Origin of the sequence: Nostoc sp., assembly GCF_036919495.1 — a bacterium.
Lineage (GTDB): Bacteria > Cyanobacteriota > Cyanobacteriia > Cyanobacteriales > Nostocaceae > Nostoc.
Window position 1 is genome coordinate 1 of record NZ_JBALBZ010000105.1, and the last position, 51,041, is coordinate 51,041.

Consider the following 51,041-nt stretch of genomic DNA (forward strand, 5'->3'; position numbering starts at 1 on the left):
TATCTAAATTTTAACCATTTTTTATATTAAATTGTAGTTGTTAAAATCTAATTAATTTTGATTCTCGCCATAAAAGTAGCGGAAGAACCGGAATTTTTTAGTTTAAAAGAGCGATCGCTCTGCCTTTCTTGGTAACTTTCGGTTCACCCATTTTTCATGAGTTAAGAAAAATAAGAGTATATAAAGATATTTTAAGTATTTTAAAAAGCCAGTACCTCTGAGTTAACTTTGTGCAAACTCCCGGTAAAATCGGCTAGCCGAGAGTTACGTGTAACATAAATCACTATAAAGCTAGAGGGAAGTTTAAGATGGTTGCATTTGCTTTAAAACCAACACAGATACTAGGAGGTATACTAACCACATCGCTACTGAGTCTGATGTCCTTAGAGGTTCTTACCACCGCAGCGTTAGGCAACCCGCCCTCTGCGTCTGTTGATACTAAGCTGAAAGTGCCTAGTACAATGACCTCTGCGCCCTTTAATACTAATCGTTACTTGAAAGTGCCGCCTAATTTCTCTGTCTCTGTTTATGCTCGCATTAACAAAGCTCGCTTTATGGCAGTTGCTCCCAATGGGGATCTTCTAGTATCACAGCCGAGTACAGGTAAAGTGTTAATTGTCCGGCCAAATGGCAGCAAAGACCCAATTATTTCTGACTTCGTGACGGGTCTACGGAGACCACACGACATTGTGTTTCATAAGATTGACAATACCACATACGTTTATATCTCCGAGACTCATCAAATTAACCGCTTCATCTACAACTCTGGAGATATAGTCGCCAAAAATCGCCAAATCGTTGTCACTGGCTTACCAGACAGCAGCACATCAGAACTAAAAGGCCCTTATGGTCACGAGCTAAAAAATATCGCACTTGATGGCAATCACAAACTGTACGTGTCGATCGCCTCTACATGCAATGCCTGCAAGGAAGATACTGTTAGTACCCCAAAACGTGGTGCGATTTACCAATACAATGCGAATGGAACCAATCAACGGCTTTTTGCCCAAGGTTTACGTAATGCCGAAGGATTAGCCTTTTTACCTGGCACAAATGACCTTTGGGTAGTTGTTAATAATCGAGATAACATCGCCTATCCCTTCAACGATAGTACCGGCAATTATGGTAAAGTTATCCTCTCTTACGTAGACAACCATCCACCAGAGGAGTTTACGAAAGTCCGAGATGGCGGTAATTACGGTTGGCCATTCTGCAACCCCAATCCTGATACGGCAACTGGCTTCAACAATATGCCGTTTGACCGCGACTATCAATTCAATGCTAATGGGAGTGTTAATTGCAATGCAATGGACAGGATTAGCAAGGGTATTCAAGCCCATTCCGCTCCCTTGGGACTAACATTCTTACAAAATACCAACTTTCCCAGTCTGTACTCAAGTGGGGTAGTGGCGGGGTTGCATGGTTCATGGAATCGGCAGAAGAAAACAGGCTATAAAATAGCTTACTTTCCCTGGAACAGTACGACAAAAACTCTAGGGGAGGAGATGGATTTAGTCAACGGTTGGCTTGTTCCAACAACGGAAGAAGTTTGGGGGCGACCGGTGGATATGGCAGTCGATCTGCAAGGTAATTTGTTAATTTCAGATGACTACAGTGGTACTATCTACAAGCTCTCCTACACGCCGCCAGGAGAGATTAAGGTCTACAGAGATCCCAATTTGACTGGAGTTTCCCAGTCTTTTCCTACAAGTCCAGGAGTATACGAAGCGATCAAAGGTGACTTAAATGTTGTAGGGAATGACGCTATTAGCTCATTAAGTGTACCACCGGGTATAGTGGTACGTGTCTGCCAAAATGAAACTGGTGGTTTATGTCGCGAGTTTAGTGCTGGTGATTATAAATCTGTTGGAGCTGACTTCGATAACATAATATCGTTTATAGAGGTCAAGTAGCACCACTCACGGGATTTTAGATTTTAAATTTTGGATTTTGGATTGAATAGCTTAAAACCCAAAATTTAAAAAAGTTCTAGAGTAACACCGTTTATTTGTGAAGCTGCATATATTTACCCCCCGGCTACGCCGTCCCCCCTTCACAAGGGGGGACTAATTATGTGCATCTTCATACAGAATTGGTATAAGCGAATTTAAATGCGAGAACAATTTTATGAGCCAAAATCAAAAATTGAGTCACCTATGCTGTTTTTGGCTGATTGTCCTGCAATCAACTAGAAACCGCAATGTCTAGACAAGCTGCGCGATCGCAATTTTTCCCACTGCACGCCCAGTTTCGCTATAACTATGAGCCGCCGCTAGTTCTTGTAAGGGATATGTGCGATCAATCACCACACGTATCTTACCCGCTTCAATCAATTCTTTGAGAAAAAGTAAGTCTTTAGTGTTAGGTTTCTCAAAGAGAAATTTCGCTTTTTGACCGGGAAGGAATGCTGTTAAGACGCTCTCTAACAAGACTTCGGGGCTGGGTAATGTGGTGATATAAATTCCGTTGGGTTTGAGGACTCTTTTGGTTTGTGAGAGCGATCGCTTACCCACTGCATCAAAGATAATGTCATACTGCGCTATATCTTCGGCAAAATCTTGCTGCGTATAATCAATCACGCGGTCTGCTCCTAAAGATTTCACCAAATCCAAATTTTTCGTACTGCTAACTCCCGTCACCTGTGCGCCTAAAGCCTTAGCAATTTGCACTGCAAAAATTCCTACACCGCCCGCAGCACCATTAATTAAGACATTTTGTCCTGTTTGAATATTTCCTTGATCTCGCAGCGCTTGTAGAGATGTGAGCGCTGCTAAAGGCACAGCAGCAGCTTCTTCATAGTTTAGATTCGTTGGTTTGAGCGCCGCCAAGTTTTCTGGGATGGCTGCAAACTCTGCGTAACCTCCTCCAGGGAAGCTAGTACTGCCATAAATAGCATCTCCTGGTTTAAAGCGCGTGACACCAGAGCCAACCTCTACAACTTCTCCCGCCACATCAAACCCCAGAATCTTCGGGAATTTGCTGCCGGTAATCAAACTCAACATCCCCTGACGAATTTTCCAATCAATGGGATTAACGCTACTAGCACGAACTTTCACAAGTAACTGCGTTGGCTCAATTTTGGGCTGCTCCACATCTTCATACTGCAATACTTCAGCGCCGCCATACCGACGAATAATGACTGCTTTCATCGTATTCCTCCTGCTACCCTGTTTGACTCACACAACTTAGACAGCTAGCTTATTGTTGGTTATGACTACAGTGTAGCGATGTCTCTACCATTTCAAACAGGCGCAAGCCTTGATATATCAACCTTTTGACTTTTGACTTTTGAATGCGTGACTTCCGCCTTGCGGTACTTGACCTGATTGATGGCAAAATCTGGATTCAACGCGATGGCACTGAAGAAGGCATTGCCGCCTATTTAGAACGGGCTGGAATTCCCAAAGAACACATCGTCCTTGGCTTTCGTCCACCAGAGTTAAGACCTTACACAGGCTATGCAGTTGCTTAAGGTGCGTAGGCGCAGCCCGTCGTAGACATCGTTCTTTAAAAGTTAACACGGAACATTCTTTTTATTCTTCAGTGGTAAATACAACACCTTCATACAGCAGTTCAATCGGACACTCAAATTCAATGCTCGATAGAGTGATGATATCTCCAGCCGTGTAGGGATAGTAAAGCCACATCCTACCCTCACCCCGACAGTAACGCTCAACGGAGATTTTTTCCGAGTCAATCAAGATATATTCTTGCAAACTGGGTATTGTCAGATAATAAGTAAATTTTTCACCCCGATCTTTAGCACTTGTAGCTGGCGAAAGAACTTCGGCAATTAGCTTGGGATGTTGAATAAATTTGCGGGCATTGAGGTCTTGAGGGTCGCAACTGACAATAACATCAGGGTCTGATTGTAGCTAAATGACACTCTAACTTTTCACGATATCGATAAAACCTCACTTCTATTTCTCTCTCCTTCTCGGCTACGGTGTACACACAAGTACTTTCGTTCAGAACACAAGTCTTTTTTGAGCCTTTAAGGGAATGAAACAGCTTTGCTGCTTTGCTTTTCAAAAGGGGTTGGGGGAATCAGAAGGCTGTGGGGTAACTCTCCAAAACTTGTGTGTACACCGTAGCCTTCTAGGAGAGAGACTTTGAATTTTCCCCCTTAGGGACTTCCAAAAATTAAATTACTCAATTCTTGTATCCAATACGACTATCCGATTTCTTCTCCCCCTGCTTACCAAAACGATTGATTATTTTTTATATTTGGAAGTCCCTTAGAGCATCGGGAAGGGGGTTAGGGGGTGAGGTTTTTTGCTAAGGTTTGTAATGAGCAATTCAGAAAATTCATAGCGATCGCTCAATCATGTTAGATTATAGTTTGTTGTTTCTCTCAAACACAAAATTCGAGACTTTCCTACCCATCTCCTCATTCTGGGAATGAAAAAAAAGAACTGAAAAGTTAAGTTTTTTGAAAATCATGTGCAGCAATACATCTATTCCCACTAGCTTATATGGCTTACCAGACAGGGCTTAAAGGCATAATTGAACATCATTGTCAAAGAAAAATTAAAAGAATATGAAGTGCATTTTTACCCTCAAAAAAATGATATGTTAGATACAGAATTCAATTTCGCGCGTTTATGGAGTAGAACAAGATAGATTACTTCAGTTTTTCACCCTCAAACCCTTGGTATTTATTGCTTTTAACGCAAATTGAGGGCAATATGAGTACACATTTAAATAACCAAAACCCAGCTGCAAGTAGATTAAATTCTTTGCTGGGATTGGCTTGTGGCTGAGTACAAAGAAATCCTGAACCCCTATCTATAAACACTAGAACCCCAGCCAAAAAAGACTAGAACCCCTAACCGAAAAAAAATTTTTTAATTCTTGTAATGCTTGAAGAATTAGGGTTTTTAGTATTTGAGTACAAACGTAATAAATCCAATAAATTCTATCCTAGAGAGACGCAACATCTGGCTGGGAGACGGCTGCTATAAATCTTATATCGCCAATCACCTAACGCTCTGAAACAAAACAAAGCGAAAAGTGAGTGGAGGGATGACATAGCACCATGCCTGAAGTGAAGAGAAGTCGCGGCTGTAAGCACAAATTCTACCCAAGAACCGAACGTTGACACACACCAGCCGAACATCAGATATCTATTGCCTGCCTTACTTGAAAACAAGTCGCCCTCACCCAAGGGTTTGCAGGCAGTGTGGAAGACGCGACTTCAATTCTGGGCATAGAGAGTGGCAACAACATCTCCCACAGTGGCAGCCAAGTCCACCGACCTTTTGCGAAACTAAATGACATCACCGTCTACACGACTCCTCAACTCCAACGCTACGGAATCGACAACCCAAGCAAAATCCGGTGGTTGCGGCTGCGACAGCCCCAGCAGCGCCACCGTGGAAAGGGATCAAAAGCTCGAAGAACGCATTGCTAAACATCCCTGCTACAGCGAAGACGCCCATCACCACTATGCCCGGTTGCACGTTGCAGTTGCACCAGCTTGCAACATCCAATGCAACTATTGCAACCGCAAATATGATTGCGCTAACGAAAGCCGTCCTGGAGTAGTTAGCGAATTGCTAACACCAGAAGAAGCAGCACACAAAGCTTTGGTCATTGGCGGCAAGATTCCCCAAATGACAGTTGTGGGAATTGCCGGTCCTGGCGACCCTCTGGCGAACCCAGATAAGACTTTCCGCACATTTGAGTTGATTGCAGAACAAGCACCAGACATCAAGCTGTGCTTATCAACCAATGGTTTAATGCTGCCTGACTACATCGATCGCATTAAACAATTAAATATAGATCACGTTACGATCACCATTAACATGGTAGATCCAGAGATCGGTGCTAAGATTTATCCTTGGGTTCACTACAGACGCAAGCGTTACAAGGGCATTGAAGGCGCAAGAATTCTCCACGAAAGACAGATGGAAGGCTTGCAAGCTCTCAAAGATGCTGATATCTTGTGCAAAGTCAACTCCGTAATGATTCCCGGAATTAATGACCATCACTTAGTCGAAGTGAATCGAGTCATTCGTGAAAAAGGTGCATTCTTGCACAACATCATGCCATTGATTTCTGCACCAGAACATGGCACACACTTTGGTTTAATTGGTCAACGTGGCCCCACACCTAAAGAACTCAAAGAAGTTCAAGACAATTGCTCCGGTAACATGAAAATGATGCGCCACTGTCGCCAGTGTCGTGCTGATGCAGTAGGATTGTTGGGAGAAGACCGCAGCCAGGAATTTTCCAAAGAGAAATTCTTGGAAATGACTCCAGAATATGACATGGAGCAACGCGCTACGGTTCACGAAGGGATTGAGAAGTTTAAAGAAGAACTTAAAGTAGCCAAAGACAAGGCGCTTGCCGGCAAGAAATTTGCCAACAGTCCTAAAGTCCTAGTTGCAGTAGCAACCAAAGGCGGCGGATTGGTTAACCAACACTTCGGTCATGCGAAAGAATTTCAAATTTACGAAGTGGGTGGGGATGAAGTTCGCTTTGTCAGCCATCGCAAAATTGACCAATACTGCCAAGGTGGATACGGCGAAGAAGCTTCTTTTGAGCATATTATGAAAGCGATCGCAGATTGCAAAGCAGTTTTAGTCTCCAAGATTGGTAACTGTCCTCAAGAAAAATTGCAAGAAGCTGGCATAAAGACTATTGAAGCTTACGACGTAATTGAAAAGGTTGCTTTGGAGTTCTACGAGCAATACCTTAAGGAATTAGAGAATAGGGAATAGGGAATAAGGAGTAGGGAGTAGAGAATTTAAATATTCACCACTCCCCACTCACCACCACTTACCACTCCCCACTCCCCGCGCCCAAAAGGAGAATAAATCATGGCTTACAAAATTCTTACTAGCCAGTGTATTTCCTGCAATCTCTGTCTATCTGTATGTCCCACAAATGCAGTTAAAGTGGTTGACGGACAGCACTGGATTGACCCTGAACTTTGTACAAACTGTATTGGTAGTATTCATACCATGCCCCAGTGTAAAGCTGGTTGTCCCACCTGCGACGGTTGTGTTAAGCAGCCTAGCGATTACTGGGAAGGCTGGTTTGCCAATTACAACCACGTAGTTGCTAAATTAACAAATAAACAAGATTACTGGGAACGTTGGTTTAACTGCTATTCCCAGAAGTTTAGGCTATCAAATAATTAAAAATCCTGATTCTACAAGGTTTAATCACTATCTGCGTCAAAGAAGATGTCCACTAACAGGGAAGCGATCGCCTTCATAGCCATGAATTGATTTATTGAAAACAGCTTTTTGCTCATCAAAATTACTCGAACCTAACTTGTCTACTGGGCAGGAAGATAGCTCATGCCTACCAAAGTATGCAGACATTCTCCGGTATGCCAATCCCAAATCTTAACTGTTTTGTCACGACTACCACTTGCCAAAAGTTTGCCATCAGGGCTGAAACTAACGGTATGTACCCAAAGAGTTTGCAAGCACTCTCCGGTATCTGTATCCTAAATTTTGATAGTTGCATCGTCGCTACCACTGGCTAGAATCTGACTTTGATGCTGAATTGAAATTATGTTGCAATCATTGAGATTTCGGGGAGCAAAGCCGACTGAAGATATCACATTAGTATGTCCTTGCAATGTTCGTAGGGATTGCCCGGTGTTGACATCCCATAGCCTTACCTGTTGATCTTCACTGCTACTCGCTACCACTTGACCATCTGGACTCAAAGCACATAAATAATACTCGATCTTATTGCGATCTAATTTTATTAATTTTTCAACAAAACACCAACAATTATCTATAAAACGATTTTGTGACCTTGATATTTTGTAAAAATAAAGAAACACTCTTTTTTAAACCTAAGCTATCAAGCGAGTGCCAAATTCAATCTTCATTTTGAATAAATTCATTCTTTTTTAATCTCAAACAAAACTGTACTTCTTGCTCAAAGAGCCAGTTAGCCAATTTTACAGAGCAAAATTCTCTGTCACCTAATACATCTGATATTTTTTGAATAATCCTAATACCTAAGAGAATACTTTTGATTGCTCCTCAAAATTACTATTTCCTAATCTAGGTAAAAATTTTCAATATATTGGGATAGCCATTTTGTCATAAATTAAACTAATCATAATCAAATTTTTTCGCTGCCATTTAGTCCGATAAATTACCAAATAAATTCTTTGATTCTCCTGAAAATTTTGGTACGTTAGCAAGCACCGCTCTTATCTGACACAACTTTTAAAGTTTTCAAGATTAGACTAATATCATAAATGATAGACCACTTACGTTGATAGTCTAAGTCCATGTGAACAATATCTTCAAAGTCTTTAATACTGGAGCGACCATGAGCCTGCCATTCACCAGTTATACCCGGTTTGACATTCAACCTTTTCCAGTGATGTCTTGAGTAGTGTATCACTTCATTGGGAGTGGGAGGGCGGGTGCCGACTAGACTCATTTCCCCCACTAGTACGTTCCAAAACTGAGGAAGTTCGTCTAAGCTAGTGCGGCGGAGAAACCTGCCTATACAGGTAATGCGGGGATCATTCTCATTTTTGAATATCTGATCGCTTTGAGCTTCATTCTTAACTAGATGCTTAAGTTTATCAGCTCCAACTGACATCGTGCGGAATTTCCAAATTCGGAAGTAACGCCCATTCAAACCACAGCGAATTTGACTGTAAAAGATAGAACCCGGGCTATCTAACTTAATAGCGATCGCAATAGGAATTACTACCACTACTGTAATCAATAGCCCTACAATAGCACCCAAGATGTCAATCATCCGCTTGGCTTTACTGATTACAGAGGGATGAACTGGAAGTTCAGCTTTAGCAGCATTATGGGGATCATCTATAACTGGCATCTGAAAACGGTTGGAGGTAGAGGTATTAGACATAGTAATTAAAGTTTCGGTAAATAAATTTACGAACTCAATCGTCTGCACATTTTCTTATTTCAATAATTTTTAAAAGCAAGAATGGGATTGTTTAACAGGTTCAGCAAATTAATATGTAGCCATGTAACCAGCTAATCTCTAATCTGTTATTTAAAATATTTGCAGTGACTTAGCAATCAATACTTCATGGTTGAGCATTAAACATCGTTACGACGGCATCATAATTTTCATAAATTTCAAACACTGAATCCATCTGAGTCAGTTCAAAGATCATCCGAACAGGTGCTTGCAGATTGCAAATTACCAAACGACAACCACTTGAACGTATAGCTGAAATCCCCTTAAGTAAAGCGGCTAAACCCGAACTATCCATAAAATCTACTTTGACTAGATCAATTACCCAAAGATGTTTGGGGTGAGCTACTAAGCTAGATAGCTGTTCTGTTAAGGTATTACTATGCTTTGAATCTAAGCGTTGCTGAGGTTGAATCACGATCAGTTGATTTTCTTGTGTTAGAGTCATAAGTTTTATAAATTTAATTAGCTAAAAAACATCAGAGGTGCGTAATGCACTAGATATGCTCGTCTCGACATAATTAACCCAAATATCGCTTAAGTATTGTCACAAGCAGTTTTTAATCCAGGGCAAACGCGTATAAAGTATAAGATTCTTTAATAGCAAGGGTTTCGGCGTTTTTTAATATAGCCTGTTTTTACGACAATATCCTTATCCAACATGGGTTTCAGAGATCCCTGCGTTCGCTTTGGCTTTTAATTAGTCTTGGTGGTGACTTAAAAGTTTAAATCGTTGTTAAGTAAAGACTTAGTGAAGCCTACATATACTTTTATACGCAAATATCACTATAAAATACTATCTTATGGCTACTTAAATTATTTTTTATACAGTATCCTAATGAGGAATAAAATTATCCAGCTAACTATCCGCTTGGCTGTAGCATAAAGATAGTTTAAATTTCATAATAAGTAGGCATGAAAAAACCCATGTATGTTTAATTTTGTAAAAGCTATGAAATGACCAAATTTCTAAGCTATTAACATAATTAGTGTTAAACGCATGATATAGTAATTTAAAATATTTCAAGTAGTGAGAAATTTTGTTTATCTTATCATCAATACAGCCAGTAAATAATAGTAGTCTGTGGACTTGTTAGATTGCGGCTTAATTTCTCATGCTTTTTATGTTTTAATACTTGAGTTTGTCTGAAAAAAATAGATTTTTTATATTTTTACACTTTAACAGATGATTTAGTCCCGCTTATTCGCCTAATATCTTATTTTTATGTCCATTAATTGTTTATAATCATACTTCCTTTGTAAAGAGTAAAACCATTGTATGGTAAGCATTTAGTACTTGCAGATAAGTCGTAAGTATATAAAATTATCTCACTATTCTAAAAAACCATATTTCTTTTTGCAAAATGTTCTTGAAAACCTTAAGTTATAGTTTTAACTTTTCAATAAACTTCAGCTTTGTAACACAAATATTATTAGTGGATAGGTTCATAAATTATATGAAAAGACAACGAATTATGGTTATCGGTAGCAATGTCACTACCGTGCAACGCGTCAGCAGTTATTGCCTAAAACAAAATGCAGAAGTTTTTCCATATTACTCTATTCCCACACTTGAAGAGATAGCTTTGTTTGCACCTCATGTATTAGTGCTATGCCTGCCCATACCTAATAAATTCCAGGATCAACTACTTCAGCCTTACATTTTGTGGTCAGAACAACTCATAAATGACATCTCACCACTGGCGGCTACCACTTTTACAGAATTATCTGCCTGTTTACATAAATTTCTCTAAGCTTAAATCAACCCTTGGCGTACAGCTAAAGCTGCTGCTTGCACACGATCATCAACGCTCAGTTTGTTGAGAACCATACGTACATAAGACTTGACGGTTCCAAGTGAGAGGTAGAGTTGGTTTGCAATCTTCTGGTTTGAGTGACCTTGTGCAATAAGTTTAAGAATCTCGCGTTCACGATTACTGAGAATCGGTTCCGCTATTACTTTAGATACAGGAACATCGGGAGCGACAGAGGTTGATCTAAGCATCCGAGCAACCTTTTGAGCTATTAGAGGATCTAAATAAGCACCACCTTGAAGTATCAATTGAATGACGGCGATGAGCTGTTCCCACTCAATGGTTTTAAGGCAGTAACCATCAGCACCAGCTGCAAGCATCCCCATGACCTGGATATCTTCGTCAAAGGCACTTAAGGCTAGAACACAAGTGTTTAAGCAGCTGCTTTTTATCTGCTGGGTGGCTGTAATCCCATCCATAACTGGCAGATCAATATCCATTAAGACTAAATCTGGTTGGAGTTGGCTAGCTAATTCAACAGCCTGTCCACCATCTAATGCCTCTCCAACTATACTAAAACCGGGTTCAAGGCTAAATTGTCCTTTCATTCCTCGGCGGATTAAAGCGTGATCATCAACTAATAGAACACGCACAGTTTTGTCTTCGTCAATCTTAGGCATTATTCTTGCTACATGTGGTTATATTATGTTCATATTTGCAATTAACGTTATTTATGGCACTTGGGAGAGTAAACCAGAAAGTACTTCCCTCTCCAAGAGAGCTTTCGACACCAATATTTCCTCCGTGAGCCTCAATTATTTGACGACATAAATACAGACCAAGCCCACTTCTTCCACGATGCCTTCGTCCTTGAATAAAGCGGTGGAACAGCTTTTCCTGAGCTTGCGGCGTAATTCCTGAACCGTAATCACGCACCGAAATCTTTACTTGATCCTCTCCATAAGGCGCTATCTCAAGAACAATTTCCCCTTTAGTCTTACTTACCCGCACAGCGTTATCAAGTAAGTTTTGTAAAACCCGTTGAATTTCTAATTCATCACCGTAAACAGTTGGCAGCAATTGAGAAATTTTACAAATGAAGGCTAGCTCATGTGTAGATATTGCTTTTACCTGATTAATTACTTTAATTAAAATCTTTTCCCAATTCAGGTGATCGCACATTAAACAAGCGCTGCGTGCTTCATAACGGGAGATATCTAAGAGGAGTTCCACAAGCTTAAGCAGATCCTCATTAGCTTCATGGTACTCTTCAAACACTTCCTTCCAAGTGTCATTGACTGGGCCAAAAGCTCCTCTGCTCATACAGTCTAGGGTATTACGAGTGGCAAGTAAAGGAACACGGAGGTCGTGGGAAAGTGCAGATATCATGTCTTCAAGCTGTTGGTTACGCACCTCAATGGTTTCTTGATGGTGACGAGTCTCATCAGCGATCGCGTTCATAACTCCAGCTAATTCCCCGATTTCGTCTCTAGAAGGATAGCAGAGTTGTACTTCCATTTGTCCCGCTTGCCAAAGTTTGCTAACTTGTGTCAATTTGTCTAATGGAAGCTTGACACGTCGATGCAACAAATGGAGATTTAAAATCGCTCCGAACAAAATGACTAATGTGCTGAAAATGTTTATCGTAGTGCTAATATCATTTAAATGCTGTACACGATTTTTGCGATCGCTCAAAAGCATCTTTTCGTGCTGAATCAGTTTCTCAATCTCGTTCTGCAAGGAACCGAATAAAGTGCTTTTTACCACACCATAGTTATTGGCAGAACTAGAAACAGGTTTTTCCTGCAACTCTCTTTGCCACTGGTTATAGATATATCTAATTTTATCGAGTTGCTTTATTTGAGCAGGGTTGTCTTGTACAAGATTGTAGAGATGGTTGAAGTTTTTGAGGAAACTAGGCTTCTTCTCACCATAATCTATAGGATTGCTTCCTCCCTGACTAGAATTTTCTAGAGAACCTTTTCCATTATCTATCACAGCATTGAGTAGACGTTCTCCTTCTTGCTCTACCAATAAAGTATGGGTTATCCGGTCACATGCTTCATTATTTAGGTGTGTTATCAAGAGGTTGAAGACTTGCTGTCCAAATACAAACAATACTAGTAATAAAATACTAGTATGAAGAGGAGTTAAAAAATTACCTTTCTTAGATGAATGAATTAGGAAAGGTATCAAGCTAATAGCTATCACTATCTAATATCTCCATCACCTTAATTACAGTTACCTAGCATACTAATTAAAATTCTAGACTCTAGAACTGCAACAGCTCTGCTGATATTAAATTTTCAATGTTGTTATCCAAAAGCCTTAACTGTTTATACATTATATAAAAATATCCTTTATCTTTTTTAATCTCAGTGTTAGCAACTTCATTGTATTAAATGACGCACTTAGAATTTTAGTGCTATTCTTTTTCATTGATAATAACACGACACACAAAAATTAATACATTTTATACAAAATTTCATCCTTAAGCCACTTTAAAGTTTATGTTTATATTAGAGGCAGGGGATATGCATCTAATTTGTTTTGATAAAATGTAACTTATATGAATAGAAAAAAAGGTAAGTGTTACTAGGTTGATATCAATGCAATAGATGTATATGAAGAAGATTTGATGGTAAAATTGGTTTTGTAAGAATAAATAAAATCGGGTGAAGTGGTATTCTCAATTCATTTGAATGAGACAAAATCTAGAAATGAAGCTACCCCCAAAAATCACAAAGGGTGCTATTGTTTACCCATGTTTTTCCTCTGTTGAGAGAGCGCAAAATTCCTTCACCTATGCCAACGGTTTCCCCATACAAATATCAGGGTAAGAGCATCTCAATCCGGCTTGACATAAGGAATCAGAAGAATCTAATGTATTGTTAATGAAACAACAACTGAGAACTTGAATCATATAATTATTATCCATAGCAGTTCGCTTCATTTTTTGACGGAGACTACGTTTATAGGTCTGTTCACTAATGCCATAATTCTCAATATCTTCCCATCCTTGCGCTCCGGCTATAACTGCGAGAATTGCGATTACCAGAATGTCTATAAGTTGATGTTTCTTTGTTCGCTCTACTCTTGGGTCTTTGATATCAGAGAAATGCTCCACTAAACTCTGTTGAATAGCTCCAATGGATGCTATTTCTATAGGCTTTCGCTGATGACGATAACTTTCCTTGGCTTTAGTAGATTTAGTTTCAAAGCCCTCAGATATAAAGCTTAATTCCTTGAGTTTTTCGACGGCAGCATTGTTGTCATCTCACTTATCTTGCTCTTATATCAAGGAAATTTCTCATCCTGTTGCCTATGCTTAACTTGTTTTATTTGTCAAGTCCATTTTCTCTTAAATTAGATGAGTTTACCCTGGGTGGATAGCTGAGTGGATACTTTTATTTCACCCTAGAGGATGCTATCTGCATTGATGCAATCTTGACCAATTTTTGTGGTAAATCCGCAGTTATCAGGTTTAATAAGGTTTTATCTTGTTCACAAATCAGAAATACCCTTAAACGAATACCTGTATATCAGTTACCTCAATAGATGCTATCTTTACATAGTTTGGTTTTCTCGTGCCGATTTACTTGGTATCAAACTGGAAGTGTATTTACTTGGGCGATCGCAAAACCCCACTTAGGCTTAACTGCCACAATTTGTATTAGCTCCAACTATTAATCTTAAGTATTTAGCTTTACAATTAAAGTATTATTGATACATGTAAGTATAGTATCCAAGCGGATAACTTGGTGGATAACTATATATTTGCCTAGGACGGTATCTAGAGATAGTATTACTATTTGAGCTTTCAGAGGATGCTATAGGAGTAAAGATACTTAACTATTTAGTAAAATTCTCAGTATCTTTAACGTAAAAATACAAGCTTAATTAGCAAAGATTTTTACATAGTAAAAAGTTACAAGAAGCTTGGCGAGTTATGCTGAGATTATATAAGTCATGCATAAACCTGTTTTAACTATTTTTTACCAGTTTAATCCTTGGCACTCTACTATTGGAGGAATACAAACACTTATTAATACATTTATTAAATACGCTCCCAATGAATTTGAGGTGCGACTAGTAGGGACAGGAAGCGATCGCAACCAACCAGTTGGTAAGTGGCAAGAAGCGGAATTGGCAGGTAGAGAAATTAGCTTTTTACCACTATTTACCTTGGAAAATGATAATTTTAGAAGTCTAGTACCAACCACGATCAAGTATACTGCGGCACTGCTGGGGCGTAACTTCACCTCGGACTTTATGCACTTTCATCGGCTGGAACCAAGCCTAGCTGCTCTGAATTGGCAGGGAGAGAAAACCCTGTTTATTCATAACGATATTCACTCGCAGACTAAGGCAGCAGGTGATAAAAATGCGATTTTATGGCGCCGATTTCCCGCAGCATACTTTGCTTTAGAAAGCTTGCTAGTTCGCCAGTTTAGCGAGGTTTTCTCATGTAATACAGATTCGGCACAATTGTATAGACAGCGTTATCCTCGCATGGGAGATCGTGTTAAATACATTAAAAATTCATTTGATAATGAGATTTTCTATCCCTTAAGTCCAGCGCAACGGGAAGCACAAAGATATGAATTAGCGAAAAGGCTGGGTTTGAGCGAAGAAACATGCTTTATCTTGTTTGCTGGGCGGCTACATCCTCAAAAAGATCCGATTTTGTTAGTACGTGCGATCGCAGCTTTAAAGGAACCACATATTCACTTATTAATCGCGGGTGATGGAGAATTAGCAGCAGCAGTACGCACAGAAATCGCTCAGTTGGAATTATCTAGTCGGGTGACGATGCTAGGAGCAATTCCGATAGAGGAACTAGCGAAGTTACATCGGATTAGTAATGCTTTTGTCCTTAGCAGTGCCTACGAAGGTCTACCTTTAGTAGTTCTAGAGGCACTTGCCAGTGGAACACCAGTAGTTACAACTAAGTGTGGTGAAACTCCAAAATTACTAGCGCTTGACAACGGAGTTGTTTGTGAGGTGCGATCGCCACAGTGTTTAGCAAATGCTTTGCACCAAGTAATACTACATCCAGAAAACTACCCAAGTGTGTCCTGTGTGCGTACAGCACAGCCTTATGCTGCGCGTAGTGTTGTGAGGGATGTTTACAGCGATATGTTTACTCGCTGGGAGAAGCGAAATTTTCTAGCTATTAGTTAGTTGTAGGAATTAGCAGTTAAACCAAATACAAAGACTGATTGAAGAAAATTAATGATATTGAACTAAACCCATAAAACAACATTAAAGATGTATTCAGTATCAGGTTGTACACCTTTTTTGAGCGTAAATTTTGACTATGAAAATTGCTGTAATCGGTGCAAAAGGTCTACCTCCAAAGCAGGGTGGAATTGAGCATTATTGTGCGGAACTTTATCCCAGGATAGTTGCACAAGGCCACTCTGTAGATTTATTTGCCCGTTCCTCCTACACTCAAGGTTCTTGGCTTGAAAATTATAACTATGATGGCGTTCGAGTTATATCTCTACCCAGTGTGGATTTTAGAGGGATAGATGCTTTTGCCACTTCAGCACTGGGAGCGATCGCGTCTATTGCAAAAGACTATAATATTGTTCACTTCCATGCTTTAGGCCCATCTTTGTTTACTTTTTTACCTAGAATTATTAACTCTGCAAAGATTGTCGTTACCTGTCATGGGTTAGACTGGCAACGTGCAAAGTGGGGCAATTTTTCTACCCGTTTAATTCAAATGGGAGAGAAGAGCGCAGTCCGTGACGCCGATAGAATAATTGCTGTATCAGAAGCATTGCAAACTTACTTTTGGAAAACATATGATAGAGAAACAGTCTACATTCCCAATGCTCCTGCCAGCTACGGTGAATCAGACCCCCATTTTTCCTACGGCAAGCAATTAGGTTTACAGCAGGGACGCTATATTTTGTTTTTGGGCAGACTAGTACCAGAGAAGCGTCCTGATTTGCTCATTGATGCCTTCTCATCTCTCAAATCATCTGGATGGAAACTTGTTTTAGTTGGAGGCGTTAGTGATACTAAATCTTTTGCCTCAAACCTATTAGAAAAAGTTGCTAATAATCGAGATATTATCTTTGCCAATGAACTCCGAGGATCTCGCCTTTGGGAGATTGTCCGAGGCGCAGGGTTATTTGTTTTGCCTTCAGATTTGGAAGGACTACCTCTGTCCATGTTAGAAGCTATGCAAGAAGGTATCCCAATACTAGCGAGCGACATCCCACCTCACCAGCAATTGATTAATCGGGAAAGGGGAGTTCTTTTTGAAGCAGGGAATTTAGCATCGTGCATTAATTCTTTAGACTGGGCAATTCATCACCCCCAACAATTAGCAGCAATGGCTCGAAATTCACAAAAGTATGTACAGATGAATTATAACTGGGGATATATTACTACTGAACATCTAAAACTGTATTCTACACTTTTGAAATTACCGGAGCCATCAATAATTATTGGCTTGAGCAACAGTAGAGTTATTGAGTCTACCAGCCAAAAATAGGCACTGTTTGTCTAATTCCAGAAAAGAAAGGAGCAACTACTTCATCAATAATTAAAAACTACAATTGATATATTTATACAAAACGTCATACATATCAGTTATTATGGCGGAGTGTAAGCTTTCTTTAAGTATGCTTTAGTTATGTACATACTAAGTCGACAAAGGCATTTGTGATGGAAAAAGGCATCTCATCCTTACTAGCAATCTCAAAGCGGCGAAGTTTACCTGCCTTAGCTACTTTTATTGCCACGATTGGCACTTCAGTTGTTTACCTTGCAGTTACCCCACATTCGTATGAAACTTCAGCACGACTGATGCTTGATGAGAAACGGGTAAGCATTTCCGAATTAGGTCGCGACCTGACACAAGTACCTTCAGGTACAGCTGGTGGCCCTAGCCCACTGGCTGACCAAGCAGAGTTTGTTAAGTCACAACCTGTTTTAGAAAAAGCAATAGTACAAGTCAAAAATGATTTACCTCAAAACCAACTCACAGTTTCAGAAATCAGGAGAGGGCTAAAGGTAAAAATTGTTCCTGCTACTAATATTCTAGAACTAACCTATGAAGGTCGAGACTCAAATTTCGCAGCTGAACTACTGAATACTATCTCCCAGACGATGGTTGAGGAAAATGCTAAAGCCATCAGTTCAGAGGCTACCAAAGTACGCGAATTTTTACAAAAAGAAGTACCATTAGCTCGCCAAAAACTACAAAGAGCAGAAATTGCTGAAAACAGATATAGGCAAAAAAGTGGACTTATTTCTATTGATGACCAAACGAAAAGTTTGGTACTCAGTTTAGCCAATCTGGAAGACCAGGAACGTGCTCTAGTTGCCCAACTGCAAGAGGCAAAGTCTCGTGACATATCCTTGCGGCAAATTACTGATGCTAAAACCATAAACAAGGCTTATGCATCTGTACGCAGTGGTCAAGATGAACAGGTCAAGAATTTACGCATCAAGTTAGCAGATTTAGAGACACAAATCATCCAAACTCGTTTGCGCTTTACAGAAAACCATCCTACTGTCATCAAGCTGATTGAGCAACGAAATTCTATTCGCACTTTGTACACTCAAGAATTGGCTCGTGTGTCACCCCGGAATGAAACTATCTCCCCTAGTAAGGTCGCATCCGATTCACTTAGTCAAGAACTCAGCTCCAAGCTGATAGTTAATGAGATTGAGCGCTTGGCAATTGAGAATAAGCTCAAATCTGTCCAATCTCTCCAAGCTAATCTCCAGACTCGCCTTGCACAACTACCAATTAAAGAGCTACCACTAAGCGCGCTTGTTAGTCAACGCGAACAGGCTGCGACCTCCCTAAATATGCTACAAAGCAAGCTGGAAGAAGCACGTATTGCTGAAGCCCAGAAGGTTAGCAATATCCGAATTATAGATGAAGCGCAACCGCCAACATCGCCTACTTCACCCAAAAAAGCAGCTGTGCTGGTGATTGCCACTTTCTTTGGGGCTATTTTAGCCATTGGGGTTGTGCTGCTGCTGGAACTCATAGATAACAGGCTACATGATGGCTCAGAAGTAGAAGAATTGCTCAAGCTACCAGTGCTTGGAGTCTTGCCGCCTTTGCCTGTGACAATGCTTAATCTTGAACCATCTGAACAATTCTTGGATGATGTTGCCTTGGTTGAGCCTTATCGTATGCTTTTGAAAACATTAGAGTTTCGTAGTACTCATAAACCAAGGGTCATTGTTGTTAGCAGCAGCATCTGCGGAGAGGGAAAATCAGTGGTAGTTTCCCACTTAGCTGCTGTCTCAGCCATGTTATCTCGGCGGACATTAATTATTGATGCAGATTTGCATAAACCTGTGCAGCACAGGCTGTTTGATTTAGCTGCCAATCCTGGGATTACTGAGGTAATTAGCGGTAATAAAACCTTATTAGAAGCCGTACAGCGAACAGATATTAAAAACCTGTCGATATTGACTTGTGGGGAACTACATACGCGTCCATCACAATTGTTAGAGTCAGCTGCTATCGAGTCTCTCATAGCAGAAGCCGCAACCAAATATGATTTAGTTATTATTGATACTGCCGCACTCAGGGATTTTGCTGATGCAGCTACATTAACCCAGCAAAGTGATGGAGTCATAATAGTTACACGCCCAAGTTTTACTCACAAGGGAGTATTACAAAAGTCTGTCTCAGAATTAATAGAAAATCGCCTATCTATTCTAGGAGTAGTTGTAAATGGCATAAAAAATCAGACTAGAAAGTCTTACTACTATCCCCGACAAGATTACCAAGCTCAATTTAGACCCAAAAACCATCTTACTTCTCTGGAAAGTCCTCTGAATTATTCTGCAAGAAATCAGATATCTATGTCACCAAAGGGGTTAAAAAATGGTCAGTAATCACCACAAAAACCGCTTCTCTTATCTAGCACTCTCGGTAGGAGTGTTAGGTGTTGGGGTTGGTATTATTGTAGGGTTACTCGCAGGCATTCAGCCCCTTTTACTAGCAGTCGCTTTGGTTGGAGTGGCGACGGTTATCTCATTTTTTACGAGCTTTGAGCAAACTGTACTAGGTTTGTTAATTCTACGTAGCTCGCTCGATCCTTTCTCATCTCAGCAAATACCTGCTGCATTTGCAATTGGGGTAGACATTCTGACTTTGCTTTATGTGACTGTACTATTGTTGACACGCAGGAAGGTATATACAGATGGTTTCTGGTGGTTCTTCGCTGGCTGGATAGCGCTACAAAGCTTGTGGGTTATCCTCCTGCCTTTAGGTGGACTGGGAATGGATGGCTCATATTTACCTAATAGTATGCGCGAGTGGATTCGCCTATTTTCTTGGTTGATGGTATACTTACTGGTGATGCAACTCAAGGACACCATTCGTCCTCAGAAAGTCATTTCCTGCCTGTTTTGGGCATTGGTTATTCCCCTGACAGTAGCTACATTGCAGTTATTTGTACCGTCCATCCTTCCACCTATTTTTGTTGGTGCTACAGAAGAGATTGCCGCTCCGATAACAGAAGTCTCCCGTATCCGAGGAACGTTGGGCCTGGCAAATACCTTTTCAAGCTTTCTTATTCTGTTTATCTTGCTGACATGGTGGAAGTTAGGGCAAGTGAGACAGCGCTTCCCCTGGATTGTTCTGCTGGGTTCGCTAGTTTTTTTCCTTGTTAATACCAAATCACTTTTCGCCTTAATTATGATGGTGATTGCTGTTCTCGTGATCATTACACCCCAGATGAGTGTGGTGAATCTCCTGGGAGGGGTTATCCTGCTTGCAAGCTTCTTAGGTCTGTTTGCTAGTTCAGAGATGGGACAGGAACGCTTGGGATCGATTGCCGATACTCCGTTACTCAATCCGCATATAGACATTTCGCGAGCGATTCTACTGTCTAATGGCGATAACAACAGCTTTAACTGGCGGTTGGCTCAATGGACTTATTTGCTACAAGCATGGCAGCAGTATCCAATATTGGGGTATGGTCTGTTTACTAGCTCTGTATTAACGGTATTACATAATTATGCTCATAACGAGTACGTGCGAGCATTGGCAGAACAAGGAATTGTTGGGCTAATTGCCTTTTTGGTTTTTCTGGGAGCGCAAATATGGCATTTACTCAAATTATTTCATCAGGCACCTGAAGGAAGCGATCAGCAAAGGCTTTGTTTGGCTTTGTTAGCCATGCTGCTCGCCATGATGTTTGGCATGATTACAGAGAATATTTGGGGTCATACTACGCTTTTCATGTACTGGTGGACGCTTATTGCAGTTGCAGGGTGGAACTGGGATGAGCTTCAGTCATCATCAGCTCATTCTATGCCGAGCGCAGCTGTTTCACATTTAACTAATCATTAACAGAAAAAAAGGATAATTTATGTCTGTCAGAATACCGAAAGATGAAAGTAGAACATTTGAACAAGTTAAAGAGCACTATGAAATAGAGAAAGAGTTAGCAAGCAAGTTGCTAAATTCTAATAGAGAGGATAGACAAAAATTATATACTGCCCTTTATGACCAGATGTTTAAGCAAGTTCCGCATCATCCGCAACTAATTCGCAAGGCTGATTTTAAAGCTTCTGCTAAAGAAGTAGCTCGAAAGATGAGATTGATAGTTAAATATTTGCACGATGACTCCACTTTTTTAGAAGTGGGCCCTGGAGATTGTATGTTATCGCTTGAAGTAGCTAAACGAGTGAAAAAAGTTTATGCAGTTGATGTATCTCAAGAAATCACTAAAAACTCAACTCTTCCCCAAAACTTCGAGCTGATAATTTGTGATGGCTGCAATATTCCTGTAACTAAAAATACGGTTACTGTTGCTTACAGTAATCAGTTGATGGAACATTTACATCCTGAAGATGCCTTTGACCAACTTTATAGTATTTATAAATTGCTTGCTCCTGGTGGTATTTATATTTGTATTACACCAAATCGGCTGACTGGGCCACACGATGTTTCTAAGTACTTTGACGAAGTCGCCACAGGATTTCATTTAAAGGAATATACTCACACTGATTTATCTAGTCTATTAAGTGCAGTTGGATTTTCAAAAATGACGGCTTATATTGGTGGTAAAGGAATTTATATAAAATTTCCATTAATTTTGATTAAAGGTTTAGAAAAGGTTCTCAGTCTAATGCCGTTTTCGTTAAGAAAAAAACTAGCTGATACACTGCCAATTAAAGCTTTATTAGGGGTAATACTCGTAGCAAAGAAATAAAGTAGAAAATTATCCTTAATAACCTCCATAACTAAATAAGATTAATTCAAAGCTACTGGGTAGTCTGAAAAATTTAACTTCTTTGACGTTGCCCATTTATCATACTTGAATTGTAGCAGTATGCCTCAAGTTTCTGTAATTATTCCAGCCTTTAATGCCATGCCTTATCTCCCAGAAACTGTGGAGGGTGTTTTGCAGCAGACTTTTACTGATTTTGAAGTACTAATTGTTAACGATGGCAGTTCAGACCATACTGCACAGTGGGTTTCTCAGCTAGTAGATCCGCGAGTGAAACTGATTTCGCAAGCAAACCAAGGTTTATCTGGAGCACGTAATACAGGTATTACTCATGCTCAAGGAGAGTATCTAGCTTTTCTAGATGCTGACGACCTCTGGGAAGCAACCAAGTTAGAAAAACAGGTACACTCGCTGGAATATAACCCAACAGTAGGTCTAGTTTATACTTGGTCGGCTTTAGTCGATCATACGGGGAAATCTACAGGGAGAGTATTTGCATATTGTGCCGAGAATGATGCGTGGAAAAAGCTGATCGAGGAAAACATAGTTGGGTGCGGAAGTGCGGCTATGGTTCGTCGCTGCTGTTTTGAAACTGTCGGGGTATTTGACAGAAATTTACGCTCTGCTGAAGATTGGGATATGTGGATTCGCATTGCTTCTCGTTATCCGTTTGCAGTAATAAAAGAACCTTTGGTTCAATATCGACAGCATTCCAGCAGTATGTCTAAAAACTGGCAAGTGATGGAACAAGCTTTTCGTATAGTGATTGAGAAAGCATTCCAGTCAGTACCGCCAGAACTGATGTATTTAAAAAACCGCAGCTATGGTTATATAAATCTCTGTTCAGCTTGGAAAGCTTTGCAAAGTAGCGATCGCGATTATAAGCTAGCAATTCATTTTCGCGCCGCAGCTATTACCCACTACCCTCAGTTACGCTTCTCCAAAGAATATATTCGCCTAAGCTTGGCGATCGCGGTAATGCGACGGCTCGGAACTGACAATTACGGGAAATTGCTGGCGCTGGTTTACGCTCTACGTCGCCTTACATTCCAACTTATACATTAAGTCATACATTTTCTAAGATGCGAGCGCAAACACGGCGTAAGCATACTTGAAATAATCTGGCTTTCACCCGTCGCGGCTTCCCTTTAGACTATGCCTAAAGTTTCTGTTATTATTCCTGCTTACAATGCTGAACAAACTATCACCCGTCGTGGCTTCCCTTTAGACTATGCCTAAAGTTTCTGTTATTATTCCTGCTTACAATGCTGAACAAACTATTAGGGAAACCATAGCATCTGTTCAACAACAAACTTTTCAGGATTTTGAGTTAATTGTAATTAATGATGGCTCAAAAGACAGGACTGGAGAAATAGTTCAGAGTATCAAAGATGAGCGATTGCAGATTTTTTCCTATGAAAATGGTGGGCTTCCAGTAGCTCGTAATCGCGGTATCTCTCATGCCAATGGTGAATTTATTGCCTTTCTTGATGCTGATGATTTATGGACAACCGATAAGCTGGAACGACAATTGATGGTCTTGGAACAGAATCCAGGAGCAGGAGTTGCTTATAGCTGGACTTGCTTCATGGATGTAGATAAGCAAGGAAAACCTTTATCCTTTCTGCCATCACCTAAATATTCTTTTGCAGGCAATGTTTATGAAAAGTTATTAGTTAGCGATTTTATTCACAGTGGTTCAAATACCCTAGTACGTCAGCAAGCAATTGATTCAGTGGGAGAGTTTGATCCGACACTGAAATCTTGCGAAGACTGGGATTATTGGCTGCGGCTAGCGGCTCGTTGGCATTTTGTCGTAGTACCTAAATACCAGATACTCTATCGTCGAACACCTGGGGCAATGTCATCTAAAGTTGAGGTGATGAAAGAAGCTTCTCTCATTGCGATGGAAAAGGCATATCAAGCAGCGCCTCCAGAACTTCAATATCTAAAAAGGTATACCTTCACTAGCTTTCATATTTATTGTGCCAATCTATATTTGCAACATTGTACTAATCTTGGTGGAGCAAGGCTTGCTCGGCAACACTTATGGTCAGCTATCCGCCTAAACCCTAAAACTGTACTAGATAAAACAACTCAAAAATTATTCATCAAGCTGCTTTTGCAGTTAGTTCTGCCAATTAAAGTTGCTAATTATTTTTTGCAGTTGATCAAAAAACCTCTTGCTTTAGAAGATCCGAGGTTAGAAGTATGAACAAGTTCTCTAGTTTAGAAATTACCAAGCAGCATGATAGAAATGAAAGAGAGTTATCTTATTTGAGTAACTCCTCAGAGCCTACGATCGCCTTACTGCATTGTTACGATTTAATTGATGATTTTTTAGATAGCATCAACATTTCTTTCGAGACTTTCTGTAAGGAGTTTGTCGGTAGCTGGATGTTTGGCTACATCAATGCTCTCAAACAAGTCGGTGTCAGGACGGTACTATTTTGCATTTCTGCTCGTGTCGATCAACCATCGCGTTTTACTCATGTACCTACTGGTGCCTTGATTTGCGTGCTGCCTCCTTCTGGCATTTATAATGTTTATCGTGCTGTGCGGCGTAATTTGCTGAATCTTTATGGTGCCAGGGAGGCGCAATCTTTTAAAGACATTCAGGATGACAGTACAATCCGCCGTTCCCTACTTACACCCGTTAAGGATTTAGCTAAGAGCTTAGGAACTTACCTATCTACACCTTTGGGATCATTAGCTCGCGAACTGCGGCGTGAGAACTGTCAAGCGATATTGTGTCAAGAGTATGAGTATGCTCGCTTTGACAGTTGTGTACTTCTAGGGCAATTGATGCACCTACCAGTATTTGCGACTTTCCAAGGAGGCGATCGCACCCAAAGCTTTCTGGAAGTTCTTATACGAAATCTGGCGTTTCGTGCCTGCACAGGTGCGATCGTTGCAACGCAAACTGAGATTGGACGAATCCAATCTCGTTACGGGATACCCTCTAGCAAAATAGCTCGTATTTTCAATCCAGTAGATGTAGCAGCTTGGCAGCCAAGCGATCGCACTGAGGCACGAGCAGTACTTGGTATTCCCCTTAAGGCTAAGGTGGTTGTATGGCATGGACGAGTTGAGATAGAGCGCAAAGGACTAGATATCTTATTGGAGGCTTGGCAGCAAATGTGCAATGAGCGTCCTGGAAAAGACTTACGACTGCTAGTAGTGGGAACGGGCAGCGATGCCGAGCAATTGCGCCAGCGTATTGCCACCATGCAGCTAAAGGGTGTGATATGGGTCAATAAATTTGTGAGCGATCGCAATATTATTCAGCAATACCTTTCAGCAGCTAACGTTTATACTTTACCTTCCCGACAAGAAGGCTTTCCCGTAGCACCGATTGAAGCAATGGCCTGTGGCCTGCCTGTCGTAGCTGCTGATGCTCTTGGTGTATCCGACATTCTTGATGGGGGCGAAGTTTCCGGTGGAATAGTCGTGCCACGCGAAGATTCAACAGCACTGGCGCTAGCGCTTGGTCGGATTTTGGATGATGAAGCTTGGGGGCGTGAGTTGGGCAAGCGTGCTAGATGTCGAGTAGAGAGTTGCTTTTCGCCTGAGACTGTTGGTAAGCAACTGCGTGATGTTCTGCTGACTCAGAGCTTGCAAAACAATGATGTAATTGTAATATACCCGTATTCTGATGCTAATAAATAAGCTCAAACAGATATCATCCGATCACTTTATTCGCAATGTTGGCTGGCTGGCAGGAGCAGAGTTAGTAAATCGTATCTTCCGCTTAGGAACAACAGTTACTCTAGCTCGTATATTCAGCCCCCAAGACTACGGGCTAATGGCAATCATTTATACCATTTTTGACTTTGCGACCGTTCTCACCCTCAGAGGTGGAATTGGAGCAAAGATTGTTCAAGCTGATGAACAAGATGTCAAGACTCTATGCAATACATCCTATTGGTTGAACTGGATACTCTGTGGGTCAATTTTTATTATTCAGTGTATTGCTGCCTTTCCAATTTCTCAATTTTACGGAAATAATCAGTTAATTCTTCCTATCTGTACCCAGGCTTTAGTCTACTTAATGTTTCCGATTTTTATGGTTCATTTGGCAATGATTGAACGAGAAAATCGGCTAAAAGCAATAGCATTATGCAATGCCACACAGTCACTACTCAGCAATATCATTATTGTAATTCTAGTAATTTTAGGTTTGAGGGTATGGGCAATAGTTTGGTCTATGGTTCTGACAACTCCAGTCTGGATTGTCATTAGCTGGATGAATCATTCTTGGCGACCTCCAAAATCCTTTAAATTAGAGCGATGGCAGGAGATTCTCAATTTTGGCAAAAATCTACTCGGTGCTGAGTTTTTGAGTAAACTAAGGGGAAACTTAGATTACTTAATTATCGGCAGATTTCTGGGTGTCGATGCATTAGGAATATACTATTTTGCCTTCAATGCTGGATTAGGAATAACTATGAATGTTATCAATACATTTATGGTGGCTTTATTTCCCCATATTTGTGCTTTTCGTGCAGATTACATCCAGTTAAAAAAAAGCTATTTTAGCAGTCTTAAAAAAGTTTCATTAGTTGTAATACCTTTGATTATCTTACAATCTCTTTTGGCTCCAGTTTATGTTCCAATCATATTTGGTCAAAAGTGGATAACAGCAGTCCCAATTTTAATCATGGTCTGTCTTTCGGTTTTACCTCGAACCTATAACTGGGCTTCTTCTATATTACTAAATGCTGTCAATAAAACTCATATTACGCTTTATCTAGACTTAATTTTTACCACAATATTTGCAGTTTCCATACTCATAGCAGTTAATTGGGGAATATTTTGGGTAGCCGCAGCAGTTTTGATTTCTCATTTACTAATATTACCTGCTTTTACGATCTGGACTCACCAATATGTATTTAATAAATACGTATTTTCTACTAATTTTATGGATAATTAATAGTTAAATACCAATTTAATAGACTGCGTAATCGGAAATTACGAAAGCCATATTCAAGTCTTTTAATTAACTTTCTCTTGTCTAATTCATGCAACAAAGCTATGGCGAACAATATTTTGGTTACTGGCACAGCGGGTTTTATCGGTCGCTATGTTGTCCGGCATTTTTCAGAATTAGGTTGGTCGGTGATTGGTATTGATAGTTCTCAGTCTGAGAACGCACCCCTGGCGAATTTGGCAGCTTACTATACAGTAAAATTGCCTAATCCACTGTTGAGTGAGATTATGCAAAAGCACCGCCCCGATGTGTGTATTCACTGTGCGGGTCGTGCTGCACCAAGCTTATCCATGTCGGAGCCAACGCCTGATTTCTATACTAATACTGTTGTCACTTATGAAGTTTTGAATGCTCTCCGTTTAGCCGTGCCGGGTTGTCGGTTCATTTACCTTTCCAGTGCAGCAGTTTATGGTAATCCGGGGTTACTTCCAATCAGCGAAACTCAAATTCCAGCGCCCCTTTCTCCTTATGGCTTTCACAAGTTACAAGGTGAGACGCTATGCAAGGAATTTTCACAGATATATGGGTTGCCAACTGCTAGCGTGAGAATATTTTCAGCCTATGGACCAGGGCTACGTCGTCAGGTGTTATGGGATATTTGCCAGAAAATAATAAGTGGAAGAACATTGGTTCTTCAGGGTACAGGATATGAAAGCCGTGACTTTGTTCATGCTCTAGACATTGCTAAGGCCTTTAGAGTGATTGCTTGTGATGCACTGATGCAAGGTGAGGTTTATAACCTAGCTAGCGGGCGAGAGGTAACAATTAGAGAACTTGTTACCTCAATTTCAAACTCTCTAGAGTCTAATTGCATACCTCAGTTTGATGGCGTAGTTCCTTCTGGAACACCGTTGAATTGGAAGGCAGATATCTCAAAACTAGAAGAATTGGGATTTACCACTTCTGTTGCATTGGAACGTGGTGTTAAAACCTTTGCAAATTGGTGTCTTGCAGAGTTAGTGGGTGTATGACAGAGATTGCTTATTTCCCCATAACTACAAATACATAGATATAGCAGTTGACAGGGCGGCTACGACATTGAGGATTCATGTAAGTCTTAACAGTTAAGCATTCTCTCTCTGAATTCTGACTTCGGCTATAGATTATTTCTGAATTAGGAACCTAGATTTGATGAACCAGGCAAGAAAGAAAATACTATTTCATCTACCAGTACCACTTACGCCTTTACATTATGGCTCTCAGCGTAGGATTTTAGGGATGCTGAAATATTTCAATAATCGAAAAGATTCTATCAGTATAGATGTTGTTGCAGCCAATCAGTTTAGAGATACATGGGTCAATCCAAGATGGGGCGTAGAACAAACGCAAGAAGCTCTAAAATTTGTAGATAATGTATTCGTATACGAAGGCAGATACAATTTGTATGATCAGTTATCGAGTCGCAGCAAATCTTTGTACTATAACAAATTACTAGGCGAAGAAATACCTGTTGATTCAGATTACTATGCTCCTCCAGGCTATGTGAAATTTGTTAATAATTTAGTTAATCGGAACGCATATGACTTTATATGGATCAATACCTTAAATTTTGCTCATTTAGCAGCAGATATTAAATCCCCTTTAACTCCTCACACTATAATTGATACTCATGATATTTGCTGTAGACTGCATGCGATGATCAAAGACCGTTCTACTTTTAATGGTTTGAAGTTTGATTATGAATCAAATTTTATAAAGGAAGTAATTTTACTGGACAAATTTAATACTATTATCTCTGACTCTAATTATGAATTCTCTATTCTTGCAACACACTTGCCATCCCACAAAATGCAATCAATTCCCCATCCAGTTGATAGCCTCATATATAATTCAGAGCAAGTGACATATCAAGATAGAACTTTCAAGTATGACTTATTATTTGTTGGTAATCATAATCCACCTAATGAAGATGGAATTAAATTCTTTCTAAATTCTATTTTTCCCCTTGTTGTGCAAGCTAGACCAAACATTCAACTAGCCATAGCAGGTAAGATTTGTGAATATATTCAAGTTGATGCAAACTACAGTAAAAATGTTAAATTGTTGGGATATGTTCCAGACCTTTCAGAACTTCATTTGCAGTCCAAATTATTCATTTGCCCTCTGCTAACTGGAGCCGGAACGAAAGTCAAGATTATAGAAGCAATGTCTTACTCATTACCTATTGTAACTACCCATGTCTGTGCTTCGGCTCTATTTTTGCAGGATGGTATTAATGCTTTAATTAATGACAATCCAGTCCAATTTGCAAATCATATTCTAAGTTTACTAACAGATTTCCACTTCGCTACTAAGCTTTCGCGGGAAGTAAAAATAACCTTTGAGCAGGAATACTCAACACCAGCGATTTATTTAAAGCTTGATGAAATGTTTGGCATTAATAATTTTTTGTAGTTTAAAAGCAAGACCTCATTTAAGGATTGTAAGGACGGACAAATTCTAAGCAGAATGGAATTTGCTGAACTCATTCTTTCAGATTGACACCGATCTCCCAAATTTTAATTTTACTATTGAGTCTATGCCTCAAATACTCAAACATAATGAAATAGTTAGTCAGGAGTTGTCACTTACGAACGCTAAACCGCAGCCAACAATTGCCTTACTGCCCTGTTGTGACCTATTCGAGGACTTTTTCGACACGATCGGAATGTCGCTTGAGACATATTGCAAAGAGTTGACTGGCGGCTGGCAGTTTAACTACATTGAGTCTCTTCAACTAGTTGGTGTACGAACAGTTATCTTCTTCTTCTCAGCCCATGTTTCTGAAACAACGCGCTTCCTGCACGTACCAACTGGCGCTACGATTTGTGTATTGCCTCCTTCGAGGGTTTATAGAGCCTATCGTACTGTTCGACGACAAGCAGGCAACATCTGGAAGAGGTGGAAAGGCAAGTCAAGTCAGGCCAATGCTACTGGGAGTATTCAGGTCAACAGCACTCAGAATACCCGCCCTTCCCTACTTCAAGTCCTAAAGGATGGAGTTCTGAGCTTAGGCTCTTACCTATCTACACCATTGGGGTTACTCATTCGCGAATTACGGCATCAGGGCTGTGATGCTATTTTATGTCAGGATTACGAATATGCCCGTTTTGACGTTTGCGTGCTTTTGGGAAAATTCATGCGCTTGCCAGTGTTTGCCACCTTCCAGGGAGGTGACAAGCTACCGAGTCCATTTGAGTACCCTTTTCGCTGGGTGTCATTGCGAGTCAGTTCAGGCTTAATTATTGCTTCGCAAATTGAGAGGCAGAGAGTACAAGCCTTTTATGGAGTTTCACCAACTAAATTAATACCGATTTTCAACCCAATGGACGTGACAACATGGCGGGCTAATGACCGCGATGAAGCTCGCTCTGCACTCGGTATTCCAAGCGATGCTCAGGTAGTGGCATATCATGGACGCATCCAGATATGGCAAAAAGGGCTGGATATCCTTCTAGAGGCTTGGGAGCAAATCTGCGATGAACGTCTTGGTAAAGACTTGCGGCTGTTACTGGTAGGAACTGGTAGCGATGCGAATGAATTGCATCAACGCATTGCAACCATGCAGCTAAAAGGCGTGATATGGATAGATGAATATGTACGCGATCGCAGCGCCATTCTGCAATACCTCTCAGCTGCCGATGTGTATACTCTTGCATCCCGGAAAGAAGGCTTTCCAGTAGCTCCTATTGAGGCAATGGCTTGTAATCTGCCTGTAGTAGCAGCAGATGTTGCAGGTATATCTGATATTCTCCAAGACGGTGAGGCGTCAGGTGGGCTAATCGTACCTCGTGAGAATGCGAAAGCCCTGGCATTAGCCCTTGGATGTGTCCTAGACGATCAAGCTTGGGGGCGTGAATTGGGCAAACTTGCTCGGCTTCGAGCAGAAGAGTGCTTTTCATTTGAAGTTATTGGCAAGCAACTCCGTGACACGCTCTTAAACTAGAGGACGCTGAACCGAGAATATTCTGGATGGGTACAGTGGTTCTTAATTTCTCATCAGTTATTTAATGATAAACAATTTTACAGGTTGTGTACAATTTATTGAAAAGCCAAATTATGCCAACTATATCTGTTGTTATTCCTGCATATAATGCTGAACATACAATTTTTGAAACTATCAAATCCGTTCGAGAACAAACATTTGCAGATTTTGAAATAATTGTCATAAATGATGGCTCCACAGACAATACTCTTGAGCTAGCCCAGAGTGTTCAGGATCAGCGCATCAAATTTTTCTCTTATGAAAATGGGGGACTTCCAGTCGCTCGTAATCGCGGTTTATCTCATTCTACTGGGGAGTTTATTGCATTTCTTGATGCTGATGATTTGTGGACTCCAGATAAATTAGAGCTACAACTAGCAGCTCTAAAACACCATCCAGAGGCAGGAGTTGCTTATAGCTGGACTTATTTTATGGATGAGCAAGGAAAATCTTCAATTCCTGGAGTTTCCATATTCTTTGAGGGTGATGTCCAGCCTAATTTATTAGTTAATAACTTTTTGGCTAGCGGTTCCAACCCATTAATTCGCCGACAGGCAATTGAATCTGTGGGAGGCTTTGATCCTGTCTGTGCAGGTTGTGCCGACTGGGATTATTGGCTGCGGTTATCAGTTTCTTGGAATTTTGTTGTAGTCCCGAAACATCAAATTTTTTATCGTCAATCTTCAAATTCAATGTCATTTACCAAAGTCAAACATATGGAGGATGATGGTCTTCTGGTCATTAAAAAAACATTTCAAACAGTTCCAGCAGAGCTTAAACATCTAAAAAAGCAAAGTTTAGCCTGGATCTATCAATATGTTACACAACAATATTTAAAGCAGGATAATAGCATCGATACGATCAATCAGGCTGGTCAAAAGCTATGGATGGCAATTTGTCTGCATCCGCAAATTTTATTACAAGATTACGCTCAAAGTCTTATTAGGTGGTTGATCAAGAAGTGGATAATAACACTGCTACAACAGGTACGACTTGCAAAGAGTAAAATGCTACTGTTGAGTAGCAAAGAGTAATGATATGCATGTCAAAAAAAGAGCCTTTCTGCTCTGTCTTTTAGGCTTTTAACATGATTACTCTGCCACCAGACCAAATTCGTCGTAACCCACCGCCAATTTAGTAGAAGCAAGTTTAGAAGCTAAATTTGCAGGATAAGTTTCAGTCCATTCTCAGCGAGACGCTACGCGTAGCTTGCTTAAGCAAAAAGGTACAAGGAATTCTCTCATTTAAAATTGAAGACCCCACAGATAAATCTTGGGCTTGAATAATGTTGCCTTACATTTTTTATTCTCCATAAATAAATTAAGTCGCAGCTCAATCCTTTTCTTTTTGGTCATATTTTTTTCTCCCCAAAGTCAGTCACAAAAGCGATCGCTCATGAATGGCTAGCTTGAAAGCGCTGAGTACCAAGCCATTTAATAGTACAAATGTATTTTAACTGTATCAAATATTCCATTTGCATAATTACTATTCAAATTGCCATATAAAAGATGCTATGTTACAAAATTGACTACAAATTATACATACGACCTTGATAAAGCCAGAATTGACACTTAAGTTTAATTTTCCTAAAATTAAATTTTTGCTTATTTCTCTATGCGTCTTTACTACAATACTTACTAGCAGTTTTCCCTACAGGGTAGATTCAGAGACACCCAAACCAATCAACTCTATTGAAACTATCATTTACGATATGCAACCACCTCACGAGGGCATACCACATGGGATTCCTTTGTACTGGAATTGGGCTACCGGGCCACGTTTAGGTAGTACTAATCCAGGTACTTTTACAGCAATGACAGCATGGGGACAATTATATGAAGCAGCCGAAGGTAACCCTGCAACTAACACCCGTGTGCAGATAAAAAATATTAAGGCTTACTATCTGAGTAAAACAGATAAAAAGTGGCATATTCTGCAAAGTTCTGTGATGGTAGAAGGGGCTGCCTATAGAGAAGATTTTTCCGGTAATGTTAGTAGAGGAGCAGATATTCGTTATGAATCTGACGGAAGTATCTCTGTCAAAGCAGGTAATGGTTACAACTTCCACTTTTGGCCACCTAGTCGTGCATCTATTAATCCCCTTGATGTGATGGGGATGTTTACCACAGTTCAAGCTCGACTTGTAGTAGATAATTTTAACAAGCCTGACGATCGCTCTAAAGCTCGCTACATTCTTAGTGGGGGGGGTGATTACTGGTTCAATTTAACTGCACGGTGGAATAAATTTGCTACTAATAAAGACTTTGGTATAGGGAAATTTAAGTACGTTCAAACCAACTGGCAGGCTTTCAATTTGATTACTCTGCCAGCAGACCAAATTCGTCGCAACCCACCGCCAATCCAGTAGTGACAAGTTAAGACAAAATTAGTTTTGTCAACAGTAATTATAGTTAGAATTTAACTTAAATAATGAGCACATCAGTGAGAAGTTAAGGTAATTGCACATTTGTCAAGAGGGTGTAGGGAAAGGGGATAGATCCAGCCTAGAGACTGCGTTTCGGAAATATTTAACCACGCCTAAGTCTTGATTCTCTGGAGCCGCAAAGTACTTAATCGGGTCATCCGCTTTGCCTTTCTCATTTGCGACACTAAAATGGTATAAACAATCGAATTATCATCTCCAAAGAAATGCGGTCAAATGGTAAAGCTAATTCATCAGCTACCGCATCTCCCAAATCAAGTAAGACAGCATAAAATAACCAAGTTGCCCACACCTGTAATTTGACACCATTAATAGAACCAGTCCACAGATAGCACAGTCCCAATAAACGTTTAACCGTATAAAAAGCAAGATTCAATTCTCCATCTTCTGCGATATAAATCTGCTACAACGTATGGTGGTAATATTTGTGGGTCGAGAACAGAAGTAATGTAAGAATAACAAGTTTTACCGACTTTGATTTCAATTAAACGTAAGGTAAGCATTGGTGCCCCACCACGAACAGTACCAAGTTGAATCAATCGGTCTTTAACAGAATGGTCATAACTGAAAATTTTTAAGTATTTAATGGATGCTTTCGCTTTTAAACGAGTAATACAGCACTTCCCGGTGTTAAGAGGTACAATAGCAGCAATTAGTAAACCAGTTTTTTAAATGTTGAGGATTTATTAAGTCGAGTGCAACTGAGATTACTGTGTCAACCATTTCTGTTGTAGTTGGAGCAAAAATGCGTAAAAAAGATTTGAGTTGTGACCACCATAACTCGATTCGATTAAAATCAGGAGAGTATGAGAATAAACAAATAACTTTTGCACCTACAGCTTCAATCATTGGTTCAATTAACGCTACTTTATGAGCAGATAAGTTATCCATAACGACTACTGCTCCTGTCCATAATTTAGGCGCTAAAAACTTCTCAATGAATACATCCATCAAATGCTTGGCTATCCATTGAGCCATTCATCGTCATTAATGCCACTAATTTTTTAATACTAATTGCTCCAATTACTGTGACTTTTGCGCCTCTGTAAAATGGTTTTTGGTCATAAGCTCTTGTTCCTTGTTGCGAACGCGCATGAGTTCTTGCCAGACCTAATAAAACTCCTGTTTCATCTAGAAATACTAAGTTATCTGGATCTATATCTCTGACCTGTTCCCAATCTTCTACTCTTAGTTTTTGGACTCTTTCTGTTGCTGCTTGACTACTCCGCAATGTTTTTTTTGCGATTTAATCCCAATTTTTGTAAGCAGCGGCACATCGCAGTTCGACTTACCCAATTTCCAGTCTTCGCTGCAAATAATTCACATAACTCTACTATTGTTGCATCATGATTCTCTACAACCAGTTCTCTTAACTCTACTTCAGCATTTGTGAGATGACTAAACTGCGGCATAACTCGCTGAAAAGGCTTGTAAATTCCCATCCACTTGTTGTTGCTTTACCAGCTTTTGGACTAAACTTTTGCTAACAGCAAATCTGATTGCCACTTTCCGAATTGATATTTTCTCGTTAATATATGCCGCAACTATTTTTTCTCGGAGATCGATTGAATATGCTTTCATGAAAAGATAATATTTTTATTCTTACTAACTATACCTTATAACAGCAGGAAGTGCTGTAAAGAAGTTACTCTTAAAATTTGAAAGTTTATTCTAATTTGTACTTATGAATACTCAAAAAATTTTTGATTTAAATAAACTTAGATGTGAAGTTGCTATGCAATAAGCTTTATAGGACTGGCAACTACAGCTTAAAACTTATGGTATTGAATGTCCTAGTGTCCTAGGTGCAATTCCACTCGGCTTGTGAAACTTGGTAGATCCAATGACGTACAAAAATATCTATGTAATGACTGCGATCGCTCTTTTCAAGAAAGACCACGCTTTGTATGTGAATGTTTAATTCCAGGTTATCAGCTAAATTGTCAGTCTTGTCCTCAATTCAAGGAGTTTTTAGGTCTGGTCAAGCAAAAGATGAATGAATTGCGTTTTTTGAGCTTTCAGGAGTTACAAAGCCTCAAATCTTCTTATACCGTAGCTGAAACACTTGATTAATATAGTTGCTCAAGTACAATTTGTTACCAAATTTTTTGAAGTCGCTGCATAAAACTTAATTCTTCAACAGGGTTGCATATCCTCACAAAATTTTTGCAACACAACTACTTTTCTACCGTAAAACTGCCACATTGCTCTATCTCAACTGCTTCAGACCTTTTTTACCTCTTCACTTCCTATATCTAAACTACTTTTGAAATTTTGTTGTCTCAAAACATTCTTATCTCAAGCGACTAGTTTGCGATGAACAAAAAAAATTTCAACTTTCGCTATTCTCAAATCAACGAACAATGATGCTTATGGTTTACGAATCTTGGTCACAAGTGGTAATTCGCACAGTTATGGAATGGGAAAAACGTAAAGCCGAGCTAAAATCTACCTCGGCTATTCCAGAACAAAAAACAAAGTCCAAACACAAAACTGCCTAGTAACGGTACTCAATGGCTGTAACAAACTTCCCATCTACGCATATCTTTTTGATGCAGCCGTTGAGTATTGCTCGTTTATCTTGAGCTTCAAGTTCTTGCCAGTAACTTTTATTAGAAAAAGCCTGTATAATTCGTTCCTTAGCAATAAGGGATTGTTTGGATGCATTATTTGTTGTTCCCAGAGCGATCGCAATCTGTTCTTTGAGGTCATTTTTTATTTGTTCGATTGCTGAACTGGGTGGCAACGTTTCCAGAGTATTCAGCGATGCGCGAAGAGTTTTTACTTCTGGGGCTTCCTCCACAACAGGTTGCTCATCTGTTTCAACCAAGTTCGCTAACCGTTCAGCTTCTTCTGCTAAGAAATTTACCACTTGGATGTCTAATATTTTTGATGAAATCATATTTTTATTGCTACAGTTGCCAGCTTTATACAAACGGCACTGAAAATAATAGATAGCTTGCCCATCCTTATTTACCCGTTTTGCATGGCGCGTCATTGAACCTCCACAATGAGCACATTTGATTAAATTAGAAAACGGGTTTACTTCGTTATCGTCTCTTGAAGCCCATCGGTTATGTCGATTGCCTCGGATAATCTGTTTTATTTGTTCGTGTTCGGCGCAGGTAATGATTGCCTCATCGTCGTGGGTTCCCCATTTTACCTTCCACTCATCAAAATGTTTTCGCTTCCCCTTTGATTTAACGTAAGTATCAAAAGGCAAGCCTCCTGCGTAAACAGGGTTTACTAATAATGCTTTTAAGCCTGCAATTGACCATCTCAGCCCAGACCACGGATAACGCAAGGGGTGATTAGCTTTATTTGGTGTAAATACAATTTTATCTAAGTCGTCATCGTTGATAATCCGTGAAGTTGTTTCAGGCTTATTCCAAGCAAAAGCTTTTGTTTCTATACCAAAATCTGAGTGTAGCTTACGAACAGTAGCAGCTACTGAACCGCACTCAAAAAAAGTATTAAAAATATATCGAGCTAGGTCAGACACCATTAATTCTCTTTGCCCTTCCAACAAACAAACGCATGGTGAGTCATCGCGTACATATTTATCCTTATGGATACGATATCCCAATGGGGCAACTCGGTGACTTTTTCCTTGGTCTATTCTATGACGACGTTCACTCTTTAACCTCTCCGTCACCATTCTTACCTCAAATTTGGCAGCAGCAAGCAACATATCAATCGTTAATTCCCCGCCAAGACTCTCTGGGTCAACACCTTGATCTAGGGCTATTAGTTTAATTCCCTTGGAGCGCAATACCTCCAACAATGAATAAAACAAACGCGATGATGAGCCGATACGATCAATCCGGGTAAATTGAAGTGATTTTACCTTACCCTTTGAAGATGTCTTCAAGTCATTAATTAATTGTTGTAGTCCTTCCCTGACTTCGGTTGTCCGTGATTGAATATCCCAGTATACTTTTGAACATCCAGCATCCTGCAAGCGTTCTATTTGTTTACGCAACGCACCTTTATCTGTCTGCTGCTCCTCACCGCTAACTCTTGCGTAACCCCAATTTTCCATAACAACGCATTGACACAACCTTTATTATATTTGATAGCGGATACTGCTATTCCCAGAAATACTCGGAACAGTTACAAAAGCGCCAACCCCAAACAATGGCAGCAGAAGCTTAAATAATTCATAATTCTTAATTGAAGACAACAATGCAAAATAACTGCATCTATCTCGATAATAATGCCACCACTAAGGTAGACTCAGAAGTTATAGAGGTAATGCTACCTTACCTGACGGATTATTACGGCAATCCCTCCAGTATGCATACCTTTGGTGGGCAAGTCGGTAAAGCAGTAAGAACAGCAAGAGAACAACTTGCAGCCATCCTGGGAGCCGATGAGTCAGAAATTGTCTACACAAGTTGTGGAACTGAGGGAGATAACGCGGCGATTCGAGCCGCACTGTTGGCGCAACCAGAAAAGCGACATATCGTCACCACCCAAGTTGAACATCCAGCAGTCCTCAATGTCTGCAAACAATTAGAAACCCAAGGTTATAGTGTTACCTATCTTTCAGTAAATCATCAAGGGCAGCTGGATCTAGATGAACTAGAAGCTTCCTTGACGGGTAACACCGCCCTGGTGACAATTATGTATGCTAATAACGAAACCGGCACGATTTTCCCGATTGAACAAATTGGGTTGCGCGTCAAAGAATATGGTGCTATCTTCCATGTAGATGCGGTGCAAGCTGTGGGAAAAATTCCCTTGAATATGAAGACTAGCACCGTGGATATGTTAACCCTGTCTGGTCACAAGCTGCACGGGCCTAAAGGAATTGGTGCTTTATATATCCGGCGCGGAGTTCGGTTCCGTCCCTTTATTCTTGGGGGACACCAAGAACGCGGACGCAGGGCTGGAACAGAGAATGTTCCAGCAATTATCGCCTTGGGCAAAGCTGCGGAACTAGAACTGTTACACTTAGAAGAAGCGATCGCAAGAGAAAGAAAGCTGCGCGATCGCCTCGAACAAACTTTACTAGCTACAATTCCCGATTGTGTCGTTAACGGTGACGTTACGCAGAGATTGCCAAACACGACCAATATCGGCTTTAAGTACATCGAAGGTGAAGCAATTCTACTGTTATTGAACAAATACGGTATCTGTGCGTCATCCGGTTCTGCTTGCACCTCTGGTTCTCTGGAACCTTCCCACGTCCTGCGGGCAATGGGCTTACCCTACACAACTTTGCACGGTTCTATCCGCTTCAGTCTTTGTCGCTACACCACAGAAGCCGAAATCGATCGAGTAATAGAGGTAATGCCCAGTATTGTAGAACGTTTACGCGCCCTCTCACCCTTCAAAAATGATGATGCAGGTTGGTTGCAAGGACAAGAACAAGCACTAGCGCATCGTTAATTAAAGAGTAGGGAATAGGGAATAGGGAATTAACTATTCTCCACTCCCCACGGGCTAAACGCCCCGCTACCGCTAACAGCATTAAGCACTCACCACTCAGAACTTAATAATATGTGGGACTACACCGATAAAGTATTAGAACTGTTTTACGATCCCAAAAATCAGGGAGAAATTGAAGAAACGGGCGAAGCTGGAGTTAAGGTTGCAACGGGTGAAATCGGCAGCATTGCCTGCGGCGATGCTCTGAGATTGCACCTGAAAGTGGAAGTAGAATCTGATAAGATTCTAGATGCCCGCTTTCAAACCTTTGGTTGTACTAGTGCGATCGCATCTTCTAGTGCATTAACCGAAATGGTCAAAGGTTTAACCTTAGATGAAGCTCTGAAAGTGTCCAATAAAGACATTGCAGATTACCTGGGTGGTTTGCCAGAAGCAAAGATGCATTGCTCTGTCATGGGACAAGAAGCCCTAGAAGCTGCTATCTACAATTATCGTGGCATACCTCTAGCTACCCACGATGATGATGATGAAGGTGCATTAGTTTGCAGTTGCTTTGGCATCAGCGAGTCTAAGATTCGTCGCGTGATTCTAGAAAATCATCTCACTGATGCTGAACAAGTAACAAATTATGTAAAAGCTGGTGGCGGATGCGGTTCCTGTCTGGCGAACATTGATGATATTATTAGATCAGTTCAACAGGAATACGCCTCACCTGCTCTCAACAATTACGGCGTAAAAGTTGCCACAGAAATTGTTACGTCTAAAGAGCGATCGCTAACCAATGTGCAAAAAATTGCTCTAATTCAAAAGGTTCTTGATGAAGAAGTCAGACCCGTACTAATTGCAGACGGGGGAGATGTAGAACTCTATGATGTAGAAGGCGATCGTGTTAAAGTTGTACTGCAAGGTGCTTGCGGTTCCTGTTCTAGTAGTACAGCAACTCTCAAAATTGCGATCGAAGCCAGATTACAAGATCGTGTCAGCAAGAGCCTTGTAGTCGAAGCAGTTTAGGAATTGCTGTAGGACTTAACGTACTCTACAAATACGCTCTAATATGCATTCAGCCAGGAACAGAAAGTAGGATTTGAACCATATAATTGTCTCCACATCAATGCTTCAATCCTACCGACAACCGATAGCTTTATTAGCTATGACGGCTAACAGCATATAGGCTTCATAGATTAAGCACCTACTTGCAAATTTCATCATCCAACTCGCTTCAAAGGAACAGGATATGAGCACATTGTACGACAACATTGGTGGACAACCAGCTATTGAACAAGTAGTAGATGAACTCCACAAACGCATTGCCACAGACAGCCTCCTCAATCCTATTTTTGCTGGTACAGACATGGCGAAGCAACGCAATCATCTAGTTGCTTTCTTATCTCAAATATTTGAGGGGCCAAAGCAATACGGCGGTCGTCCAATGGACAAAACCCACGCTGGAATGAATCTACAGCAACCACACTTCGATGCGATCGCCAAGCATCTCGGTGAAGCAATGGCTGTGCGTGGAGTCTCAGCAGAAGACACCAAAGCTGCACTAGATCGCGTCACAAATATGAAGGGCGCTATTTTGAACAAGTAATAGGACTTATGCATTGATTGTTGACAAATAACAACATCAAGTCCTATTGAATCTTGCAAGCTGAAACACATTATGACGTATTTGTAAATCGCGTAATTTTCTTTGTTCTTTGTCAAAACAAATGACAAAGGACAAAGGACAAAAAACAAAAAGAAAACAATTTAACCACGAAATATATGTACCTACTCTCAATCATTATGGCTGTGGAGCGATCGCCCCCAGCAGGCATTTATGCCAACGCTACCAACGATGCTCTACACGCGCTCACTACTGTCGCTCAACTGGCGTGAACGCAACTGACAAACGCACAGACCCACCAACCAACCAATTGCAGGGAAACAAGAACCATGACAGACGAAAAAATAAGACAGATAGCTTTCTACGGTAAGGGCGGTATCGGTAAATCTACCACTTCCCAAAACACCTTAGCAGCTATGGCAGAAATGGGTCAACGCATCCTCATCGTCGGTTGCGACCCTAAAGCTGACTCCACCCGTTTGATGCTGCACAGCAAAGCTCAAACAACCGTTCTTCACCTCGCCGCAGAACGTGGTGCAGTAGAAGATATCGAACTTGAAGAAGTAATGCTAACCGGTTTCCGTGACGTTCGTTGCGTAGAATCTGGTGGTCCAGAACCCGGTGTAGGTTGCGCCGGTCGTGGTATCATCACCGCCATCAACTTCTTAGAAGAAAATGGTGCTTACCAAGACCTAGACTTCGTATCTTACGACGTGTTAGGTGACGTTGTGTGCGGTGGTTTCGCAATGCCTATCCGTGAAGGCAAGGCACAAGAAATCTACATCGTTACATCAGGTGAAATGATGGCGATGTACGCTGCTAACAACATCGCTCGTGGTGTTCTTAAGTACGCTCACACTGGTGGCGTGCGTTTGGGTGGTTTGATTTGTAACAGCCGTAACACAGACCGGGAAATCGACTTGATCGAAACCTTGGCAAAACGGTTGAACACCCAAATGATTCACTACGTACCCCGTGACAACATCGTTCAACACGCAGAATTGCGTCGGATGACTGTTAACGAGTACGCACCAGAAAGCAACCAAGCTAACGAATATCGGACATTGGCTACAAAGATCATCGACAACAAGAATCTATCTATTCCTACACCCATCGAAATGGAAGAACTAGAAGAATTGTTGATTGAATTCGGTATCCTCGAAAGCGACGAAAATACCGCAATGCTAGTTGGTAAGAGTGCTGCTGAAGCTCCTGTAGTATAAATCGCTGCTAATAAATAACGCTTTAGCACAAGGAAAAAGGAAGAGTTCCATATCTTACCTTTTCCCCTCTCACTTGCATCTCCCCCCTAATCTTAGAGGGGACTCCTAGTCCCCCTATGCCCCCGATCCTTACAAGTCACAGAGGCTAAATATGACACCTCCAGAAAATCAAAACATCATCGAAGAAAGAAAAGAACTAATTAAAGAAGTTCTAAACGCTTACCCCGATAAAGCTAAGAAAAAACGGGAAAAGCACTTAGGCGTATACGAAGAAGGTAAGTCCGATTGCGGCGTTAAGTCTAACATTAAATCCCTTCCTGGGGTAATGACCGCTCGTGGTTGTGCTTACGCCGGTTCTAAAGGTGTGGTTTGGGGTCCTATTAAGGACATGATCCACATCAGCCACGGGCCTGTAGGTTGCGGTTACTGGTCTTGGTCTGGTCGTCGTAACTACTACATCGGCACCACAGGTATTGATACCTTTGGTACCATGCACTTCACCTCTGACTTCCAAGAACGAGATATCGTTTTTGGTGGTGACAAGAAACTTACCAAGTTAATCCAAGAACTTGATGTACTTTTCCCTCTTAACCGTGGTGTTTCCATTCAATCTGAATGTCCCATTGGTCTAATTGGGGATGACATCGAAGCAGTTGCTCGGAAGACATCGAAAGAAATTGGCAAGCCAGTTGTACCTGTGCGTTGCGAAGGCTTCCGGGGTGTTTCCCAATCTTTGGGACACCACATTGCTAACGACATGGTTCGTGACTGGGTTTTCACCAGATCCGACCAAGCTAAGAAAGACGGTACACTCAAGTTTGAAGGTACTCCTTATGATGTAGCCATCATTGGTGACTACAACATCGGTGGTGATGCTTGGGCTAGCCGCATCCTGTTAGAAGAAATCGGCTTGCGCGTAGTCGCTCAGTGGTCAGGTGATGGCACCATCAACGAAATGTTGATGACCCCCAATGTGAAGATGAACCTCATCCACTGTTACCGGTCGATGAACTACATCAGCCGTCACATGGAAGAAGCTTATGGTATACCCTGGTTGGAATACAACTTCTTCGGCCCCACCAAGATTGCTGAATCTTTACGGGAAATCGCTTCCAAGTTTGACGAGACAATCCAAGCAAACGCTGAGAAGGTAATCGCCAAGTATCAGCCAACAATGGATGCAGTAGTCGGTAAGTACCGCCCCCGCTTGGATGGTAAGACCGTTGCCATCATGGTTGGTGGTCTACGTCCTCGCCACGTTGTCCCAGCCTTCCAAGACTTGGGCATGAAGATGATTGGTACAGGTTATGAGTTCGCTCATAACGATGACTACAAACGTACCACTAACTACATCGAAAACGGCACCATCGTTTATGACGACGTTACCGCTTACGAATTCGAGGAATTTATCAAAGCGCTGAAGCCTGACCTAGTAGCTTCTGGTGTGAAAGAGAAGTACGTCTTCCAAAAGATGGGTCTTCCTTTCCGTCAAATGCACTCTTGGGATTACTCCGAACCTAGCGATGCCTACGGCGGGCTACGCGCCAACGCTCCTCAACATCATATAATGCAAGGTTTTTTAGCGGTGGGAGAAAAAAGAGTCTATTTCTAGCCTAAATGCAAGTTGCAGCGTTATCTAGAAACAATCTGTTTTGATGCTTTAGATAGTATAACTCTTATAGAGTCTGGTTTTTAGATTTTGCTTGCATTTTTATCAAAGAAAAACTGTAAAATGAAAGACTATTTTAAATGACGTTTTTTTAGATTAAATGGTGCGATCGCTTCTACTTGACAACAAGCTACTAAATATTAGAGTAATTGTAGAAGATGCAATTCTCCCAACTTTTGTCTGACGTTAAATTGAATGACGGCAAATAATATTTAAAACTGCACTAGGATTTGTTAGTTGCCCGCTTTAATATACTGTCATGTTGCTTGCTTCTCACCGATAGCCCAACGCTTGTTATTAATAAATGTTACCTGATTATAAACAGTTTCTAATGTCCGGTAAACTCCGTTCTTTTCTGCGAATCTTTTCAATAAGCGATTGCAACCTAAATCCCAGCTTACTACCTCAATTTGCCAACCATGTTTGTGTGCTAGTTCCAACTGTTTAATAAAGCCTTGATCATTATTGTAACCACTACCATCACCTGTTAGAAGTACTATGACACCTGGTGGGTTTACACCAAGTACCTGATTAGCCATCTTAAGTTGGATGATTTCATCTACAGCAACTTCACCACCACTACTTTGCCCTCGCTCTTGCTTATTGAACTTAATTCCTAAATTTGCAAATCTCTGCCATAGTGGATCGCTATCTGGCGGGATAGAACCGCCAACAAAAGCATAATCTACCTTGCGATTATCTACAACAAAATCGAACAGATTGGAAAAGTGAATACGGAAACTAATTTGATCGCTAGGTTCCTTTTATTGGCAAACATTACGACCAACTAACCAAATATTTGAGTTGTCCCAGAAAATATGAATTGACATATATGCTAGCTAGCAATAGATAGGATGAATATAGGTAAACTGACGATGTTTTTAACTATCGGCTCTAATCGAATTGTCAGACTGCTCACTACCACTATAATTGGCTAATGAATTTAACTTACTTGTCTCATTTTATTAGACTAAATGATAGCGATCACTTTTACTCAACAAAAAACTATTATCTAAAATGTGATCACATGACAGCAAACACTATCACTAAAAGCAGGAGTAATATATAGGCGAGACTCAAGTTTGCTAATCTAGTTTTGCTAGTTCTGCTAAATGTTTAGCAGCATCAGCTTTATGCAGAAATTTTTTAGCTTCGTATGTATTGCTTCCGGGTCTTAACACAAACCAAATATCATCTTGCTTTATAACAATACCTACTGAAACTCCCTTAAATAAAACTTGGTATTGATTGCTGTCAGTGTCTTTATCGGTGATATCTATATATAGAAAACCCATACCAGTGACCCTCTTCATTTGCATAACCATATTTTCTCTGGCATTTTCAGCAAGTTCCCTAATTCGAGAATAGAAGGCATCCTCAAAAAAAGTTTTATTATTGTCCAGAAAAGCCAAGCAAGAATTTAAAAGCTTTGCAGCTGTATCAAAATCTCCAATATTTGCGAAATCCATTGGAATATGTTCATAAAAGGTTATAATGCCGAACGGAGACATACCTTCTTCAATCAATGATTGTTCTGCTGAGAAAGCTCTTTGTTTAGCTTCATCAAAATTACCTATACCAAGGTTGAACCGAATCGCTGAAACTTTATTTACTAGTTTGTTTTGTTGCTGTTCATTTAGGGCTGTGTGCTGAGACATCTTGATTAGTTATTATAGTTCATTTAACAATATCAAAATACCTTAACCTCAACTTTATTTTATTGCGACCGAAATATTACTTAGACGTAAATTACATAAAATTTCATTTTTAAGAAGTTTCCGTAAAAATACCCTTAAACAAAATCAGCCTGCGATCGCCCCAATTCGACAAAACGCGACTTTATATTTAGAGATTGTGTGTGGGATGGACAAGGAGTAGACTGTTGTAGCGATCGCTCTCACTCGACAATAAACTAGGCGATGTCTACGACGGGCTGCACCTACGCATTAAACCGTCAATCCTCAATTAACAGTCCGGCTACTTTGCTGAAATCCCGATTATTGCGTGTTAATAAAACTAATTTATGAGATAGTGCGATCGTCTTTAAAGATTATCTGTGAGATGGATAAGAAGTAGACTGTTGTAGCGATCGCATGATTGAAAACACAATCAATACACTTAAGTACACTTTTATAGACTGCACAATCAACGAGAAATAGATACAACTTGGTTTTCTTGATTTAAATTAGCAGCGTTACTGAGAGTGCCGTTTTCCAATTGATTCCAGATTTCGCCTGCCATCCTTCTAGCGATCGCTGATCCTACGAAGAAAGTCAGAGGTGAATGCCCTACTCTCGAAAATGCTTCACGTATACGATTTAGTGCTGCTTGTGCAGTTTTCCAATGCTCATCTGCGCCTGCGGGATCTATACCGCCTTTAAGTTCACCACTCTCAGCTTGACTAGCAGCTTCTTTAAGTGCCCTTGCTTCTGCGACGAATGGCGTAGCACGTCGATTTTTCTCCAGTGCAAGAGCCACAAAACCTGCACGAATTGCTTCATAAGTTGTTATAAGATCATCAATGGATTGAAGATGATTTTGATAGGAACACATAGGAATTAAATTTATGGCTTTTTCCATACATAAACGCACTTCCGCAATGGATCGCGTCCATGATTTCCCATTTGCTGGCTACTATTACCTTTATCACTTGGCAAAACAAGAATATTTTCAATAACAAAACCTAACTGTTCGGCGAAATCAGAGAGAATCATATCTACTGAAATGCTTGCGCCTGCATAACGAACGTTGTCGTTAACCATGAATAAAAGTGCCCCTGGTTTAAGAACACGAAAACATTCTTGTATTACACACGCCATCTCATAAAAATATCCTCTGACCATTCTTGGTATACCATTGTTGTTTAATGCACCCTTTGCTTTTTGGTTATCTAAATATTTCAAGATAGCCTGCAACAAATTCTGTGAATCAGCAATAGCTAAGGCTGTTTTCCAATCTGAGTTGATAGTCAATAAATCTTTGGGGCGATTTTCAACTGTACAACTTAGCATTTCCTGACGAAGGTTAATTAACTCCTTTTCAGAAATACCAAGTAAAGCTAGTTCCAGTGCATAAGTGCGAGTATAGTCGTATCGATTGCAATAGGGTGGGGATGTAATAATTGCATCATATACGGAATTGCCTAGGCGCGGCATAATTTCAAGACAAGATCCACCATAAAGATGAATTTGACCTTGAGGATTTTTAATTGGGAAAAGCTCAATTTGTTGTGTAGAAGGCAGTAAATCATCAATAATTTCACTTATTTTATTGGCGAGCGCATTATCGAACTCTAGAATTTCGCCTTTATTGAAAGGTTTCTTGCTCTGTCCACGACCGGAACGATAATCCCAACGCAGATACTGTCCATCTTTACGTGTATAACTTATAGATTCTAAAATGCACAGTAAGGCAAAGTTTAAAACTGCTTGGACTCTATAATTTTCTCGTTTGCAAGCTGCAAGATACTGCTCAATTGCATTTATAGTTAGTTCAGTATAAGCTCCTTTTGTGATTCTCAATTCTGGTAAGTCTTGTTTCTGCTCACACTGCTTCCAAAGCTGTAACTTTGACCAATTTTTGGTTCTATCAAAATCTTCAGGAGTGAATTCAGAATCTAAAAGCTTTTTAGCATTAATTATTTGTTGACCAATGGACAATAATTCAATACCGTCAGCATCAATTACAGCTTCACTAGCAGCAAACAGCGCAGTTCCACTGCCTGCAAATGGATCTAAAACCTTACCTCTAGTAATTTTATATCGTTGTAATAGATATTCTATAAGAGATGCAGAGAAAGCTTCTTTATATTTATACCATCGATAGATAGGTCTAGTTTTGTTAGCTTGAAAACTAACTATAAGTCGTGTCAATGAAGGATGAACTAAAAATTTACTCTGGAAGCACTGATACAGTTGCCTATCAAGATTGTCAATTTCACCTAAACCATCACTTTCCACTTCGGACACGGTATTAGAAACAAGAGAAAATAGCCAAGCTATCTTGGCTGAGATCGCGACAAGCTAGTAAAATCGGTACAATAATAAATTCGCTCCGAGCCTTTTCACTAATCAGAGCTAATTGGGTTCGCTTTCCTAAAGTTTCATTTAACCACGAAGGAATAGAAAGAGGTACAAGCTTGGGAAATAGGTCGGCTTCTTGGGTAGTGATTCCCAAAACAGCCGAAACTTTTTCTAGAGTAAAATCGCTGTACGCCATAGTTTTGACTCAGGAATGTTCCCTAATACACTTGAGGGACAAAGAACTGCTCATTGCGGGGGGCACGAACATAATCTTCAGCCACGGGTCTAGACGGAAGGTCTAAGGGAGGAGGTGTCATGTCTTCGTAAGGAACTTTGCTCAATAAATGATGAATGCAGTTGAGCCGCGCCCGTCTTTTATCATCTGCTTCAATCGTAAACCAGGGGGCTTCTGGAATATTTGTGTAAGCAAACATGGTATCTTTTGCTTTGGAATATTCTACCCAGCGATCGCGTGATTCCAAATCCATTGGGCTGAGTTTCCAGCGCCTTGCTGGATCGTGACTGCGAGAGAGAAAGCGTTTTTCTTGTTCTTCATCGCTGACGGAGAACCAGTACTTGATTAAAACAATGCCCGATCGCACCAACATTCGTTCAAATTCCGGGCAAGATTGCATAAATTCTTGATATTCTGCTTCAGTACAAAAACCCATCACCCGTTCAACTCCGGCTCGGTTGTACCAACTGCGATCGAAAAGGACGATTTCGCCTGCTGTGGGAAGATGTTCCACGTAACGCTGAAAATACCACTGAGTTTTCTCACGATCAGAGGGGGTTCCTAGAGCAACTACACGACAGCCACGAGGATTAAGTGGATCGGCAATACGTTTAATTACTCCTCCTTTGCCTGCAGCATCGCGCCCTTCAAATATGACGACAACCCGATAGCCGACGTGCTTAATCCAGTATTGCATTTTGACTAGCTCAATCTGGAGTTGCTTTAGTTCAGTTTCAAAAGTCTTTTTAGGAATTTTCTTGGCAAAAACTTCAGTGCTACCATCAAAAATCCGTTTTGATTTTTTAGATTTTTTCTTGTCTTTTGCCTTTACTAGGCTTTCTATTAAGCCTGTAGCGGGTTGAGCTAGATCATTATTTTGCTGGGTTTCAACTTCATCAATTGACATTGCAGTGACTCCATGCCATTGAATCGGCATAATTATCTATCTATAAGGTATATATTTTAATGCAGACTGAGTGTAAATATACACTTTTGCAAGTATGACAATACCAAATATGTAAAATTTTTATCCATATCTGTTATAGTCAATTTCAATTTTTAGTTTAATAACACAATGCAGCAAGACCTATCGAAAAGCGATGGCTCACCGGATGAACCTTTTAGCTATTTATTTTGTTGTAGTTGTTTAATTTTTTCTATCAACAGACGAACTTGAACAGGTTTGTTACGAAACCAGTCTGTTGACCAAATGCGGTAAATTTTCCAACCAAGCCTTTCAAGCACCTGTTGTCTAAGGCGATCGCGATCTCTGGCAGTAGGTGAACTATGGTAAGATGCACCATCACACTCAATCCCCAGTAAAAACTCACCAGGGCGATCGCTATTGACTACACCAAGGTCAATCCGGTATCCTGAACATCCAACTTGGGTGCGGATAGTGTATCCCTGCTGGACTAAAGCATGGTAAACATCTTCTTCAAATGGCGAGTCAAAGTGGAGAGTATCTGTGTAAAAGTTACCTTCTAGTCTTTCTCCACCACTCGCCGCGTATTCCAAGTAATCATGCAGTAATTTTACACCTTTGCTTTGGGCGCGTGTTTTGTCGATGTCACCAGCCACAATGGAAGAAACGAGTGTAATTTTACTTTTTGCCCGCGTGACAGCGACATTGAGCCGTCGTTCTCCACCTTGCCGATTTAAGGGGCCAAAGTTGAGAGAAAGTTTACCTTGATCATCACGAGCATACCCAACGCTGAGTATGATTGCATCTCGCTCATCACCCTGAACGTTTTCTAATGCTTTCAAAAAAAACTGAGGTGAGTTATCACTGCAAAATGTCTCTAGTTCGGGATATTCTTTGCCCAAAATTTCAATTTGCTCTCGAATCGCGTCGGCTTGGGCTTCGCTAAAGGCAATAATACCAAGGGATTGTTCGGGAAACCGTTGAAAATGCTCCAACGCTAACTGAGCAACCACTTCAGCCTCGCGTCGATTATCTCTGCGTTTACCGCGATCGTAAACACCATCGGGAACGTGCTTAAACCACACTCCCAAATCTGGATTTTGAACTGGGTTTGGAAATGTAACTAATTCGTTGCCGTAAAAATGAAGGTTGGAGAAAGCAATCAAACGCTCATCCTGACTGCGGTAGTGCCATTTCAACATGTGCACAAACATAAAATTTGAACATTCATCCAAAACGCTTTCATAGCTTCCATCATCCTCATCATCGATATCTTCTTCACTGTCTCCGGTTGAAAAGAATGATGTGGGAGAAAGCTGTTTATTGTCCCCAATCACAATGACTTGATTTGAACGGATAATTGAAGGAACAACATCCTCAGTCCGAAGCTGAGATGCTTCATCAAAGATAAGAACATCAAAATGAATTACATCTGGATTGATATATTGACTAACAGAAAGTGGACTCATCATCCAGCAAGGCTTTAAGGCTTTGACGAGATTTGGTATTCCTTTTTGTGTATCATTGAGAAGTTTACGGATGGGCAAATGTCGGCTTTTCTTAGCCGCTTCTTTTTTCAAATTTGGTATCTCAGCTAGAGCAAGTGAAGTCTTTCCCCAGTTTTGCCAGCGTTGCACATGAAGCTGCTTTAAACGTTTTCTAGCAGTATCTAGTTGGCTAGAATCTAGTTTAGAAAACTCTTTTATTTCGCGTTCATGTACTTCAAAATTAAAGTTCTTTAACTCAGGCTTTCTAGCAAGAATAGCATCAAGACATATTTGATAAATTCGCTTTTCTAAAACTTGAAACCATTGCTCTGGCGTAATTTGATTATCACGGAAATAATCTAAAAACTTATTATTCCCCAGATTTTCGAGTTTCTGGTAAGTTTCTTTATAAGTCAGCCATTCTTGAAAATAAGACAATTCAGATTGAGTCAAGTTTAAGAAGCTTTCTAGCTCGACAAAAGTAATTTGATTACGAGGTAAGTAATAATCTGTAATGTCACTTTCATTAAAGTGCGATAAAAGAAAATCTAATCCTTGCCTAATACTTTGATGGGCTGACTCATATTCATTAACTAATTCAGCCATTTTGCGCCGTTTAGAAGGAGAATTTAGAATACGCTGGACGGAATCAGCAGAAAGCGAAAACTTTTGTAAGCCAATCAACCAATTTAAAGCTTGTTCAATTTCTTTTAACTCCGTTTCACCAGAAACTTCTGGATTAAACAAAGATCCAAAAACCTGACGAGGCTGGTAGTTAATATGACGTAGCTTATTTTGTACAGACTCAAGAGGATTAGGTTTATTGTCGCGCAAAGCTTCTAAGAAATCTTGGACTCCTAAACTTTCTAGTTGATCATAGATTTCTTTATATGTCAACCATTGGCGAAATTCTGGTAAGTCTAATTGAGCTAGATTTAAAAAAGTTGCCAGTTCAGTAAATGAAATTTGATTATGAGGTAGATATTGGCCAATAATATCATTCTCATTAAAGTATGAGAAGAAGAAATCCATACCCTCTTTAATATCTTCAGGAAGGGATTCAAGTTGGGAGCATCCAGTTTTGGAAGATTTACCATTTATGGGAAAATGTAAAGGGAAATAACCCAGTGCGATCGCTGACAATGAACCAAGAAAAACAAG

46 protein-coding genes and 4 pseudogenes are annotated in these 51,041 nt (G+C 40.4%); 26 read left to right on the top strand and 24 right to left on the bottom strand.

All coding sequences use genetic code 11. The features are described 5' to 3' along the window. Window positions 1-308 precede the first annotated feature (308 nt). Window positions 309-1,913 carry a PQQ-dependent sugar dehydrogenase gene (locus V7K25_RS14920; protein WP_335159140.1) on the top strand — a complete coding sequence of 535 codons (1,605 nt, stop codon included), beginning with the start codon at window positions 309-311 and terminating at the stop codon, window positions 1,911-1,913. A 291-nt stretch (window positions 1,914-2,204) separates the two neighbouring features. On the opposite strand, the gene V7K25_RS14925 is transcribed toward V7K25_RS14920, so the two are convergent. Continuing rightward, the gene (locus V7K25_RS14925) at window positions 2,205-3,149 is read right to left on the bottom strand and encodes an NAD(P)-dependent alcohol dehydrogenase (RefSeq protein WP_335159142.1); all 945 of its coding nucleotides are present in this window, start codon (window positions 3,147-3,149) and stop codon (window positions 2,205-2,207) included. Between the two features lie 167 nt (window positions 3,150-3,316). On the opposite strand from V7K25_RS14925, the pseudogene V7K25_RS14930 reads away from it, so the two are divergent. Beyond that, window positions 3,317-3,472 (top strand): annotated as a pseudogene (locus tag V7K25_RS14930) (element excision factor XisI family protein); the annotation flags it as partial. A gap of 61 nt (window positions 3,473-3,533) precedes the next feature. Here V7K25_RS14930 and V7K25_RS14935 read toward each other — a convergent pair. Together V7K25_RS14935 and V7K25_RS14940 are read right to left on the bottom strand one after the other, a co-directional pair. Beyond that, window positions 3,534-3,863, bottom strand: a pseudogene (locus V7K25_RS14935) (Uma2 family endonuclease); the annotation flags it as partial. A 1,255-nt stretch (window positions 3,864-5,118) separates the two neighbouring features. Then, window positions 5,119-5,280, bottom strand: coding sequence for a hypothetical protein (locus V7K25_RS14940; protein WP_335159144.1), 162 nt, complete (start codon window positions 5,278-5,280; stop codon window positions 5,119-5,121). On the opposite strand from V7K25_RS14940, the gene nifB reads away from it, so the two are divergent. Then, the gene (gene nifB, locus V7K25_RS14945) at window positions 5,274-6,725 is read left to right on the top strand and encodes a nitrogenase cofactor biosynthesis protein NifB (RefSeq protein WP_335159146.1); all 1,452 of its coding nucleotides are present in this window, start codon (window positions 5,274-5,276) and stop codon (window positions 6,723-6,725) included. The two genes, V7K25_RS14940 and nifB, sit on opposite strands and share 7 nt — an antisense overlap. A 99-nt stretch (window positions 6,726-6,824) precedes the next feature. Beyond that, on the top strand, window positions 6,825-7,148 hold the full coding sequence (locus V7K25_RS14950; protein ID WP_335159148.1) for a 4Fe-4S binding protein: 324 nt from the start codon (window positions 6,825-6,827) through the stop codon (window positions 7,146-7,148). Between the two features lie 36 nt (window positions 7,149-7,184). Here the strand turns inward: V7K25_RS14950 and V7K25_RS14955 are convergent, their stop codons facing one another. The 6 genes from V7K25_RS14955 to V7K25_RS14975 all read right to left on the bottom strand — a co-directional run bounded on the left by V7K25_RS14955 (window position 7,185) and on the right by V7K25_RS14975 (window position 9,385). Beyond that, window positions 7,185-7,334: a hypothetical protein gene (locus V7K25_RS14955; protein ID WP_335159225.1), complete on the bottom strand. Its 150-nt coding sequence runs from the start codon at window positions 7,332-7,334 to the stop codon at window positions 7,185-7,187. Then, entirely contained in the window at window positions 7,289-7,441 is a 153-nt protein-coding gene (locus V7K25_RS14960; RefSeq protein WP_335159150.1) for a WD40 repeat domain-containing protein, read from the bottom strand. Before V7K25_RS14960 ends, V7K25_RS14955 begins: the two co-directional genes overlap by 46 nt. 21 nt (window positions 7,442-7,462) lie before the next feature. Next, the gene (locus V7K25_RS14965) at window positions 7,463-7,687 is read right to left on the bottom strand and encodes a WD40 repeat domain-containing protein (protein ID WP_335159152.1); all 225 of its coding nucleotides are present in this window, start codon (window positions 7,685-7,687) and stop codon (window positions 7,463-7,465) included. 157 nt (window positions 7,688-7,844) lie between these two features. Further along, entirely contained in the window at window positions 7,845-8,006 is a 162-nt protein-coding gene (locus tag V7K25_RS31625) for a transposase (protein ID WP_442948090.1), read from the bottom strand. 163 nt (window positions 8,007-8,169) lie between these two features. After that, window positions 8,170-8,829, bottom strand: a complete 660-nt coding sequence (locus tag V7K25_RS14970; RefSeq protein ID WP_335159221.1) for a sugar transferase — start codon at window positions 8,827-8,829, stop codon at window positions 8,170-8,172. A gap of 217 nt (window positions 8,830-9,046) precedes the next feature. After that, window positions 9,047-9,385, bottom strand: a complete 339-nt coding sequence (locus V7K25_RS14975; protein WP_335159154.1) for an STAS domain-containing protein — start codon at window positions 9,383-9,385, stop codon at window positions 9,047-9,049. A gap of 1,009 nt (window positions 9,386-10,394) precedes the next feature. Between V7K25_RS14975 and V7K25_RS14980 the strand changes: the two genes are divergently transcribed. Then, entirely contained in the window at window positions 10,395-10,691 is a 297-nt protein-coding gene (locus tag V7K25_RS14980) for a hypothetical protein (RefSeq protein ID WP_335159156.1), read from the top strand. A gap of 2 nt (window positions 10,692-10,693) precedes the next feature. On the opposite strand, the gene V7K25_RS14985 is transcribed toward V7K25_RS14980, so the two are convergent. The 3 genes and pseudogenes from V7K25_RS14985 to V7K25_RS14995 all read right to left on the bottom strand — a co-directional run. Further along, complete coding sequence (locus V7K25_RS14985) at window positions 10,694-11,371, bottom strand: response regulator transcription factor (RefSeq protein WP_335159158.1); 678 nt, start codon at window positions 11,369-11,371, stop codon at window positions 10,694-10,696. Further along, window positions 11,364-12,725: an ATP-binding protein gene (locus V7K25_RS14990; protein ID WP_335159160.1), complete on the bottom strand. Its 1,362-nt coding sequence runs from the start codon at window positions 12,723-12,725 to the stop codon at window positions 11,364-11,366. Before V7K25_RS14990 ends, V7K25_RS14985 begins: the two co-directional genes overlap by 8 nt. 940 nt (window positions 12,726-13,665) lie before the next feature. Further along, a pseudogene (locus V7K25_RS14995) lies at window positions 13,666-13,851 on the bottom strand (transposase family protein); the annotation flags it as partial. Window positions 13,852-14,660: 809 nt separating this feature from the next. On the opposite strand from V7K25_RS14995, the gene V7K25_RS15000 reads away from it, so the two are divergent. The 14 genes from V7K25_RS15000 (at window position 14,661) to V7K25_RS15065 (ending at window position 33,241) form a co-directional block, all read left to right on the top strand. Then, window positions 14,661-15,875, top strand: coding sequence for a glycosyltransferase family 4 protein (locus V7K25_RS15000; protein WP_335159162.1), 1,215 nt, complete (start codon window positions 14,661-14,663; stop codon window positions 15,873-15,875). 136 nt (window positions 15,876-16,011) lie between these two features. Beyond that, window positions 16,012-17,202, top strand: coding sequence for a glycosyltransferase family 4 protein (locus V7K25_RS15005; RefSeq protein ID WP_335159164.1), 1,191 nt, complete (start codon window positions 16,012-16,014; stop codon window positions 17,200-17,202). A gap of 173 nt (window positions 17,203-17,375) precedes the next feature. Continuing rightward, window positions 17,376-19,574: a GumC family protein gene (locus tag V7K25_RS15010; protein WP_335159166.1), complete on the top strand. Its 2,199-nt coding sequence runs from the start codon at window positions 17,376-17,378 to the stop codon at window positions 19,572-19,574. After that, window positions 19,564-21,036, top strand: coding sequence for an O-antigen ligase family protein (locus V7K25_RS15015; RefSeq protein WP_335159169.1), 1,473 nt, complete (start codon window positions 19,564-19,566; stop codon window positions 21,034-21,036). The genes V7K25_RS15010 and V7K25_RS15015 overlap by 11 nt, the downstream gene beginning before the upstream one ends. A gap of 19 nt (window positions 21,037-21,055) precedes the next feature. Further along, the gene (locus tag V7K25_RS15020; protein ID WP_335159171.1) at window positions 21,056-21,901 is read left to right on the top strand and encodes a class I SAM-dependent methyltransferase; all 846 of its coding nucleotides are present in this window, start codon (window positions 21,056-21,058) and stop codon (window positions 21,899-21,901) included. Window positions 21,902-22,021: 120 nt separating this feature from the next. Beyond that, on the top strand, window positions 22,022-22,984 hold the full coding sequence (locus V7K25_RS15025) for a glycosyltransferase family 2 protein (RefSeq protein ID WP_335159173.1): 963 nt from the start codon (window positions 22,022-22,024) through the stop codon (window positions 22,982-22,984). A 166-nt stretch (window positions 22,985-23,150) separates the two neighbouring features. Then, the gene (locus V7K25_RS15030) at window positions 23,151-24,134 is read left to right on the top strand and encodes a glycosyltransferase family 2 protein (RefSeq protein WP_335159175.1); all 984 of its coding nucleotides are present in this window, start codon (window positions 23,151-23,153) and stop codon (window positions 24,132-24,134) included. Further along, window positions 24,131-25,588: a glycosyltransferase family 4 protein gene (locus V7K25_RS15035; protein ID WP_335159177.1), complete on the top strand. Its 1,458-nt coding sequence runs from the start codon at window positions 24,131-24,133 to the stop codon at window positions 25,586-25,588. Before V7K25_RS15030 ends, V7K25_RS15035 begins: the two co-directional genes overlap by 4 nt. Further along, window positions 25,575-26,852 carry a lipopolysaccharide biosynthesis protein gene (locus tag V7K25_RS15040; RefSeq protein WP_335159179.1) on the top strand — a complete coding sequence of 426 codons (1,278 nt, stop codon included), beginning with the start codon at window positions 25,575-25,577 and terminating at the stop codon, window positions 26,850-26,852. The genes V7K25_RS15035 and V7K25_RS15040 overlap by 14 nt, the downstream gene beginning before the upstream one ends. A gap of 101 nt (window positions 26,853-26,953) precedes the next feature. Further along, on the top strand, window positions 26,954-27,880 hold the full coding sequence (locus V7K25_RS15045) for an NAD-dependent epimerase/dehydratase family protein (protein WP_335159181.1): 927 nt from the start codon (window positions 26,954-26,956) through the stop codon (window positions 27,878-27,880). 160 nt (window positions 27,881-28,040) lie between these two features. Then, window positions 28,041-29,303: a glycosyltransferase gene (locus tag V7K25_RS15050; RefSeq protein WP_335159183.1), complete on the top strand. Its 1,263-nt coding sequence runs from the start codon at window positions 28,041-28,043 to the stop codon at window positions 29,301-29,303. Window positions 29,304-29,427: 124 nt separating this feature from the next. Then, window positions 29,428-30,834, top strand: a complete 1,407-nt coding sequence (locus tag V7K25_RS15055; RefSeq protein ID WP_335159185.1) for a glycosyltransferase family 4 protein — start codon at window positions 29,428-29,430, stop codon at window positions 30,832-30,834. A 113-nt stretch (window positions 30,835-30,947) separates the two neighbouring features. After that, window positions 30,948-31,907, top strand: a complete 960-nt coding sequence (locus tag V7K25_RS15060) for a glycosyltransferase family 2 protein (protein ID WP_335159187.1) — start codon at window positions 30,948-30,950, stop codon at window positions 31,905-31,907. A gap of 677 nt (window positions 31,908-32,584) precedes the next feature. Continuing rightward, entirely contained in the window at window positions 32,585-33,241 is a 657-nt protein-coding gene (locus tag V7K25_RS15065; protein ID WP_335159189.1) for a hypothetical protein, read from the top strand. Between the two features lie 114 nt (window positions 33,242-33,355). Here V7K25_RS15065 and V7K25_RS15070 read toward each other — a convergent pair. The 4 genes and pseudogenes from V7K25_RS15070 to V7K25_RS15085 all read right to left on the bottom strand — a co-directional run. Then, window positions 33,356-33,930: pseudogene (locus tag V7K25_RS15070) on the bottom strand (transposase); the annotation flags it as partial. Between the two features lie 16 nt (window positions 33,931-33,946). Beyond that, window positions 33,947-34,267 (bottom strand): transposase, encoded by a 321-nt coding sequence (locus V7K25_RS15075; protein ID WP_335159191.1) that lies wholly within the window; start codon window positions 34,265-34,267, stop codon window positions 33,947-33,949. After that, on the bottom strand, window positions 34,251-34,547 hold the full coding sequence (locus tag V7K25_RS15080; RefSeq protein WP_335159193.1) for a transposase: 297 nt from the start codon (window positions 34,545-34,547) through the stop codon (window positions 34,251-34,253). Before V7K25_RS15080 ends, V7K25_RS15075 begins: the two co-directional genes overlap by 17 nt. Before the next feature lie 167 nt (window positions 34,548-34,714). Further along, window positions 34,715-34,897, bottom strand: a complete 183-nt coding sequence (locus tag V7K25_RS15085; RefSeq protein ID WP_335159195.1) for a hypothetical protein — start codon at window positions 34,895-34,897, stop codon at window positions 34,715-34,717. A gap of 243 nt (window positions 34,898-35,140) precedes the next feature. On the opposite strand from V7K25_RS15085, the gene V7K25_RS15090 reads away from it, so the two are divergent. Further along, a complete protein-coding gene (locus tag V7K25_RS15090; protein WP_335159197.1) occupies window positions 35,141-35,389 on the top strand; it encodes a hypothetical protein in 249 nt (82 codons plus the stop codon). Between the two features lie 290 nt (window positions 35,390-35,679). Next, a complete protein-coding gene (locus tag V7K25_RS15095) occupies window positions 35,680-35,817 on the top strand; it encodes a hypothetical protein (RefSeq protein ID WP_335159199.1) in 138 nt (45 codons plus the stop codon). On the opposite strand, the gene xisF is transcribed toward V7K25_RS15095, so the two are convergent. Beyond that, window positions 35,814-37,358: a fdxN element excision recombinase XisF gene (gene xisF, locus V7K25_RS15100; protein WP_335159201.1), complete on the bottom strand. Its 1,545-nt coding sequence runs from the start codon at window positions 37,356-37,358 to the stop codon at window positions 35,814-35,816. The genes V7K25_RS15095 and xisF overlap by 4 nt on opposite strands. Before the next feature lie 143 nt (window positions 37,359-37,501). Between xisF and nifS the strand changes: the two genes are divergently transcribed. From nifS to nifD, 5 genes are all read left to right on the top strand, one after another. Beyond that, window positions 37,502-38,710 carry a cysteine desulfurase NifS gene (gene nifS, locus V7K25_RS15105; protein ID WP_335159203.1) on the top strand — a complete coding sequence of 403 codons (1,209 nt, stop codon included), beginning with the start codon at window positions 37,502-37,504 and terminating at the stop codon, window positions 38,708-38,710. A 111-nt stretch (window positions 38,711-38,821) separates the two neighbouring features. After that, on the top strand, window positions 38,822-39,721 hold the full coding sequence (gene nifU / locus V7K25_RS15110) for a Fe-S cluster assembly protein NifU (protein WP_289794937.1): 900 nt from the start codon (window positions 38,822-38,824) through the stop codon (window positions 39,719-39,721). Window positions 39,722-39,944: 223 nt separating this feature from the next. Continuing rightward, window positions 39,945-40,301 (top strand): globin domain-containing protein, encoded by a 357-nt coding sequence (locus tag V7K25_RS15115; RefSeq protein WP_335159205.1) that lies wholly within the window; start codon window positions 39,945-39,947, stop codon window positions 40,299-40,301. A gap of 347 nt (window positions 40,302-40,648) precedes the next feature. Then, window positions 40,649-41,542, top strand: a complete 894-nt coding sequence (gene nifH, locus V7K25_RS15120; RefSeq protein WP_334928240.1) for a nitrogenase iron protein — start codon at window positions 40,649-40,651, stop codon at window positions 41,540-41,542. Between the two features lie 151 nt (window positions 41,543-41,693). Beyond that, entirely contained in the window at window positions 41,694-43,154 is a 1,461-nt protein-coding gene (gene nifD / locus V7K25_RS15125) for a nitrogenase molybdenum-iron protein alpha chain (protein ID WP_335159207.1), read from the top strand. 314 nt (window positions 43,155-43,468) lie between these two features. Here nifD and V7K25_RS15130 read toward each other — a convergent pair whose 3' ends face one another. The 7 genes from V7K25_RS15130 to V7K25_RS15160 form a co-directional block, all read right to left on the bottom strand. Further along, on the bottom strand, window positions 43,469-43,750 hold the full coding sequence (locus V7K25_RS15130; RefSeq protein ID WP_335159209.1) for a hypothetical protein: 282 nt from the start codon (window positions 43,748-43,750) through the stop codon (window positions 43,469-43,471). Between the two features lie 546 nt (window positions 43,751-44,296). Continuing rightward, window positions 44,297-44,869 (bottom strand): hypothetical protein, encoded by a 573-nt coding sequence (locus V7K25_RS15135; RefSeq protein WP_335159211.1) that lies wholly within the window; start codon window positions 44,867-44,869, stop codon window positions 44,297-44,299. Between the two features lie 487 nt (window positions 44,870-45,356). Next, on the bottom strand, window positions 45,357-45,791 hold the full coding sequence (locus tag V7K25_RS15140; protein WP_442948089.1) for an AvaI/BsoBI family type II restriction endonuclease: 435 nt from the start codon (window positions 45,789-45,791) through the stop codon (window positions 45,357-45,359). Continuing rightward, window positions 45,776-47,170, bottom strand: a complete 1,395-nt coding sequence (locus V7K25_RS15145; protein ID WP_335159213.1) for a site-specific DNA-methyltransferase — start codon at window positions 47,168-47,170, stop codon at window positions 45,776-45,778. Before V7K25_RS15145 ends, V7K25_RS15140 begins: the two co-directional genes overlap by 16 nt. 13 nt (window positions 47,171-47,183) lie before the next feature. Further along, window positions 47,184-47,429, bottom strand: a complete 246-nt coding sequence (locus V7K25_RS15150) for a hypothetical protein (RefSeq protein WP_335159215.1) — start codon at window positions 47,427-47,429, stop codon at window positions 47,184-47,186. Between the two features lie 22 nt (window positions 47,430-47,451). Further along, complete coding sequence (gene ppk2 / locus V7K25_RS15155; RefSeq protein ID WP_335159217.1) at window positions 47,452-48,405, bottom strand: polyphosphate kinase 2; 954 nt, start codon at window positions 48,403-48,405, stop codon at window positions 47,452-47,454. Between the two features lie 188 nt (window positions 48,406-48,593). After that, on the bottom strand, window positions 48,594-51,041 hold a 2,448-nt coding region (locus V7K25_RS15160; RefSeq protein ID WP_335159219.1), incomplete at its 5' end, for an AAA domain-containing protein.

What these genes read in the sequence shown, in the direction of transcription:
- V7K25_RS14980 (WP_335159156.1), top strand. Translation starts at nt 10,395, where the DNA reads ATGAAAAGACAACGAATTATGGTTATCGGTAGCAATGTCACTACCGTG.
- V7K25_RS15115 (WP_335159205.1), top strand. Translation starts at nt 39,945, where the DNA reads ATGAGCACATTGTACGACAACATTGGTGGACAACCAGCTATTGAACAA.
- nifU (WP_289794937.1), top strand. Translation starts at nt 38,822, where the DNA reads ATGTGGGACTACACCGATAAAGTATTAGAACTGTTTTACGATCCCAAA.
- V7K25_RS14970 (WP_335159221.1), bottom strand. Translation starts at nt 8,829, where the DNA reads ATGCCAGTTATAGATGATCCCCATAATGCTGCTAAAGCTGAACTTCCA.
- V7K25_RS15025 (WP_335159173.1), top strand. Translation starts at nt 22,022, where the DNA reads ATGCCTCAAGTTTCTGTAATTATTCCAGCCTTTAATGCCATGCCTTAT.
- V7K25_RS15095 (WP_335159199.1), top strand. Translation starts at nt 35,680, where the DNA reads ATGATGCTTATGGTTTACGAATCTTGGTCACAAGTGGTAATTCGCACA.
- nifS (WP_335159203.1), top strand. Translation starts at nt 37,502, where the DNA reads ATGCAAAATAACTGCATCTATCTCGATAATAATGCCACCACTAAGGTA.
- V7K25_RS15040 (WP_335159179.1), top strand. Translation starts at nt 25,575, where the DNA reads ATGCTAATAAATAAGCTCAAACAGATATCATCCGATCACTTTATTCGC.
- V7K25_RS15015 (WP_335159169.1), top strand. Translation starts at nt 19,564, where the DNA reads ATGGTCAGTAATCACCACAAAAACCGCTTCTCTTATCTAGCACTCTCG.
- V7K25_RS14925 (WP_335159142.1), bottom strand. Translation starts at nt 3,149, where the DNA reads ATGAAAGCAGTCATTATTCGTCGGTATGGCGGCGCTGAAGTATTGCAG.
- nifB (WP_335159146.1), top strand. Translation starts at nt 5,274, where the DNA reads ATGACATCACCGTCTACACGACTCCTCAACTCCAACGCTACGGAATCG.
- V7K25_RS14955 (WP_335159225.1), bottom strand. Translation starts at nt 7,334, where the DNA reads ATGTCTGCATACTTTGGTAGGCATGAGCTATCTTCCTGCCCAGTAGAC.
- V7K25_RS15035 (WP_335159177.1), top strand. Translation starts at nt 24,131, where the DNA reads ATGAACAAGTTCTCTAGTTTAGAAATTACCAAGCAGCATGATAGAAAT.
- V7K25_RS14985 (WP_335159158.1), bottom strand. Translation starts at nt 11,371, where the DNA reads ATGCCTAAGATTGACGAAGACAAAACTGTGCGTGTTCTATTAGTTGAT.
- V7K25_RS14950 (WP_335159148.1), top strand. Translation starts at nt 6,825, where the DNA reads ATGGCTTACAAAATTCTTACTAGCCAGTGTATTTCCTGCAATCTCTGT.
- V7K25_RS15130 (WP_335159209.1), bottom strand. Translation starts at nt 43,750, where the DNA reads ATGGCTAATCAGGTACTTGGTGTAAACCCACCAGGTGTCATAGTACTT.
- V7K25_RS15045 (WP_335159181.1), top strand. Translation starts at nt 26,954, where the DNA reads ATGGCGAACAATATTTTGGTTACTGGCACAGCGGGTTTTATCGGTCGC.
- V7K25_RS15055 (WP_335159185.1), top strand. Translation starts at nt 29,428, where the DNA reads ATGCCTCAAATACTCAAACATAATGAAATAGTTAGTCAGGAGTTGTCA.
- ppk2 (WP_335159217.1), bottom strand. Translation starts at nt 48,405, where the DNA reads ATGCCGATTCAATGGCATGGAGTCACTGCAATGTCAATTGATGAAGTT.
- nifH (WP_334928240.1), top strand. Translation starts at nt 40,649, where the DNA reads ATGACAGACGAAAAAATAAGACAGATAGCTTTCTACGGTAAGGGCGGT.
- V7K25_RS15005 (WP_335159164.1), top strand. Translation starts at nt 16,012, where the DNA reads ATGAAAATTGCTGTAATCGGTGCAAAAGGTCTACCTCCAAAGCAGGGT.
- V7K25_RS15010 (WP_335159166.1), top strand. Translation starts at nt 17,376, where the DNA reads ATGGAAAAAGGCATCTCATCCTTACTAGCAATCTCAAAGCGGCGAAGT.
- V7K25_RS15020 (WP_335159171.1), top strand. Translation starts at nt 21,056, where the DNA reads ATGTCTGTCAGAATACCGAAAGATGAAAGTAGAACATTTGAACAAGTT.
- V7K25_RS15000 (WP_335159162.1), top strand. Translation starts at nt 14,661, where the DNA reads ATGCATAAACCTGTTTTAACTATTTTTTACCAGTTTAATCCTTGGCAC.
- xisF (WP_335159201.1), bottom strand. Translation starts at nt 37,358, where the DNA reads ATGGAAAATTGGGGTTACGCAAGAGTTAGCGGTGAGGAGCAGCAGACA.
- V7K25_RS15050 (WP_335159183.1), top strand. Translation starts at nt 28,041, where the DNA reads ATGAACCAGGCAAGAAAGAAAATACTATTTCATCTACCAGTACCACTT.
- V7K25_RS15060 (WP_335159187.1), top strand. Translation starts at nt 30,948, where the DNA reads ATGCCAACTATATCTGTTGTTATTCCTGCATATAATGCTGAACATACA.
- V7K25_RS14920 (WP_335159140.1), top strand. Translation starts at nt 309, where the DNA reads ATGGTTGCATTTGCTTTAAAACCAACACAGATACTAGGAGGTATACTA.
- V7K25_RS15075 (WP_335159191.1), bottom strand. Translation starts at nt 34,267, where the DNA reads ATGGATGTATTCATTGAGAAGTTTTTAGCGCCTAAATTATGGACAGGA.
- V7K25_RS15085 (WP_335159195.1), bottom strand. Translation starts at nt 34,897, where the DNA reads ATGAAAGCATATTCAATCGATCTCCGAGAAAAAATAGTTGCGGCATAT.
- V7K25_RS15065 (WP_335159189.1), top strand. Translation starts at nt 32,585, where the DNA reads ATGCAACCACCTCACGAGGGCATACCACATGGGATTCCTTTGTACTGG.
- V7K25_RS15030 (WP_335159175.1), top strand. Translation starts at nt 23,151, where the DNA reads ATGCCTAAAGTTTCTGTTATTATTCCTGCTTACAATGCTGAACAAACT.
- V7K25_RS14940 (WP_335159144.1), bottom strand. Translation starts at nt 5,280, where the DNA reads ATGTCATTTAGTTTCGCAAAAGGTCGGTGGACTTGGCTGCCACTGTGG.
- V7K25_RS15140 (WP_442948089.1), bottom strand. Translation starts at nt 45,791, where the DNA reads ATGGAAAAAGCCATAAATTTAATTCCTATGTGTTCCTATCAAAATCAT.
- V7K25_RS15135 (WP_335159211.1), bottom strand. Translation starts at nt 44,869, where the DNA reads ATGTCTCAGCACACAGCCCTAAATGAACAGCAACAAAACAAACTAGTA.
- V7K25_RS15150 (WP_335159215.1), bottom strand. Translation starts at nt 47,429, where the DNA reads ATGGCGTACAGCGATTTTACTCTAGAAAAAGTTTCGGCTGTTTTGGGA.
- nifD (WP_335159207.1), top strand. Translation starts at nt 41,694, where the DNA reads ATGACACCTCCAGAAAATCAAAACATCATCGAAGAAAGAAAAGAACTA.
- V7K25_RS14975 (WP_335159154.1), bottom strand. Translation starts at nt 9,385, where the DNA reads ATGACTCTAACACAAGAAAATCAACTGATCGTGATTCAACCTCAGCAA.